Origin of the sequence: Bacillus sp. RC251, assembly GCF_044908765.1 — a bacterium.
GTDB lineage: Bacteria > Bacillota > Bacilli > Bacillales > Bacillaceae_G > Bacillus_A > Bacillus_A wiedmannii.
Genome location: NZ_JBIYDP010000018.1, coordinates 1 through 55,746, shown reverse-complemented (window position 1 = coordinate 55,746; position 55,746 = coordinate 1). Strand labels below are relative to the sequence as shown.

Here is a 55,746-nt window from a genome sequence, read left to right as displayed (position 1 = left end):
CAGTTCTTTACTTTGAAGGAGATCGTCATCATACATATCGTATCTTGCGAGCTGTGAAGAATCGTTTTGGTTCCACGAATGAAATGGGTATTTTTGAAATGAAAGAGCTTGGTCTTGCGGAAGTCTTAAACCCTTCTGAAATTTTTCTTGAGGAAAGACCCGTTGGAGTCGCAGGATCAACAGTAGTTGCCTCAATGGAAGGAACAAGACCGGTTTTAGTAGAAATACAAGCATTAATCTCCCCTACTAGTTTTGGAAACCCTCGAAGAATGGCGACGGGAATTGATCATAACCGTGTATCGCTTATTATGGCAGTGCTAGAAAAAAGAACAGGTTTATTATTGCAAAACCAAGACGCATATTTAAAAGTAGCAGGTGGTTTGAAATTAGATGAACCAGCAATTGATTTAGCTGTGGCTTTAAGTATTGCTTCAAGTTTTAGAGATAAATCTACGCCACCAACTGATGCAGTAATAGGAGAAGTAGGATTAACTGGAGAAATAAGAAGAGTATCAAGAATTGAACAACGTGTACAAGAAGCAGCTAAATTAGGATTTCAACGTGCTATTATTCCTAGAAAAAATTTGGGGGGATGGACAATTCCGGATGGGATTGAGGTAGTAGGTGTATCTAATTTAGGGGAAGCGCTTCGTTTGACATTAGGAGGCTAGGCTATGGAAGAAAACAAGCAACGTGTCAAAAGCATGATTAATATTTTACAGCTCGTGGCCCCAGGAACACCACTGCGCGAAGGGATAGATAACGTGCTTCGCGCACAAACAGGGGGACTAATTGTTCTTGGGTATAATGAACAAATTAAAAGTATTGTTGATGGGGGATTTCACATTAATTGTGCATTCTCTCCTGCTAGTTTATACGAATTAGCAAAAATGGATGGGGCACTTATTTTAAATGAAACTGGAAGTAAAATTTTAATTGCAAATGCACAGTTAGTTCCAGAGGCATCTATTGATTCTATTGAAACAGGTATGCGCCACCGGACGGCAGAGCGTGTAGCAAAGCAGACAGGTAGTCTTGTTGTGGCTATTTCACAAAGACGTAACGTAATTACACTATATCAAGGGAATTTACGTTATACACTAAAGGATATAGGTGTTATTTTAACAAAGGCAAACCAAGCTATTCAAACGTTAGAAAAATATAAGGCTGTATGGAATGATGGTATTACGAATTTGGGCATTCTAGAATTTGAAGAAGTCGTTACAATGTCCGAGGTGGTTCATGTGTTACATAGTGTTGAAATGGTACTGCGGATTAAAAATGAAATATTGAGCTATATTCATGAGCTAGGAACGGAAGGTAGGTTAATTCGTTTACAACTTACAGAACTACTAGCTGATTTAGAGGCAGAGGCAGCGTTATTAATTAAAGATTATTATCAAGAAAAAACACAAGACCATCATCAAATTTTGAAAAAGTTACAAGATCTTGCGAATACACAACTTCTAGAGGATAGCGATTTAGTTAAATTGCTTGGCTATCCAGGACAAATGAGTTTAGAAGAAAGTGTGACGCCGAGAGGATACCGAATCACGAGCAAAATTTCGCGCGTTCCGCCACTTATCATTGAAAATTTAATTAATCGATTTAAGACTTTGCAAGGTGTTTGTCGAGCAACTATTAATGAATTGGATGATGTGGAAGGAATTGGAGAAGTCAGGGCGAAGAAAATACGAGAAGGCCTAAAAAGAATCCAAGAGCATCTCTATATGAGTAGACACAATTAAGAATATTACATTGATTCCATAATATAACGACACTAGAACATTTTTGGTATATGATATGGTATATTGGTAAATAAAACTATTTATAAAAAAAAAACACGTCCGCTTTTGCATTCGGCGTTTTGATTAGCGAAACAATGGTTAATAATGAGTAGGAGGTGGTTCGATGTTAAAACGGATTGTACAGCTCTTCTTTCTAGTAATTGGCGGAGCGTTAGGGATTTACTTAATCCCAAAAGTTATTAATGTATTAGACATCGGTGCTGTTCCATTATTGGAAGGATCGTATGTTCGTGCAATTATTGGTGCAATTATTTTATTTTTAACAACATTTTGGCTTGTAGATTATATTGTTCAACTTATTAAGCATATTGAAGAGGCTCTTGTAAAGGCGCCTGTAGCGGATGTTTTATTTGGTACATTAGGATTAATCTCTGGTCTTATTGTTGCATATTTAATTTTAATACCAATTCGTGAATTTACAATTCCAGTTATTAGTACAGTGTTGCAAGTGTTCTTTACTCTTTTACTTGGATATTTAGGATTCCAAGTAGGGTTTAAAAAGAGGAATGAATTACTAGGATTATTTACATTACCACAACGTGGGAAGAAGAAAAATAATAATAGTGAGAATGAAGAAACTGAGGTAGAAGAATCTACAACTCATTGGAAAATTCTCGATACGAGTGTAATTATTGATGGGCGTATTGCTGATATTTGCCAAACAAAGTTTTTAGAAGGAACAATTGTGATCCCACAATTCGTGTTAGAAGAACTTCAGCACATTGCCGATTCTTCTGATGCTTTAAAGCGTAATCGTGGTCGCAGAGGATTAGATATTTTAAATCGTATTCAAAAAGAGATGCCAATTCCGGTAGAAATTTATGAAGGCGATTTCGATGATATTCAAGAAGTGGATAGCAAACTTGTAAAGTTGGCGAAAATCACTGGTGGAACGGTAGTAACGAATGATTTCAACTTAAACAAAGTTTCGGAATTACAAGGGGTAACGGTGTTAAATATTAACGATTTAGCTAATGCAATTAAACCTGTTGTACTCCCAGGTGAAGAACTGAGTGTTTATGTTGTCAAAGATGGAAAAGAACAAAATCAAGGTGTTGCATATTTAGATGATGGCACGATGATTGTAGTAGAAGATGGTAGAGAATATGTAGGTTCACAACTCAATGTGCTCGTTACTAGTGTGTTACAAACATCGGCTGGGCGTATGATTTTCGCCAAACGTAAATTATTAGAAAAAGCATTATAAGTAGAGGATTATTAATATGTATACATTAATTATTCCAGCAGCTGGTCAAGGTAAGCGGATGGGTGCTGGTAAAAACAAGTTGTTTTTACTTATTAATGAAGTACCAATTATTGTGCATACGTTACGTGCTTTTGAAAAAGATAAAGCATGCAAAAGTATTATTATGGCCATTAACGAAGAAGAACGTCCGTATTTTGAAGAATTAATGCAGAAGTATCCAATTGAAAAGCCAGTACAATTTATTCAGGGCGGAGCCGAAAGACAAGATAGTGTATATAACGCCATTCAGCATACTAGTGATGTTGAGTATGTTCTTGTACATGACGGCGCGCGTCCATTTGTAACGAAAAAAGTGATTCAAGATGTATTAACTGCAGCGGAAAAATATGGAGCGTCCATTTGTGCGGTACCAGTGAAAGATACAGTTAAGAAAGTAGAGCAGGGTATCGTTGTCGAAACGGTAGAAAGATCTCAGCTTAAAGCTGTACAAACACCACAAGGGTTCGCTGTTTCTCTTTTGTTAGAAGCTCATAGAAGTGCAAAACAGGGTTGTTTCCTTGGTACAGATGATGCAAGCCTCGTAGAACGTATCGGGAAGCAAGTAGGTGTAGTAGAGGGGAGTTACTATAATATTAAAGTGACGACTCCAGAGGATTTATTAATTGCTGAAAGTTTCCTTCATGTTCAAAAGAAATGACATTGATGATTATAGCGAAAAAAAGCTCGGCAACAGCCGGGCTTTTCTTTATAAGGATAGCAATATAATATAGAATCATAAAGCTCTGTAGTTTAGCTTGAGGAGGATGTAAAAAATGTTTCGAATTGGACAAGGTTTTGATGTGCATGAGTTTGCGGAAGGTAGACCGTTAATTATTGGTGGAATTACAATTCCTCATGAGAAAGGATTAATTGGTCATTCAGATGCAGACGTATTGTTACATACGATTGCGGATGCATGTTTAGGTGCAATTGCAGCTGGGGATATTGGAAAGCATTTCCCTGATACAGATCCTGCTTTTAAAGATGCTGATTCAGCTGTATTGCTGCAAAAAGTTTGGGAATTTGTACGTGAGCAAGGTTACGAGTTAGGGAATCTAGATTGTACAATTATTGCTCAAAAGCCAAAGATGGCACCACATATTGAAAGTATGCGTAAACGTATTAGTGAACTATTAGAAACGTCTATTGACAATATCAATGTAAAAGCAACAACAACAGAAAAATTAGGATTTACAGGTAGAGAAGAAGGAATTGCTTCTCAAGCAGTTGTTTTATTACAGAAAAAATAATGGTTTTTAATTCGTAAGATGGATAATCACATTTTTTTGGTGTACAATTATAGAATGTGTTGACATTAAGAATGGAAGGTGTACCAATTATGGAAAAGCAAGTGAGAGTGCGCTATGCGCCAAGTCCAACAGGACACTTACATATCGGAAATGCGCGTACGGCATTATTTAATTATTTATTTGCTCGTCATCAAGATGGTAAGTTTATTATTCGTATTGAAGATACTGATGTGAAACGTAATGTTGCTGGTGGAGAAGAAAGCCAATTAAAATACTTGAAATGGCTCGGTATGGACTGGGATGAAGGTGTTGATGTTGGTGGTGAATTTGGACCATATCGTCAAACAGAGCGTTTAGATATTTATAAAAAATTATATGAAGATTTATTAGAGCGCGGTTTAGCTTACAAATGTTATATGACAGAAGAAGAGCTAGAAGCAGAGCGTGAAGGTCAAATCTCTCGTGGTGAAACACCGCGTTATGCTGGAAACCACCGTGATTTAACTGAGGAGCAAATGAAGGGATTTGAGGCTGAAGGCCGCATTCCGAGTATTCGTTTCCGTGTACCGGTTGATCGCGACTACACGTTTAAAGATATCGTAAAAGATGAAGTTGCATTCCATTCAAATGATTTCGGTGATTTCGTTATCGTGAAAAAAGATGGAATTCCAACTTATAACTTTGCGGTAGCAGTAGATGATCACTTAATGGAGATTACACATGTACTTCGTGGTGATGATCATATTTCAAATACGCCAAAACAAATGATGATTTACGAAGCTTTCGGTTGGGATATTCCGCAATTTGGTCATATGACTTTAATTGTAAACGAAAGCCGTAAAAAGTTAAGTAAGCGTGATGAATCTATTATTCAATTTATTGAGCAATATAAAGAGCTTGGATATCTTCCAGAAGCAATCTTTAACTTTATTGCACTATTAGGTTGGTCGCCAGTAGGAGAAGAGGAAATCTTCTCTCAAGATGAGTTTATCAAAATGTTCGATGCAGCTCGTTTATCAAAATCGCCTGCATTATTTGATTCTCAAAAACTAAAATGGATGAACAACCAATATATGAAAAAGCAAGACTTAGATATGGTGGTAGAGTTAAGTTTACCGCATCTAGTGAAAGCTGGACGTATAGGTGAAACTTTAAGTGAACAAGAACAAGCTTGGATTCGTGATGTAATTGCGTTATATCATGAACAAATGAGTTTTGGAGCTGAAATTGTAGAGCTTTCTGAAATGTTCTTCAAAGATCATGTTGATTATGAAGAAGAAGGACAAGAAGTATTAAAAGGTGAACAAGTACCAGAAGTACTTCGTGCATTTGCGGGTCAAGTAGAAGCACTAGAAGCGATGGAACCAGCAGCAATTAAGGCGGCTATTAAAGCAGTGCAAAAGGAAACAGGTCATAAAGGTAAAAACTTATTTATGCCAATCCGTGTTGCAACTACTGGTCAAACACATGGCCCAGAGCTTCCTAATGCTATTGCACTTCTTGGAAAAGAAAAAGTTTTAAATCGTCTTCAAAAAGTAATTGGTTAACATTTTCTAGATTTAGAAATATAATAAGTATACTTAAAACCTAATAAGGAAAAGCGACGAGAAGGAGAAGTAGAAAATCAGGCTTTTTACAGAGAGAACCACCTTTAGGCTGGAAGTGGTTTATAAGCGGATTTTTGAAATGCCCCTTCGAGTCTTCTGCTGAACAGCGAATTGTTTTGTGAAACGTCTTAGGGCGTAAAGTAAGCAGAAGCGGTGTAAACCGTTATCATAGATGAGTTTGAGGCTTTCTTTAGCCTAAACAGAGTGGAACCGCGCTTATAAGGCGTCTCTGTCAATATGACAGAGGCGTCTTTTTTATACCGTAAAAGTGGATATGAGTATAAGTTTTATCCCCGTGTATAAAAATTTAGGGGGATAAGTAGGGAGTTAGTTCACTCGAAAAAGCAGCCCATAAAGGGGAGGGAGCGTCGATGTTTAAGAGGCTTCGGGAAGATATTGAAGTCGTTTTTGAACAGGATCCAGCGGCAAGAAGTTATTTTGAAGTCATTTTGACTTACTCTGGATTACATGCAGTTTGGGCCCATCGAATTGCACATGCTTTTTATAAAAAGAATTTCTTCTTTATTGCACGTTGGATCTCACAAGTTAGTCGTTTTTTTACTGGTATTGAGATTCATCCAGGAGCAACAATTGGTCGTCGTTTTTTCATAGACCATGGAATGGGGGTTGTAATTGGAGAAACGTGCGAGATTGGTGATAATGTAACGATCTATCAAGGTGTTACATTAGGTGGTACGGGTAAAGAAAAGGGGAAGAGGCACCCTACAATTCAGGATAATGTATTAATTGCAACAGGTGCTAAAGTACTAGGTTCTATTACAGTTGGAGAGAATTCTAAAATTGGAGCAGGGTCTGTCGTATTAAAAGAAGTGCCTGCACATTCTACAGTTGTAGGTATACCTGGCCGAGTCGTTATTCAAAATGGAGTAAAGATCGGTCAAGAATTAAATCATTCTGACCTTCCAGACCCAATTTTTGATAAGTTAAAGGTCATGGAAGTAGAACTTGATAAATTGAAAAAACAACTTGAAGTAAAGGTAGAAAGGAAGGATAAAAATGACTATTCACATTTATAATACGTTAACGCGTCAAAAGGAAGAGTTTACTCCATTAGAAGAAAATAAGGTAAAGATGTATGTGTGTGGACCTACAGTTTATAACTATATTCACATTGGGAATGCAAGACCACCTATGGTATTTGATACGGTACGCCGTTATTTAGAATATAAAGGGTATGATGTGCAGTATGTATCTAACTTTACTGACGTAGATGATAAATTAATTAAAGCAGCAAATGAATTAGGTGAAGATGTGCCGACAATTGCTGACCGTTTCGTTGAAGCGTATTTTGAAGATGTAACGGCACTAGGTTGCAAACATGCAACAGTTCATCCGCGTGTAACGGAAAATATGGATATCATTATTGAATTTATTCAAGAACTTGTGAATAAAGGATATGCATATGAATCAGAAGGTGATGTGTACTTTAGAACGAAGGAATTTGAAGGATACGGTAAATTATCGCATCAACCAATCGCCGACTTACGTCACGGTGCACGCATTGAAGTAGGAGAAAAGAAACAAGATCCTCTTGATTTTGCTTTATGGAAAGCTGCGAAAGAAGGAGAAATCTTCTGGGAAAGCCCTTGGGGGAAAGGTCGTCCAGGCTGGCATATTGAATGCTCGGCAATGGCGCGTAAATACTTAGGAGATACAATCGATATTCATGCTGGTGGTCAAGACTTGGCATTTCCTCATCATGAGAATGAAATTGCGCAGTCTGAGGCATTAACAGGAAAAACATTTGCACGTTATTGGATGCACAATGGATATATTAATATTAATAATGAGAAGATGTCTAAGTCACTGGGGAACTTCATTTTAGTTCACGATATCATTAAGCAATATGATCCACAGCTAATTAGATTCTTTATGCTATCGGTACATTACCGTCACCCAATTAATTTCAGTGAAGATTTACTACAAAGCACAAATAATGGACTGGAAAGAATTAAAACGGCTTACGGTAATTTAAAACACCGTATGGAAAGTAGTACTGATTTAACAGATCATAATGAGAAATGGTTAGCGGAACTGGAAAAATTCCAGACTGCATTTGAAGAAGCAATGAATGATGACTTCAACACTGCTAATGCAATCACTGAGTTATATAATGTAGCAAATCATGCAAATCAATATTTACTGGAAGAACATACGTCTACAGTTGTAATTGAAGCATACGTAAAACAACTTGAAACATTATTTGATATTTTAGGGTTAGAATTAGCGCAAGAAGAGTTGCTTGATGAAGAAATTGAGGTACTTATTCAAAAGCGCATTGAAGCTCGTAAAAATCGTGATTTTGCGTTATCGGATCAAATTCGCGATGATTTAAAAGACCGTAATATTATTTTAGAAGATACCGCTCAAGGTACAAGATGGAAAAGAGGATAAGAATGATTGATGCAAAGCAATTAAACAGCTTAGCGTTAGCATATATGGGTGATGCGGTATATGAACAATATATCCGCTATCACCTACTTCAAAAAGGGAAAGTTCGTCCTAATCAATTGCATCGATTAGGGACAAGCTTTGTTTCGGCAAAAGCACAGGCGAAAGTTGTTTATCATTTATTAGAGACAGCATTTTTAACAGAGGAAGAAGAGGCGGTACTAAGAAGAGGGCGTAATGCAAATTCAGGTACTGTCCCGAAAAATACTGATGTACAAACATATCGATATAGTACAGCCTTTGAAGCGTTAATTGGCTATCATCACTTATTAAATAATCGTGAAAGATTAGACGAAATTGTATATAAGGCAATTGCTGTTTTAGAAGAAAAGGAAGGGGGCACATCATCATGAGTAGTGAATATATTATCGGACGTAACCCTGTAATTGAAGCGTTACGCTCAGGAAGAGATATTAATAAAATTTGGATCGCGGAAGGTGCTGCCAAAGGACAAATACAAATTGTACTAGCACTAGCGAAAGAAAATAAGATTATTTTACAACATGCACCAAAGAAGAAGTTAGATCAATTAGTTGAGGGGAACCATCAAGGTGTAATTGCTCAAGTGGCTGCATATCAATACGCTGAGCTAGAAGATCTATTTAAAGTGGCAGAGAAGCGTAACGAAGATCCGTTCTTCTTAATTTTAGATGAAATCGAAGACCCGCATAACCTAGGTTCTATTATGCGTACGGCGGATGCAACAGGAGCTCATGGAATTATTATTCCGAAAAGAAGAGCTGTGGGACTTACTGCATCAGTTGCGAAAGCATCGACTGGAGCAATTGAATATATTCCTGTTGCACGTGTAACGAATTTATCTCGTACAATCGATGAATTAAAAGAACGTGGACTTTGGATTGCTGGTACAGATGCAAAAGGGAAAACGGATTACCGTAATTTAGATGGTAAAATGCCAATTGGATTAGTAATTGGAAGTGAAGGAAAAGGTATGAGTCGTATTATTGGTGAAAAATGTGATTTCTTAATTACTTTACCGATGGTCGGTAAAGTTACATCCTTAAATGCTTCAGTAGCCGCAAGTTTGTTAATGTATGAGGTATATCGTAAGCGTCACGAAATTGGTAAATAAAAAATGAACGATATTTTAATCGTTGACGGTTACAACATTATCGGAGCTTGGGGAGACTTGAAGAAACTACGGGATGTAGATTTGCAATCATCAAGAGATGCACTGATTGATAAGATGGCGGATTACCAAGGATACACAGGTACAAAGGTAATGATAGTCTTTGATGCTTATACAGTCCAAGGTATTGAAAAAAAGATGAAACAATCGCGTGTGGAAGTCATATTCACGAGGAAGAATCAAACTGCAGATGAAAAGATAGAGCAGCTTGCGATTGAGCTTAGAAATATAAATACGCAAATATATGTTGCGACTTCTGATTATACGGAACAATGGGTTATATTTGCGCAAGGTGCTCTTCGGAAATCTGCACGTGAATTGGAGTTGGAAGTACAAGCGATGGAGCAACAAGTAAGAAGGCGTACACAAGACACAAAAGAAAAGCAACCCGCCATGCGAAAGATATTTAGTAAAGATATTACAGAAAAATTAGAAAAATTAAGAAGAGGAGAGCGTTGAAGCATTGACGCTCTTTATCTTTTTACTGTATAATATTGCTAAATAAATAGCGGTCGGAGGGATCAAGGTGGAAGCAGGCTTCGTAAGTGTAGGCGACGTTACATTTCGTGATTTAGAGGATGAGGCAATCGTTGAGTTAGTTCGAAAAGGTAATACTGACGCTCTAGAATATTTGATTCACAAATATAAGAACTTTGTTCGCGCGAAATCAAGATCTTATTTCTTAGTGGGTGCCGATCGAGAAGATATTGTTCAAGAAGGTATGATTGGATTGTTTAAAGCGATTCGTGATTATAAAGAGGACAAGCTGTCTTCATTCAAAGCATTTGCTGAACTGTGTATCACTCGGCAAATTATTACCGCTATTAAAACAGCAACAAGGCAAAAACATATTCCGTTAAATTCATATGTGTCTTTAGATAAGCCGATTTATGATGAGGAATCTGATCGGACATTATTAGATGTTATTTCGGAAGCGAAGGTAACGGATCCTGAAGAAATGATTATAAGTCAGGAAGAATATACAGACATAGAATCTAAAATATCTGAATTATTAAGCGATTTAGAAAGAAAAGTGCTTTCTTTATATCTGGATGGTCGTTCTTATCAAGAGATTTCGGAACAGTTAAACAGACATGTGAAATCTATTGATAACGCTTTACAGAGGGTGAAGCGGAAATTGGAACGATATATGGAAATGAGAGAGAGTACCACTTTAAATTCATAACAAATGCTACAGGTGTAAAAAATCACCTGTTTTCTTTTTGGAGAGAGTGCAAAAGGCATGTCATTGACATTGTCTTTTGTTGTATGATACATTTTTAGGGACATAATGTTACAAGGTTGGTGTAACTAATGAGAAAAAAAGTTGTACTCTCATGTGAAGAGTGTAAAAATCGAAACTACTCTACGATGAAAGATACGAGCTCAGTAGAGCGACTTGAAATAAAGAAGTTTTGTAAAACATGCAATCAGCATACAGTTCACAAGGAAACAAAATAAATAATTGAAATAATACACTGGAGGTCCCGTAGATGCGTTTAACGAACTTTTTCGGCGATGTAGGTCGCGAAATGAAAAAAGTAAGTTGGCCTAAAAAAGATGAATTACTCCGTTCAACAGCGACTGTTATCGCTACAGTTGTCTTCTTTGCGATTTTCTTCGCAGTGGTTGATATGGGCATTTCTTCTTTAATTCGGTTAATTCTTGGTTAATTCTTGAATAAGAAGCACTTATCCATGATATAATGTTATTTATAAGAACTGTGTAAAAGCCCGGTGAACGGGTTTTTTCATTTGCGCAAAAAAATGTACGTCAGGGAGGGAAGGACGCTCGTCCTAAATGAATGGAAAAAAGTTGGTATGTTGTCCATACTTATTCTGGATATGAAAATAAAGTAAAAGCAAACCTAGAGAAACGTGTAGAATCAATGGGTATGCAAGATAAAATTTTCCGTGTTGTTGTCCCGGAAGAAGTAGAAGTAGAAATGAAAAACGGTAAAGAAAAATTAATGAAAAGAAAAGTGTTCCCAGGTTATGTATTAGTAGAGTTAATCATGACTGATGACTCTTGGTATGTTGTACGTAACACGCCAGGTGTAACTGGGTTCGTTGGTTCTTCTGGTTCTGGATCTAAACCATCACCTCTATTAGAAGAAGAAGTGGTTACCATTATGAAGCATATGGGAATGGACAACGAAGTGGTTGATTTCGACTTTGAACTTCATGAGACAGTGCGTGTAAATGAGGGGCCATTCGCAGATTATACAGGTGCTATTGAAGAAATTGATGTGGAGAAGAAAAAGGTTAGCGTGCTTGTGGACATGTTTGGTCGCGAGACTCCAGTTGAGCTTGACTTCCATCAAATTGAAAAATTATAAAATGAAACTTGAAATGAATTGTAAAAAGTGATAATATCTTTTAAGTCAGTACGTCTTCGTTATCGGAGACGTTTTTTGAAAGATTTTATCCTTACAGATAAAATATGACGTGGGAGGGCAAATCACTGTCCAATTGACCACATCACGGACTTAAGGAGGTGTGTCTCGTGGCTAAAAAGGTAATTAAAATGGTAAAGCTTCAAATTCCTGCAGGTAAAGCTAACCCAGCTCCACCAGTTGGTCCAGCATTAGGACAAGCAGGTGTTAACATCATGGGCTTCTGTAAAGAGTTTAACGCTCGTACAGCTGATCAAGCTGGTCTTATCATCCCTGTTGAAATTACGGTATTTGAGGACCGTTCATTCACTTTCATTACTAAAACTCCTCCTGCTGCTGTTCTTCTTAAGAAAGTAGCTGGTATTGAGTCTGGTTCTGGTGAACCAAACCGTAATAAAGTGGCAACTGTTAAGCGTGATAAAGTACGCGAAATCGCTGAAACTAAAATGCCTGACCTAAACGCTGCTAGTGTAGAAGCTGCAATGCGTATGGTTGAAGGTACTGCACGCAGTATGGGCATCGTTATCGAAGACTAATTCGATTTGTTTTTAAAAAAGGTTGCGGGTCTGGAATTCCAATTCGCAACCTTTATTATCGTAAATGATTATCGTTTTTAAATAAATGGATGGCGCGCATCCTCAGGTTATACCTGAAAATAAGCGTAAACGTGGGAGGTTATTCCGCTAAAACCACATTCGAGGAGGAAATAAAAATGGCTAAAAGAGGTAAAAAGTACGTAGAAGCTGCAAAGCTTGTTGATCGTGCAACTGCTTACTCTGCAACAGAAGCAGTAGAATTAGTAAAGAAAACAAACACAGCTAAATTTGATGCGACTGTAGAAGTTGCATTCCGTTTAGGTGTTGACCCTAAGAAAGCTGACCAACAAATCCGTGGTGCAGTTGTTCTTCCACACGGTACTGGTAAAGTACAACGTGTATTAGTATTCGCTAAAGGTGAAAAGGCTAAAGAAGCTGAAGCTGCTGGAGCTGACTTCGTAGGCGATGCTGATTACATCGGTAAAATCCAACAAGGTTGGTTCGATTTCGATGTAGTAGTAGCAACTCCTGACATGATGGGTGAAGTTGGTAAACTTGGTCGCGTATTAGGACCTAAAGGTTTAATGCCAAACCCTAAAACTGGAACAGTTACTTTCGATGTAACTAAAGCTGTTAACGAAATCAAAGCTGGTAAAGTTGAATACCGCGTTGATAAAGCTGGTAACATCCACGTTCCAATCGGTAAAGTATCTTTCGAAGATGCTAAATTAGTAGAAAACTTCGGAACAATTGCTGACACTTTACAAAAAGTTAAGCCAGCTGCTGCAAAAGGTACTTACATGAAGAACGTAACAGTTGCTTCTACAATGGGACCTGGCGTACGTGTAGACGTTTCTACATTAGCGTAAAATTTGGAAGTTGACTTCATAAAGAAGTTTTTATATAATCATTTATGTTGTGAATTTAATTAGTGTACCGTAGACAGTAGGTGTCAATAGACTTAATTTCCTACCTAGGTGTTAATATACGAAACGGAATTTTTTTTCTGTGACTATATGCCTCCATGTCTACAAGTTGGGCATGGAGGTTTTTAGTGCACTTTCGGTACATCTTCTATATAATCTACAGGAGGTGTAATAACATGAGCAAAGTAATCGAAACTAAACAACAAGTTGTAACTGAAATCGCGGACAAACTTCGCGAAAGTAAATCTACAATCGTTGTTGACTACCGTGGTTTAACAGTTTCTGAAGTAACAGAATTACGTAAGAACTTACGTGAAGCTGGCGTTGAGTTCAAAGTTTACAAAAACTCTTTAACTCGTCGTGCTGCAGAGTCTGCTGAAATGGCTGAGTTAAACGAATTCTTAACAGGACCAAACGCAATCGCGTTCAGTAACGAGGATGTAGTTGCTCCTGCGAAAGTATTAAACGACTTCGCTACAAAACATGAAGCTTTAGAAATTAAAGCTGGTGTAATCGAAGGTAAACTTGTAACACTTGATGAGGTTAAAGCTATCGCTACTCTTCCATCACGTGAAGGCTTACTTTCTATGCTTCTTAGCGTTCTTCAAGCTCCAATCCGTAACCTTGCACTTGCTACTAAAGCAGTTGCAGAACAAAAGGAAGAGCAAGGCGCTTAATTTTTTAAAAGATAATTACTTGTTATCTATAAAACAATACAAACCTATTTAAGGGAGGATATTTACAATGACTAAAGAACAAATCATTGAAGCAGTTAAATCTATGACTGTATTAGAACTTAACGACTTAGTAAAAGCTATCGAGGAAGAATTCGGCGTAACTGCTGCTGCTCCTGTAGCTGTAGCTGGTGGCGCTGGTGAAGCTGCTGCTGAGAAAACTGAATTTGACGTAGTACTTGCAAGTGCTGGCGCTCAAAAAATCAAAGTTATCAAAGCTGTACGTGAAATCACTGGTCTTGGCTTAAAAGAAGCTAAAGAATTAGTTGACAACACTCCAAAAGCAATCAAAGAAGGCGTTTCTAAAGAGGAAGCTGAAGAAATGAAAGCTAAACTTGAAGAAGTTGGCGCTGCTGTAGAAGTTAAGTAATTAACTTTTGATGCTTTAAAAAAAGCTCGCTCTCATGCGAGCTTTTTTTTTAACTGTAAAGAAAAGAGGTGGCCATATGGCAGACCATTATTTTTCTAACGACCCTTCTAGTAAAAGTGATCGTAAACGATGGGAATTTACACTTCGTGGATCTCAATTTACTTTCTTATCTGACCGTGGGGTGTTCTCGAAAAACGAAGTGGACTTTGGTTCTCGTCTTTTAATTGAAGCGTTTCAAGTGCCAGATATTAAAGGTGATATATTAGACGTAGGTTGTGGATATGGACCAATTGGTTTATCGTTGGCGAAAGAGTTTCAAGACCGTAAAGTTCACATGGTGGATGTGAATGAAAGGGCGCTTGAGCTTGCGAAAGAAAATGCCGCTAACAATAGAATTGGAAATGTACGCATTTTTCAAAGTAGCGTCTATGAAAATGTAGATGGTATGTATGCTGCTATTCTATCTAATCCTCCAATTCGTGCAGGTAAAGATATCGTGCATGAGATTTTAGAAAAGGCTGTAGAGTATTTAGTTCCAGGTGGAGAGTTGTGGATTGTTATTCAAAAGAAGCAAGGTGCACCATCTGCACTGAAGAAACTAGAGGAAGTATTTTCTGAAGTCGAAGTTGTAGAAAAGAAAAAAGGATATTATATCATAAAATCAAAAAAACGTTGACGGTTATTTTTGGCTATGTTAACATTATACAATGCCAATATATGATTTTCTGCGTTGAGAAAGATGTATATTTTTGTTTCTCTTGGAAAAGATAGTAAAATCAGCAGATTATGAAACAGAATGATGGTTTTCTTATAGAAGCCATTTTTCTTTTTTGAGCAGGTAGAAAGACTCAACGTATTTATCTTTAAGAGAAAAAAACTACGCTAATAGCAGTAGTTGTATTTATTTGTGATTTTGCACAAATTTTTTTGTGCATTTATAATACTCATGATTTGAGGGGTGAAGCAGTTGACAGGTCAACTAGTTCAATACGGACGCCACCGCCAACGAAGAAGTTATGCCCGTATTAGTGAAGTATTAGAGTTACCAAATCTTATCGAAATTCAAACCTCTTCTTATCAGTGGTTTCTTGATGAGGGTTTGCGAGAAATGTTCCAGGACATTTCTCCGATCGAAGACTTTACGGGAAATCTATCGCTTGAATTTATCGACTACAGCTTAGGTGAACCTAAATACTCTGTAGACGAATGCAAAGAGCGTGATGTGACGTATGCAGCACCACTTCGTGTAAAAGTGCGTCTAATCAACAAGGAAACTGGTGAAGTAAAAGAACAAGATGTGTTCATGGGAGATTTCCCACTCATGACAGAGACTGGAACATTCGTAATTAACGGTGCAGAACGTGTTATCGTTTCCCAGTTAGTTCGCTCTCCAAGCGTATACTATAGTGGCAAAGTGGATAAAAACGGAAAACGTGGTTTTACTGCTACTGTAATTCCAAACCGCGGAGCTTGGTTAGAGTATGAGACAGATGCTAAGGATGTTGTATATGTGCGTATTGACCGTACGCGTAAACTTCCTGTAACTGTTTTGTTACGCGCATTAGGGTTTGGCTCTGATCAAGAAATCACCGAGCTTTTAGGTGATAACGAATACTTAAGCAACACATTAGAAAAAGACAACACAGATAGCACAGAAAAAGCATTGCTTGAAATTTATGAGCGTCTACGTCCTGGTGAACCACCAACAGTAGAAAATGCTAAGAGCTTACTTGTGTCTCGTTTCTTCGATCCAAAGCGCTACGATTTAGCAAATGTAGGTCGCTATAAGATCAACAAGAAATTACACATTAAAAACAGATTGTTTAATCAACGTTTAGCTGAAACATTAGTGGATCCAGAAACTGGTGAAATTTTAGCGGCGGAAGGAACAATCTTAGATCGTCGTACACTTGATCGCATTTTACCTTACTTAGAGAAAAACATTGGATTCAAAACAGCGAAACCAATGGGTGGAGTGGTAGAAGGCGATGTTGAGCTGCAATCTATTAAGATTTATGCTCCTGAGTCAGAAGGCGAACGCGTAATTAATGTAATTGGTAATGCAAATATTACTCGTGATGTAAAACACATCACACCAGGTGATATCCTTGCTTCTATCAGTTACTTCTTCAACCTACTATACAAAGTGGGGGATACAGATGATATCGACCATTTAGGAAACCGTCGTCTGCGTTCTGTTGGAGAACTATTACAAAATCAATTCCGTATCGGGCTTTCTCGTATGGAACGTGTTGTTCGTGAGAGAATGTCGATTCAAGATACAAATGCAATTACACCGCAAGCGTTAATTAACATTCGCCCGGTTATTGCATCTATTAAAGAGTTCTTCGGAAGTTCTCAGTTATCTCAGTTCATGGATCAAACAAATCCATTAGCAGAGTTAACTCACAAACGAAGACTATCTGCATTAGGACCCGGTGGTTTAACGCGTGAGCGCGCAGGCTTTGAAGTACGTGACGTTCACTACTCTCACTATGGTCGTATGTGTCCGATTGAAACACCAGAGGGACCAAACATCGGTTTGATTAACTCATTATCATCGTTCGCGAAAGTAAATGAGTTTGGTTTCATTGAAACACCATACCGTCGTGTTGATCCAGAATCTGGTCTTGTAACAGGGCAGGTTGATTACTTAACAGCAGATGAAGAAGATAATTATGTTGTAGCCCAAGCGAATATGAAATTATCTGAAGAAGGAGAATTCCTTAGCGAAGATATCGTAGCTCGTTTCCGTGGTGAAAACATTGTCACAAATAAAGAACGCATCGACTACATGGATGTATCTCCAAAACAAGTAGTTTCGGCAGCGACAGCTTGTATTCCGTTCTTAGAAAACGATGACTCTAACCGCGCACTTATGGGAGCGAACATGCAACGTCAGGCGGTTCCGTTAATGAATCCGGAATCTCCGATTGTAGGTACAGGTATGGAGTACGTATCAGCAAAAGACTCAGGTGCTGCAGTAATCTGTAAACATCCTGGTGTTGTTGAACGCGTAGAAGCACGTGAAGTTTGGGTACGTCGCTATGTAGAAGTTGATGGTCAAACAGTAAAAGGCGACTTAGATCGCTACAAAATGCAAAAATTCATTCGTTCTAACCAAGGAACTTGCTACAACCAACGTCCAATCGTAAGTGTTGGAAATGAAGTTGTAAAAGGCGAGATTCTTGCGGATGGTCCTTCTATGGAATTAGGTGAACTAGCACTTGGACGTAACGTGCTTGTTGGCTTCATGACTTGGGACGGTTATAACTACGAGGATGCGATCATTATGAGTGAGCGCCTTGTAAAAGATGATGTGTACACTTCTATTCATATTGAAGAATATGAGTCAGAAGCTCGTGATACGAAGCTTGGACCAGAAGAAATTACACGTGACATTCCAAACGTTGGGGAAGATGCATTACGCAACCTTGACGAGCGCGGTATCATTCGCGTTGGTGCGGAAGTAAAAGATGGAGATTTACTTGTTGGTAAAGTAACACCTAAAGGTGTAACAGAATTAACAGCTGAAGAACGTCTATTACATGCTATCTTTGGAGAAAAAGCACGTGAAGTACGTGATACATCACTACGTGTACCACACGGTGGTGGCGGTATTATCTTAGACGTAAAAGTATTCAACCGTGAAGATGGCGATGAATTGCCACCAGGCGTGAATCAACTTGTACGTGCATATATCGTTCAAAAACGTAAAATCTCTGAAGGTGACAAGATGGCCGGACGTCACGGTAACAAAGGTGTTATCTCTCGTATTTTACCAGAAGAAGATATGCCTTACTTACCAGACGGTACGCCAATCGATATCATGTTAAACCCATTAGGGGTACCATCTCGTATGAATATCGGTCAGGTATTAGAGCTTCATCTTGGTATGGCAGCAAGATACCTTGGTATTCACATTGCAACACCAGTATTCGATGGTGCTCGTGAGGAAGATGTTTGGGGCACGATTGAAGAAGCTGGTATGGCAAATGACGCGAAAACAATCCTGTATGACGGACGTACTGGTGAACCATTCGATAACCGCGTATCTGTTGGTGTCATGTATATGATCAAACTTGCGCACATGGTTGACGATAAACTTCATGCTCGTTCTACTGGACCATACTCACTTGTAACGCAGCAGCCTCTTGGAGGTAAAGCTCAGTTCGGTGGACAGCGTTTCGGTGAGATGGAGGTTTGGGCACTTGAAGCTTACGGTGCTGCTTATACTCTTCAAGAAATCTTAACAGTGAAGTCTGATGATGTTGTTGGACGTGTTAAGACGTATGAAGCAATTGTTAAAGGCGAAAATGTTCCAGAACCGGGCGTTCCTGAATCATTCAAAGTATTGATTAAAGAGCTGCAAAGTTTAGGTATGGACGTTAAAATGATGTCTAGCGACGATAAAGAAATTGAAATGCGTGATACAGAAGATGACGATGATCATCAATCAGCAGATAAATTGAATGTCGAAGTTGAGACAACTAAAGAATAATTGGGATAACCTGTAGACTAAAAGGGAGGTAGGCCCCTTGATAGATGTAAATAACTTTGAATATATGAAGATTGGACTTGCTTCACCTGACAAGATTCGTTCTTGGTCATACGGTGAAGTTAAGAAACCAGAAACAATTAACTATCGTACGTTAAAGCCTGAAAAAGATGGCTTGTTCTGTGAACGTATTTTCGGACCACAAAAGGACTGGGAATGTCATTGCGGAAAATACAAACGTGTACGTTATAAAGGTGTAGTTTGTGATCGATGTGGCGTTGAAGTAACGCGTGCAAAAGTTCGTCGTGAACGTATGGGTCATATCGAATTAGCTGCTCCTGTATCTCATATTTGGTATTTCAAAGGTATCCCGAGCCGCATGGGACTTGTCTTAGACATGTCCCCTCGCGCGCTTGAAGAAGTAATTTATTTCGCTTCTTATGTTGTAACAGAAAGTGGAGATACACCACTTGATAAGAAGCAATTACTTTCTGAAAAAGAATACCGTGCATATCGTGATAGATATGGTAGCACATTCCAAGCTGCTATGGGTGCGGAAGCGATTAAAAAGCTACTACAAGACATCGATTTAGATAAAGAAGTAGACTTCTTAAAAGAAGAATTAAAAACAGCGCAAGGACAACGCCGTACTCGTGCTATTAAACGTCTAGAAGTATTAGAAGCATTCCGTAACTCTGGAAATCACCCATCTTGGATGATCCTAGATGTTCTTCCAGTTATCCCGCCAGAACTACGCCCAATGGTACAGTTGGATGGTGGACGTTTTGCTACTTCTGACTTAAACGACTTATACCGTCGTGTAATTAACCGTAATAATCGTTTAAAACGTCTATTGGACTTAGGTGCACCAAGCATCATCGTCCAAAACGAAAAACGTATGTTACAAGAAGCTGTAGACGCATTAATCGATAATGGTCGCCGTGGCCGTCCAGTTACTGGACCAGGTAACCGTCCATTAAAATCACTATCTCACATGCTTAAAGGTAAACAAGGACGTTTCCGTCAAAACTTATTAGGTAAACGTGTTGACTACTCTGGCCGTTCTGTAATCGTTGTAGGACCGAACTTAAAGATGTACCAATGTGGATTACCGAAAGAAATGGCGCTTGAATTGTTTAAGCCTTTCGTTATGAAAGAGTTAGTTGGAAAAGGTTTAGCACACAACATTAAGAGTGCTAAACGTAAAATTGAGCGTGTACAACCTGAAGTTTGGGACGTTTTAGAATCTGTGATCAAAGAGCATCCAGTACTTCTAAACCGCGCACCAACACTTCACCGTCTTGGTATCCAGGCGTTTGAACCTACATTAGTAGAAGGTCGCGCAATTCGTCTTCACCCACTTGTATGTACTGCATACAACGCGGACTTTGACGGTGACCAAATGGCAGTTCACGTACCGTTATCATCAGAGGCACAAGCAGAAGCTCGTATTCTTATGTTAGCGGCACAAAACATCTTGAATCCAAAAGACGGAAAACCAGTTGTTACTCCATCTCAGGATATGGTATTAGGTAACTACTACTTAACACTTGAGCGTGAAGGCGCAATCGGTGAAGGTATGGTCTTCAAAGATGCAAACGAAGCAATACTTGCATACCAAAATGGATATGTACATCTGCACACACGTGTTGCAGTTGCTGCAAGTTCGGTAAATAATGTAACGTTTACTGAAGAGCAAAAGAGTAAGCTTCTATTAACAACAGTTGGTAAATTAATATTTAACGAAATCTTACCAGAGTCGTTCCCTTATATTAATGAACCAACAAACTCAAACCTTGAAAAAGAAACACCAGCGGAATATTTCGTTGAAAAAGGTGCGAACATTAAAGAAATTATTGCTAGTCGCGAAGAAGTGGCGCCATTTAGCAAGAAGATCCTTGGTAACATCATTGCGGAAGTATTCAAGCGTTTCCAAATTACGGAAACATCTCGCATGCTTGACCGCATGAAAAACTTAGGATTTAAGTACTCTACAAAAGCTGGTATTACAGTTGGGGTATCTGACATTCTTGTATTAGGCGAAAAAGATGAAATTCTCCATGAAGCACAAGCAAAAGTGGATAATGTAATTAAACAATTCCGTCGCGGTTTAATCACGGAAGAAGAACGTTACGATCGCGTTATCTCTATTTGGAGTAATGCAAAAGATGTTATCCAAGGAAAACTGATGAAATCCTTGAATAAACGCAACCCAATCTTCATGATGAGTGATTCCGGTGCCCGTGGTAACGCATCGAACTTTACTCAGCTTGCTGGTATGCGTGGTCTGATGGCCAATCCATCTGGTCGTATTATCGAACTTCCAATTAAATCAAGTTTCCGTGAAGGTTTAACAGTACTTGAGTACTTCATCTCTACGCATGGTGCGCGTAAAGGTCTTGCCGATACAGCACTTAAAACTGCCGATTCTGGTTACTTAACACGTCGTCTTGTAGACGTTGCACAAGATGTAATTGTCCGTGAAGATGATTGTGGAACAGATCGTGGTCTATTAATTGGTGCGATTAAAGAGGGTAATGAAGTAATTGAGTCATTATATGATCGTCTTGTTGGACGTTTTGCAAGAAAGACTGTAAAACATCCTGAAACAGGTGAAGTATTAGTTAGTGAAAACCAACTAATTACTGAAGATATCGCGCATATCGTTGAAAACTCGGGTGTTGAAACTGTAAACATTCGTTCAGCGTTCACGTGTAACACTCGCCACGGTGTATGTAAGAAGTGTTATGGTCGAAACTTAGCAACTGGTACAGACGTAGAAGTAGGAGAAGCGGTAGGTATTATCGCAGCTCAATCTATCGGTGAGCCAGGTACACAGTTAACGATGCGTACGTTCCATACAGGTGGGGTTGCCGGAGATGATATCACTCAAGGTTTACCTCGTATCCAAGAGATCTTCGAAGCTCGTAACCCGAAAGGTCAGGCAGTTATCAGTGAAATCGATGGTGTTATCGCAGCGATTAACGATGTTAAAGATCGCCAAGAAGTAGTTGTACAGGGTGAAGTTGAAGCTCGTACGTATGCTATTCCTTACGGTGCACGTCTGAAAGTAACTCTAGGACAGCCAATTAGCCACGGTAAAGAGTTAACAGAAGGTTCTATTGATCCGAAAGAATTACTAAAAGTAACGGACATTACGGCGGTTCAAGAATACTTACTACGTGAAGTTCAAAAAGTATACCGTATGCAAGGGGTAGAAATTGGTGACAAACACGTAGAAGTAATGGTACGTCAAATGTTACGTAAAGTTCGTGTAAGTGATGCGGGTGAAACAGATGTATTACCAGGAACACTACTAGATATCCATCAGTTTACTGATGCGAATGCGAAGGTGTTACTGAAAGGTAAACAACCAGCAACGGCTAGACCTGTTCTACTTGGTATTACAAAAGCTTCACTTGAAACTGATTCATTCTTATCTGCAGCATCGTTCCAAGAAACGACACGTGTCTTAACTGATGCAGCGATTAAGGGTAAACGCGATGAGCTTCTAGGATTGAAAGAAAATGTTATTATCGGTAAACTTGTTCCTGCTGGAACAGGTATGAATCGTTATCGCAAAGTGGATCTTGTAAAAACAACACAAGGTGACATGAATGTAGAAAACGATGAAGTTTATGTGGAACAGTAAAATTTTCCGTCGTAAATTTTGTATAAAAACAGTTAATCCTAGTTGACATTGTATGAGTCAAAATGTTACTATAATCAAGGTTGCTCCTGAACGATGCTTTGGAGGATATTTATATGTCTTATCAAAAAGTGTCAAATGCTGAAAATGTAGTCGTTGGTCATAAACGCACATTGGAGGCAATCAAAAATGGTATAGTTAAAGAAGTTGTTATTGCGGAAGATGCTGATATGCGGTTAACCCATATGATCATTCGTACCGCCTTGCAACATAACATACCCATAACCAAAGTTGAATCAGTTCGTAAGCTTGGAAAAGTTTCGGGGATTCAAGTGGGAGCTTCAGCAATAGGAATAATAAGTTAAAACTGTTTTTGTGAGGAGAGAGCATTTGCTCTTCCTTGCAAAAACTTTGTTTTCAACTAATAATGAACCACCTGGATATGTGGTCATACAAACATGCGAAGGGAGGATAATCAAATGCCTACTATTAACCAATTAGTGAGAAATGGTCGTACTGATAAAGTATGGAAATCTAAATCACCTGCGTTAAACAAAGGGTTCAACTCTTTAAAGAAAAAATCAACTGATATCTCTGCACCTCAAAAACGTGGTGTATGTACTCGTGTTGGTACAATGACTCCAAAGAAACCTAACTCAGCGTTACGTAAATACGCTCGTGTACGTTTAACAAACGGTATCGAGGTTACAGCTTACATCCCAGGTATCGGTCATAACCTACAAGAGCATAGCGTAGTATTAATTCGCGGTGGTCGAGTAAAGGATTTACCAGGGGTACGTTACCACATCGTTCGTGGTGCGCTTGATACAGCTGGTGTTGACAAACGTATGCAAGGACGTTCTAAATATGGTACTAAGCGACCAAAACCTGCTAAAAAATAATAAACTTATAATGAAAGGAGGAACTCAATATGCCTCGTAAAGGACCTGTTGCGAAACGTGACGTGTTACCAGATCCAATGTACAAGTCTAAGCTAGTAACACGCCTTATCAACAAAATGATGGTTGACGGTAAAAAAGGTAAATCTCAAACAATTCTTTATAACGCTTTCGATATCGTTCGTGAACGTTCAGATAAAGACCCTATGGAAGTATTCGAGCAAGCTCTTAAGAACATCATGCCTGTTCTTGAAGTACGTGCTCGTCGTGTTGGTGGTGCTAACTACCAAGTTCCAGTTGAGGTTCGTCCAGAACGCCGTACAACTTTAGGTCTTCGCTGGTTAGTAAACTATGCTCGTCTTCGTGGTGAAAAAACTATGGAAGAGCGTCTAGCTTACGAAATCTTAGATGCAGCTAACAATGCTGGTGCATCTGTTAAGAAACGTGAAGACACTCATAAAATGGCAGAAGCTAACAAAGCATTTGCTCATTACCGTTGGTAGGATTCAACGTAAAATAAATGTAAGCATAAACCGCTTTATTTGTCGCTTATGGAAGTGTGGAGAGGGAGAATGCCTCTCCCTTTCGTTGGGCGCTCGTTTTACATAATGAGGGTACTGGACATACTGACATGTGTAACAATATAAAGTGGCTTTTTTGCTACTTAAAATAAAAAAATCCAATCCATATATGGAAGGAGCAAGACACCAAATGACAAGAGAGTTCTCTTTAGAAAACACTCGTAATATTGGTATCATGGCTCACATCGATGCTGGTAAAACAACAGCAACTGAGCGTATTCTGTATTATACAGGACGTATTCATAAAATCGGTGAAACTCATGAAGGTGCATCTCAGATGGACTGGATGGAGCAAGAGCAAGAGCGTGGTATCACAATTACTTCTGCTGCAACTACAGCTCAATGGAAAGGTCACCGTGTAAACATCATTGACACTCCAGGACACGTAGACTTCACAGTAGAAGTAGAACGTTCTTTACGCGTACTTGATGGTGCGGTAGCAGTACTTGATGCACAATCTGGTGTAGAACCACAAACAGAAACTGTTTGGCGTCAGGCTACTACTTACGGTGTACCTCGTATCGTATTCGTTAACAAAATGGATAAGATTGGTGCGGATTTCTTATACTCTGTAGGAACAATCCACGATCGTTTACAAGCAAACGCACACCCAATTCAGTTACCAATCGGTGCTGAAGATGAGTTCAATGGTATCATTGACCTTGTTGAAGAATGTGCTTACATGTACGGTAACGATTTAGGAACAGACATCGAGCGTGTTGAAATTCCTGAAGAGCATAAAGAATTAGCTGCAGAATACCGTGGAAAACTTATTGAAGCGGTAGCTGAGCTTGATGAAGAAATGATGATGAAGTACCTAGAAGGTGAAGAAATCACTGTAGAAGAGCTTAAAGCTGGTATCCGTAAGGCTACAACTTCTGTAGAATTCTTCCCAGTAATCTGTGGTTCTGCATTCAAAAATAAAGGTGTTCAAATTCTGTTAGACGCAGTTATCGACTACCTACCATCTCCATTAGACGTACCAGCTATTAAAGGTACTCTTCCGGATACAGATGAAGAAATCGAACGTAAGTCTAGCGATGAAGAACCATTCGCAGCTTTAGCATTCAAAATCATGACTGACCCTTATGTTGGTAAGTTAACGTTCTTCCGTGTGTATTCTGGTGTGTTAAACTCTGGATCATACGTGAAAAACTCAACTAAAGGTAAGCGTGAGCGTGTAGGTCGTATCCTACAAATGCACGCTAACAGCCGTGAAGAGATTTCAACAGTTTACGCTGGTGATATCGCTGCTGCTGTAGGTTTAAAAGATACTACTACAGGTGATACTCTTTGTGATGAGAAGAGTCTTGTTATCCTTGAGTCTATGGAATTCCCAGAGCCAGTTATCTCTGTAGCTATCGAACCAAAATCTAAAGCTGACCAAGATAAAATGGGTACAGCATTATCTAAGCTTTCTGAAGAAGATCCAACATTCCGTGCTCACACTGACCAAGAAACTGGCCAAACAATCATCGCTGGTATGGGTGAACTTCACCTTGATATCATCGTTGACCGTATGCGCCGTGAATTCAAAGTGGAAGCAAACGTTGGTGCTCCTCAGGTAGCATACCGTGAGACTTTCCGCGCTGCTGCGAAAGTTGAAGGTAAGTTCGCTCGTCAATCTGGTGGTCGTGGACAATTCGGTCACGTTTGGATTGAGTTTGAACCTAATGAAGAAGGTAAAGGTTTTGAATTCCAAAACAAAATCGTCGGCGGTGTAGTTCCACGTGAATACATCCCAGCTGTTGGAGCGGGTCTTGAAGACTCACTTAAAAATGGTGTACTAGCTGGTTATCCACTAGTTGACATCAAAGCTGCGTTAGTTGACGGATCTTACCATGATGTCGATTCATCTGAGATGGCGTTCAAAATCGCTGCATCTATGGCACTTAAAGCTGCGGTTTCTAAATGTAGCCCAGTAATTCTTGAGCCAATGATGAAAGTTGAAGTTGTAATTCCTGAAGAGTACATGGGTGACATTATGGGCGACGTAACATCTCGTCGTGGACGTGTAGAAGGTATGGAAGCTCGCGGTAACGCACAAGTTGTTCGCGCTATGGTTCCACTTTCTGAAATGTTCGGTTATGCAACGGCATTACGTTCTAACACTCAAGGACGCGGAACATTCTCAATGACATTTGATCATTATGAAGAAGTACCGAAGTCTGTTTCTGAAGAAATTATTAAAAAAAATAAAGGTGAATAATTGATTTTTATCGATTGTTCAAGTATAACTACTTATGTAAGCTTAGAAAGTGGGACGTAAGTTTCACTTTCTAGTCTAAATATAAAATAACCTATATAAACTAAGGAGGAATTTAGAATGGCTAAAGCTAAATTCGAACGTTCTAAACCCCATGTTAACATCGGTACAATCGGCCACGTTGACCATGGTAAAACTACATTAACTGCTGCGATCACTACAGTTCTTGCAAAAGCTGGTGGTGCTGAAGCACGCGGATACGATCAAATCGACGCTGCTCCAGAAGAAAGAGAGCGCGGAATCACAATCTCAACTGCACACGTTGAGTACGAAACTGAAACTCGTCACTATGCACACGTTGACTGCCCAGGTCACGCTGACTATGTTAAAAACATGATCACTGGTGCTGCTCAAATGGACGGCGGTATCTTAGTAGTATCTGCTGCTGATGGCCCAATGCCTCAAACACGTGAGCACATCCTTCTTTCTCGTCAAGTAGGTGTTCCTTACATCGTTGTATTCTTAAACAAATGCGACATGGTAGACGACGAAGAATTATTAGAATTAGTAGAAATGGAAGTTCGCGACCTATTATCTGAATACGGATTCCCAGGCGACGATATTCCTGTAATCAAAGGTTCTGCTCTTAAAGCTCTTCAAGGAGAAGCTGATTGGGAAGCAAAAATCATTGAATTAATGACTGAAGTTGATGCTTACATCCCAACTCCAGAACGTGAAACTGACAAACCATTCTTAATGCCTATCGAGGATGTATTCTCTATCACAGGTCGTGGTACAGTTGCAACTGGTCGTGTAGAGCGCGGAATCGTTAAAGTTGGTGACGTAGTAGAAATCATCGGTCTTGCTGAAGAAAATGCTTCTACAACTGTAACTGGTGTAGAGATGTTCCGTAAACTTCTTGACCAAGCTCAAGCTGGAGACAACATCGGTGCTTTACTTCGTGGGGTTGCTCGTGAAGACATCCAACGTGGACAAGTTCTTGCTAAAACTGGCTCTGTAAAAGCTCACGCTAAATTCAAAGCTGAAGTTTTCGTATTATCTAAAGAAGAAGGTGGACGTCACACTCCATTCTTCGCTAACTACCGTCCTCAGTTCTACTTCCGTACAACTGACGTAACTGGTATCATCCAATTACCAGAAGGTACTGAAATGGTAATGCCTGGTGACAACATCGAAATGACTATCGAACTTATCGCTCCAATCGCTATCGAAGAGGGAACTAAATTCTCTATTCGTGAAGGTGGACGTACAGTAGGTTACGGTGTAGTTGCTACTATCGTTGAGTAATCTTAACTGATATAAAAAAACCAAGGGATTTTCCCTTGGTTTTTTTGTTTGTATTTATATAATGAATGAAATGATTTTTTTATATTTTGACGAGTTTCTTCTATAGTAATACAAAATCAATAAAACCAAAATCCAGAAACTGTAAAATGGATTCTATGAGATGAAAACTTGAAATTCTTTAAAGTGCCATGTATAATAGCAAAAGTAGAGAAAAGCAGATGCAAACAAAAAGATGCTTGCATCTAGACGAATAACATTGTATAATAGACAATGTTGGTCTTTGACTGCGATGAAGTGGAAGGTTGCTGACACACCCGGCCGCTTTGCCATGGCATGGTGTGGGGAAATTTCCATGGAGAAGGTCTATTTTAGAAATAGGCGAACGAAGGAGGGAAAATAATGGCAAAAGAAAAAATTCGTATCCGTTTAAAAGCTTATGATCACCGTATTCTTGATCAATCAGCTGAGAAAATTGTAGAAACAGCTAAGCGTTCTGGGGCAACAGTTTCTGGTCCGATCCCATTACCAACTGAGAAGACTATTTACACAATTCTTCGTGCTGTTCATAAGTACAAAGATTCTCGTGAGCAATTCGAAATGCGCACACACAAACGTTTAATCGATATCGTGAGTCCTACTCCACAAACAGTAGATTCATTAATGCGTTTAGACTTACCGTCTGGTGTAGATATCGAAATCAAACTATAATTCATATAACTTAAAAATGTAGGAGGTGTAACTCATGACCAAAGGAATCTTAGGAAGAAAGATCGGTATGACTCAAGTATTTGCTGAGAACGGTGAGTTAATCCCAGTAACAGTTATCGCTGCTAATCCAAACGTTGTTCTTCAAAAGAAAACAACTGAAACTGATGGCTACAATGCAATCCAGTTAGGATTTGAAGATAAACGTGAAAAATTAACTAACAAACCTGAACAAGGCCACACTGCTAAAGCATCTACAACTCCTAAGCGCTTCATTCGCGAAATCCGCGATGCAGACGTGGACGGATTAGAGGTTGGTCAAGAGGTAAAAGTTGAAGTTTTCGCTGCAGGTGAAATCGTTGACGTAACAGGAATTTCTAAAGGTAAAGGTTTCCAAGGTGTTATCAAACGCCACGGACAATCTCGCGGACCTATGTCTCATGGTTCTCGCTATCACCGTCGTCCAGGTTCAATGGGCCCAGTTGCTCCGAACCGTGTATTCAAAGGCAAAAAACTTGCTGGACGTATGGGTGGAGACCAAGTTACTATCCAAAACTTAGAAATCGTTCAAGTTGACACTGAGCGCAACTTATTACTAGTAAAAGGTAACGTTCCAGGTGCTAAGAAATCTCTTGTAGTTGTTCAAGGCGCTGTGAAGGTTAGCAAATAATTCACAATAGGAAGGAGGAATTCCAATGCCAAAAGTTACTGTATATAACCAAACTGGTTCACAGGTTGGTGAAATCGAATTAGCTGAAGCTATTTTCGGTATCGAACCAAATGAAGCTGTACTTTTCGAAGCTGTAATGATGCAACGTGCATCTTTACGTCAAGGTACACACAAAGTAAAAACTCGTTCTGAAGTTCGTGGTGGTGGTCGTAAACCATGGCGTCAAAAAGGAACTGGACGTGCTCGTCAAGGGTCTATCCGCTCTCCTCAATGGCGTGGTGGTGGTACGGTATTCGGACCTACACCAAGAAGCTATGCGTACAAACTTCCTAAGAAGGTTCGTCGTTTAGCAATCAAATCTGCATTAGCTACTAAAGTAGTTGAGAACAACATTGTAGTTCTTGAAGACCTAGTGTTAAATGCACCAAAAACAAAAGACATGCTAGCAGTACTTAAAGGATTAACTGTTGAGAAGAAAGCTCTTATCGTAACTGCTGATGCAAACGAATCTGTAGAGTTATCTGCTCGCAATATCCCTGGAGTAACAGTAATCACTGCTGATGGCGTAAACGTTTTAGACGTGCTTCATCATGATAAGCTAATCATGACAAAAGCGGCAGTGGAAAAAGTAGAGGAGGTGCTTGCATAATGAGAGATCCTCGTGATATCATTAAGCGCCCAGTTATCACTGAACGTTCTATGGAAATGATGGCTGAAAAAAAATACACGTTCGATGTGGACGTTAAATCTAATAAAACAGAAGTTAAAGATGCTCTTGAAGCGATCTTTGGTGTTAAAGTAGAAAAAGTGAACATCATGAACTACAAGCCGAAAGCAAAACGCGTTGGTCGTCACGCTGGTTTTACTAGCCGTCGTCGTAAAGCAATCGTTAAGCTAACTGCTGACAGCAAAGAAATCGAAATCTTCCAAGGTGTTTAATTCTTACTAAAGAAGGAGGGAAATTGAGATGGGAATTAAAAAGTATAATCCAACTACTAACGGTCGTCGTAATATGACTACGAATGATTTCGCTGAAATCACGACTGACAGACCAGAAAAGTCATTACTTGCTCCTTTAAGCAAGAAGGCTGGTCGTAATAACCAAGGTAAAATTACTGTACGTCATCAAGGTGGCGGACATAAGCGTCAATACCGTATCATCGACTTTAAGCGTAACAAAGATGGAATTCCAGGACGCGTTGCTACGATCGAATACGATCCAAACCGCTCTGCGAATATCGCATTAATTAACTACGTTGACGGTGAAAAACGTTACATTCTTGCTCCTAAATCTTTAGAAGTAGGTATGGAAGTTATGTCTGGCCCAGAAGCTGACATCAAAATCGGTAACGCATTACCATTAATCAACATTCCAGTAGGTACTGTTGTTCATAATATCGAGCTTAAGCCTGGTCGTGGCGGACAATTAGTTCGTTCTGCTGGTACTTCTGCTCAAGTACTTGGTAAAGAAGGTAAATACGTACTTGTACGTTTAACTTCTGGTGAAGTACGTCTTGTATTATCTGCTTGTCGCGCTTCAATCGGTCAAGTAGGTAACGAACAGCACGAACTTATCAAAATCGGTAAAGCAGGTCGCTCTCGCTGGTTAGGTAAACGCCCAACAGTTCGTGGTTCTGTAATGAACCCGGTTGATCACCCACACGGTGGTGGTGAAGGACGTTCTCCAATCGGACGTAAGTCTCCAATGTCTCCATGGGGTAAACCAACTCTTGGATTCAAGACTCGTAAGAAAAACAAAGCGTCTGACAAATTCATCGTTCGTCGTCGTAAAAAATAATGGGATTGTAGTACGGTTCATTTCTAGAACCGTACGCCAATCACGAAGGGAGGCACCAAAATGGCTCGTAGCTTAAAAAAAGGACCATTTGTCGATGATCACTTAATGAGCAAAATGGAAAAATTAGTTGCATCTGAGCAAAAACAAGTTGTTAAAACTTGGTCTCGCCGTTCAACAATCTTCCCTCAGTTCATCGGACACACAATCGCTGTATATGATGGTCGTAAACACGTACCTGTGTACATCACTGAGGATATGGTTGGCCATAAGTTAGGTGAATTCGCACCAACTCGTACGTATAAAGGTCACCTTGCTGACGATAAGAAAACTAGAAGATAATGAGAGGAGGCACTTCAATGCAAGCTAAAGCAGTAGCGAGAACAGTTCGTATTGCTCCTCGTAAAGTTCGTTTAGTAGTAGACTTAATCCGAGGTAAGCAAGTGGGTGAAGCGATTGCTATCCTTAACCACACACCAAAAACTGCTTCTCCAGTTGTAGAGAAAGTTTTAAAATCTGCAATCGCAAATGCAGAGCACAATTATGAGATGGATATTAACAACCTAGTTGTTGAAAAAGTTTTCGTTGACGAAGGTCCAACGTTGAAACGTTTCCGTCCACGTGCAATGGGTCGTGCAAGCCAAATTAACAAACGCACAAGCCACATTACAGTTGTGGTATCAGAAAAGAAGGAGGGATAATCGATGGGTCAAAAGGTTAATCCAATTGGTCTTCGTGTCGGCGTTATCCGTGACTGGGAATCTCGTTGGTTCGCAGAGAAAGATTATGCTACATTACTACATGAAGACATCAAAATCCGTGAGTACATTACTGTACGCTTAAAAGATTCTGCTGTTGCTAAAGTAGAAATCGAACGTGCAGCAAATCGTGTAAATGTTACAATTCACACTGCAAAACCTGGTATGGTAATTGGTAAAGGTGGTACTGAAGTTGAAGCACTTCGTAAAGCTCTTAACCAATTAACAGGCAAGCGTGTACACATCAACATTTTAGAAGTTAAGAGAGCTGATCTTAACGCTAAATTAGTAGGCGAAAACATCGCTCGTCAATTAGAAAACCGTGTATCATTCCGTCGTGCACAAAAGCAAGTTATTCAACGTGCTATGCGTGCAGGTGCTAAAGGTATTAAAACACAGGTTTCTGGTCGTCTTGGCGGAGCTGATATCGCTCGTGCAGAATCTTACAGTGAAGGAACTGTTCCACTTCATACACTTCGCGCTGATATTGACTATGCAGCAGTTGAAGCTGATACAACATACGGTAAATTAGGCGTAAAAGTATGGATCTACCGTGGAGAAGTCCTTCCTACAAAAAAGAAAGCTTCTGAGGAAGGAGGAAAATAATATGTTAATGCCAAAACGCGTAAAATATCGTAGAGAGCATCGTGGTAAAATGCGTGGTCGTGCAAAAGGTGGAACTGAAATTGCTTTCGGTGAATTCGGTTTACAAGCACAAGCTGCTTCATGGATTACAAACCGTCAAATCGAAGCTGCTCGTCGTGCAATGACTCGTTACATGAAACGTGGCGGTAAAGTATGGATTAAAATTTTCCCTTCTAAACCTTACACTGCAAAACCTCTAGAAGTACGTATGGGTTCCGGTAAAGGGGCACCAGAAGGCTGGGTAGCAGTAGTAAAACCTGGGAAAATTATGTTCGAAATCGCGGGTGTATCTGAAGAGGTAGCACGCGAAGCATTACGTCTTGCAGCTCACAAGTTACCTGTGAAATGTAAATTCGTAAAACGTGAAGAAAATGGTGGTGAATCTAATGAAAACTAATGATATTCGTGAATTAACCACTGCCGAAATCGAAACAAAAGTTAAAGCTTTAAAGGAAGAATTGTTCAATCTTCGCTTCCAACTTGCTACAGGACAATTAGAGAATCCAACTCGCATTCGTGAAGTGCGTAAAGCAATTGCTCGTATGAAAACTGTAGTTCGTGAAAGAGAGATCGGAATTAATCGATAAATTGAGGGGAGGTTTGCATAGTGAGCGAACGTAACCAACGCAAAGTTTATACTGGTCGTGTTGTGTCTGACAAAATGGACAAAACGATTACAGTTTTAGTTGAAACTTACAAAACTCATTCCTTGTACGGAAAACGTGTTAAGTATTCTAAGAAGTACAAAGCCCATGATGAGCAAAACCAAGCGAAACTTGGCGATATCGTTAAAATCATGGAAACTCGCCCGCTTTCTGCTACTAAGCGTTTCCGTTTAGTTGAAATCGTTGAAGAAGCGGTTATTATCTAAATAGACGAATCGGAATTTTTAGTCCGAAGGGAGGTTTCATAACATGATCCAACAAGAATCTCGTTTGAAAGTTGCTGACAACTCTGGTGCACGTGAACTTTTAACAATTAAAGTATTAGGCGGCTCTGGTCGTAAATATGCTAACATTGGTGACATTATCGTTGCTACGGTAAAACAAGCAACACCAGGTGGCGTTGTTAAAAAAGGTGACGTTGTTAAAGCAGTAGTGGTACGTACGAAGAGCGGAGCTCGTCGTCCGGACGGTTCTTATATCAAATTTGATGAAAACGCAGCGGTTATCATCAAAGACGATAAGAGCCCACGTGGTACTCGTATCTTCGGACCAGTAGCTCGTGAATTACGTGATAGCAACTTCATGAAGATCGTTTCTTTAGCTCCAGAAGTTCTATAATTTAAGGTATTGCCTTGCTAAGGAGGTGCAGAATTAAGATGCATGTAAAAAAAGGTGATAAAGTACAGGTAATCACTGGAAAAGACAAAGGAAAACAAGGCGTTATCCTTGTGGCTTTCCCAAAGCAAAACCGTGTTATCGTTGAGGGTGTTAACATCGTTAAAAAACACTCTAAGCCATCTCAATTAAATCCACAAGGTGGAATTATTACTAAAGAAGCACCTATTCACGTTTCTAACGTTATGGTTTTAGATCCGAAAACAGGTGAACCTACTCGCGTAGGCTTCAAAGTAGAAGATGGTAAAAAAGTTCGTATTGCAAAAAAATCTGGTGAATTATTAGATAAATAATTTTCTTAAGAAAGGAGGTCACTTCATTGAATCGCCTTAAAGAGAAGTTCCAAAAGGAAATTACTCCTGCTCTAGTGAGCAAGTTTAACTATAAATCTGTGATGGAAGTACCGAAAATCGAAAAGATCGTAATCAACACTGGTGTTGGTGACGCGGTATCTAACTCAAAAGCTTTAGACAATGCAGTAGAAGAATTAACACAAATCGCAGGTCAAAAACCTGTTGTAACTCGTGCTAAAAAATCAATCGCTGGTTTCCGTCTTCGTGAAGGTATGCCAATCGGTGCGAAAGTAACTTTACGCGGCGAGCAAATGTATGAGTTCTTCGACAAATTAGTATCAGTTTCTTTACCACGTGTACGTGATTTCCGTGGTGTTTCTAAGAAATCATTCGATGGTCGTGGGAACTACACATTAGGTGTTAAAGAGCAACTTATCTTCCCTGAGATTGATTATGATAAAGTAAGCAAAGTCCGCGGTATGGACATCGTAATCGTTACTACAGCGAAAACTGATGAAGAAGCTCGTGAACTTTTAACACAATTCGGTATGCCATTCCAAAAATAATGGAAACCAACGCTAAGTAGAGGAGGCGAAAACGTGGCTAAAAAATCTATGATAGCGAAACAAAAGCGTACTCCTAAGTTTAAAGTACAAGAGTATACACGTTGCGAACGCTGCGGTCGTCCGCATTCTGTATACCGCAAATTTAAGCTTTGCCGTATTTGTTTCCGTGAACTTGCATATAAAGGTCAAATTCCTGGTGTTAAAAAAGCTAGTTGGTAAAACCCACAAATGGGAAGGAGGTAAAACACATGGTGATGACAGATCCAATTGCAGACATGCTTACTCGCATCCGTAATGCGAACATGGTACGTCATGAGAAATTAGAGGTTCCTGCTTCTAAAATCAAAAAAGAGATCGCTGAACTTTTAAAACGTGAAGGTTTCATTCGTGATGTAGAATACATCGAGGATAACAAACAAGGTATCCTTCGTATTTTCCTGAAATATGGTGCAAACAATGAACGTGTAATCACTGGATTAAAACGTATCAGTAAACCTGGCTTACGCGTTTACGCTAAAGCTGATGAAGTACCACGTGTACTTAACGGATTAGGTATCGCTCTTGTTTCTACATCTAAGGGAGTAATGACAGACAAAGACGCTCGTCAATTACAAACTGGTGGAGAAGTAGTAGCATACGTTTGGTAATATATATTTAAAACGAACGGAGGTGTGACCACATGTCTCGTATTGGTAAAAAGATTCTTGAAATCCCTGCAGGTGTTACTATTACAATTGCAGAAGACAATACTGTAGCAGTAAAAGGCCCTAAAGGTGAATTAACTCGTAAATTCAATGCTGATATGTCTATCAAAATTGAAGAAAATACACTAACAGTTGAGCGTCCATCTGAACAGAAGGAACACCGTGCATTACACGGTACAACTCGTGCTTTAATCGGAAACATGGTTGAAGGTGTAACTACAGGTTTCGCACGCGGACTTGAATTAGTCGGTGTTGGTTACCGTGCTCAAAAACAAGGAGATAAACTTGTATTAAGCGTAGGTTATTCTCATCCAGTAGAAATGACTCCGGAAGCAGGTCTTGAAGTTGAAGTACCTGTACCAACTAAAATCGTAATCAAAGGTATCGACAAGCAACGTGTTGGCGAATTTGCTGCTAACATCCGTGCTGTACGTGCTCCTGAGCCTTATAAAGGTAAAGGTATTCGTTACGAAGGCGAAGTTGTTCGTCGTAAAGAAGGTAAAACTGCTAAGTAAACCCGTTAGGTGAGAGAAAGGAGTGACAAGAATGATCACTAAAGCTGATAAAAATGCGACTCGTAAGAAAAGACATGCACGTGTACGTGCTAAACTTACTGGTACTGCAGAACGTCCACGTTTAAACGTGTTCCGTTCTAACCAACATATTTACGCTCAAGTTATTGATGATGTAAATGGTGTAACGTTAGTAAGTGCATCTACTCTTGATAAAGACCTTGCTCTTAACGGTACTAGCAATACTGAAGCTGCTACGAAAGTAGGAGAATCAGTTGCTAAGCGTGCTGTAGAGAAAGGCGTTAAAGAAGTAGTATTCGATCGCGGTGGTTACTTATACCATGGCCGTGTTAAAGCTCTAGCTGAGGCTGCTCGTGAGGCTGGATTACAATTTTAATGGTCAAAGGAGGGAAAATTGATGCATCGCATTGACCCAAGTAAATTAGAACTTGAAGAACGTGTAGTTACGATAAATCGTGTCGCGAAAGTTGTTAAGGGTGGTCGTCGTTTCCGCTTTGCTGCACTAGTTGTAGTTGGCGATAAAAACGGTCATGTTGGATTCGGTACTGGTAAAGCACAAGAGGTACCAGACGCAATCCGCAAAGCTATCGAAGACGCTAAGAAAAACTTAATCGCTGTACCATTAGTTGGTACAACAATTCCACACACAATCAACGGTCATTTTGGAGCTGGTGAAGTATTCTTAAAACCTGCTGCTGAAGGTACTGGTGTTATTGCTGGTGGACCTGTTCGTGCGGTACTTGAATTAGCTGGTGTACAAGATATTCTTTCGAAATCTCTTGGTTCTAACACACCAATCAACATGATTCGCGCTACTGTGAACGGATTAAGCGAACTTAAGCGTGCTGAAGATGTTGCAAAATTACGCGGTAAATCTGTAGAAGAGCTACTAGGTTAAGGAGGGAAAACAAATGGCGAAAAAGTTAGAAATTACCCTCACTCGTAGTGTAATTGGTCGTCCACAAGATCAACGTGCGACGGTAGAAGCTTTAGGTCTTAAAAAGTTGAATTCAACTGTAGTTAAGGAAGAAACTCCTGCTATTCTTGGTATGATCAACAAAGTTTCTCACCTTATAACTGTAACAGAAGCTTAAGGATAACTCATTAATATAAGGAGGTGCCTGGGAATGAAACTTCATGAATTAAAACCTGCAGAAGGTTCTCGTAAAGTACGTAACCGTGTCGGTCGTGGTATCGGTTCTGGTAACGGTAAAACTGCTGGTAAAGGTCATAAAGGACAAAACGCACGTTCTGGTGGCGGTGTTCGTCTTGGCTTCGAAGGTGGTCAAACTCCATTATTCCGTCGTTTACCAAAACGCGGCTTCACAAACATTAACCGTAAAGAGTTTACTATTGTAAACTTATCAACGTTAAATCGTTTTGAAGATGGTACAGAAGTAACACCTGAATTATTGCTGGAAACTGGCGTTATCAGCAAGTTAAACGACGGTGTTAAAATTCTTGCAAGCGGCGCAGTAGAGAAAAAATTAACTGTTAAAGCGCACAAGTTCTCTTCAAGTGCTAAAGAAGCAATTGAAGCAGCTGGCGGATCAGTTGAGGTGATCTAATGTTTCGTACAATCTCCAACTTTATGCGCGTTGCTGAGATAAGACGTAAAATATTATTCACTTTAGCGATGTTAATCGTATTCAGGATTGGCACGTTTATCCCAGTGCCATTTACAAATGGAGACGTACTGAAAGCACAAGATCAATTAAATGCCTTAGGTATCCTAAATACATTTGGCGGTGGCGCCTTGAAAAACTTCTCCATCTTCGCGATGGGAATCATGCCGTATATTACAGCATCCATCATCGTGCAATTATTGCAGATGGATGTTGTTCCTAAATTTTCGGAATGGTCGAAGCAAGGTGAAATGGGCCGTCGTAAACTAACGCAATTCACGCGTTACTTTACAATTGTTCTTGCGTTTATTCAGGGGTTTGGTATGTCAATCGGTTTTAACGGTATGGTAGGTGGGCAATTAATTTTGAATCCTGGTTGGAGCACTTATTTATACATTGCTACGGTACTGACTGCTGGTACTGCATTTTTAATGTGGTTAGGTGAACAGATTACAGCTAAAGGTGTAGGTAATGGTATTTCCATCCTTATCTTTGGCGGTATTGCCGCAGCGATCCCAAGTGTTATATCTCAAGTGTATCAACAACAGTTTCAAAATATCGGAGATCAATTGTTCATGAGTATCGTTAAAGTTGCATTGATCTTACTAGCTGTGCTAGCGGTTATTGTTGGTGTTATTTTCATTCAACAGGCTGTTAGAAAGATCCCAATTCAATATGCGAAGCGTGTAACAGGAGGGAATGGGAATCATGCTGGAGCACAAAACACACATTTACCGCTTAAGGTAAATAGTGCGGGTGTTATTCCAGTCATTTTTGCTGTTTCATTCTTAATTACGCCTCCAACTATTGCACAGTTCTTCCCGAATCATGATGTATCGCAGTGGATCATTGCAAACTTTAACTATTCTCACCCAGTGGGAATGATCATATATGTTGCGCTCATTGTAGCCTTCACATATTTCTATGCGTTTGTTCAGGTTAATCCAGAGCAAATGTCAGAGAATCTAAACAAACAAGGTGGATATGTTCCAGGTATTCGTCCGGGTAAGAATACGGAACAATATCTAACAAAAATCTTGTATCGTTTGACCTTTGTAGGATCAATTTTCCTAGCAGCGATTGCAATCTTACCAGTTATCTTTACGAAATTGGGAAATCTTCCTCCATCTGCACAGATTGGTGGAACGAGTATGTTAATCGTTGTCGGCGTTGCTTTAGAAACAATGAAGCAGCTAGAAAGTCAACTGGTAAAACGCCATTACAAAGGGTTTATCAAGCAATGAGTAAGTGGGAAGAATTGTCTTCCCTACATGCTCATGTACTCTGAGGGGGAACAAGGATGAACTTAATTTTAATGGGGCTTCCTGGTGCTGGTAAAGGTACACAAGCCGAACAGATTGTTGCCAAGTATAACATCCCTCACATTTCAACAGGAGATATGTTCCGTGCAGCTATGAAGGCTGAAACTGAAATGGGTCTACAAGCAAAATCTTTTATTGATAAAGGTGCACTTGTTCCAGATGAAGTTACAATCGGAATCGTTCGTGAACGTTTAAGTCAAGAAGACTGCGTAAGAGGTTTCTTACTAGACGGTTTCCCACGAACTGTTGCACAAGCATCAGCTCTTGAAGAGATTATGAAAGATCTTGGTAAAAAAATCGACTATGTTTTAAACATTAATGTGGATTCAGGGTTGTTATTAACACGCCTTACAGGCCGTCGCATTTGTAAAGAGTGCGGTGCGACTTACCACTTAGAATTCAATCCACCAGCAAAAGCTGATGTGTGCGATAAATGTGGTGGCGAATTATATCAACGCTCTGATGACAATGAAGAAACTGTGGCAAATCGTTTAGATGTAAATATTAAGCAAACAAAACCTTTGCTTGATTTCTACGAGGAGCTTGGTTACTTACAAAGCATTAATGGTGAGCAAGATATCAATAAAGTATTTGCTGATATCGATGTTCTCATCGGAGGCTTAGCGTAATGATCATCTGCAAAACTCCTCGCGAGATAGAAATCATGCGAGAAGCTGGCAGGATCGTTGCTTTAACTCATCAAGAGTTGAAACAGCATATTACTCCAGGAATTACAACGAAAGAGCTCGATCAAATAGCGGAAAAGACGATTCAAAAATATGGTGCTACGCCATCTTTTAAAGGATACAACGGATTTCCGGGGAGCATATGTGCTTCTGTAAATGAAGAGCTTGTACACGGAATTCCAGGGAAGCGCAAGCTCGAAGAGGGCGATATCATCAGTATCGATATTGGTGCGAAATACAATGGGTACCATGGAGATTCTGCATGGACGTATCCAGTTGGAAACATTTCTGAATCTGTTCAAAAGCTACTTGATGTCACAGAAAAATCGTTGTATCTTGGTCTAGAACAAGTAAAACCAGGCGAAAGATTATCAAATATCTCACATGCGGTTCAAACCCATGCTGAAGAGAATGGGTTCTCGATCGTTAGGGAGTATGTTGGTCACGGAATCGGGCAAGACTTACATGAGGACCCTCAAATCCCGCACTATGGTCCACCAAATAGAGGCCCTAGATTAAAGCCGGGAATGGTCATCTGTGTTGAGCCGATGGTGAATCAAGGAAGACGATATGTAAAAACACTATCTGATGACTGGACAGTGGTAACGGTAGATGGTAAATGGTGTGCACACTTTGAGCACACGATTGCTCTTACAGAAGCAGGATACGAAATCCTTACCACTTTATAAGTAGCTGGCTCTCCGGGATTTCAGAGCAGTGTAAAATGTTACTGATTTGAAGAAGGGAGAACTATTGAATGGCTAAAGATGATGTAATTGAAGTCGAAGGTACCGTTCTTGAAACGTTGCCAAATGCTATGTTCAAAGTAGAATTAGAGAATGGGCATGTCGTATTGGCTCACGTTTCTGGTAAAATCCGTATGAACTTCATTCGTATTTTACCAGGAGACAAAGTTACGGTAGAATTATCTCCGTACGATTTAAATCGTGGTCGTATTACGTACCGTTTTAAATAATATAGCACTCCGTAATCTTTAAGGAGGTTCGAGACATGAAAGTAAGACCGTCAGTTAAACCAATCTGCGAAAAATGTAAAGTTATTCGTAGACGTGGAAAAGTAATGGTTATTTGTGAAAACCCTAAACATAAACAAAAACAAGGTTAATCAGAAGGAGGTGCATTCAGAATGGCACGTATCGCAGGTGTAGATATTCCTCGAGACAAACGCGTTGTTATTTCTTTAACTTACGTATTCGGCATTGGTCGCACAACTGCTGAAAAAATTCTAACTGAAGCTGGTATTTCTTCAGAAACACGAGTTCGTGATTTAACGGAAGACGAACTAGGACGTATCCGTGATATCATCGATCGTATTAAAGTTGAGGGAGACCTTCGTCGTGAAGTATCTCTTAACATTAAACGTCTAATGGAGATCGGTTCTTACCGTGGTCTTCGTCACCGTCGTGGTTTACCAGTTCGTGGTCAAAACTCTAAAAACAATGCTCGTACACGTAAAGGTCCACGTCGTACAGTAGCAAATAAAAAGAAATAATAAGTAAAGGAGGTTGAACTAACAATGGCACGTAAAACAAACACTCGTAAAAAACGTGTGAAAAAGAATATTGAAGCTGGTATAGCTCATATTCGTTCTACTTTCAACAACACAATCGTAACACTTACAGATACTCATGGTAACGCACTTTCTTGGTCTAGTGCTGGTGCACTTGGTTTCCGTGGATCTCGTAAGTCTACTCCATTCGCTGCGCAAATGGCTGCTGAAGCTGCTGCTAAAGTTGCAATGGAGCACGGTTTAAAAACTTTAGAGGTTACTGTTAAAGGTCCTGGTGCTGGCCGTGAAGCTGCAATTCGTGCTCTTCAAGCTGCAGGTCTAGAAGTAACAGCAATTAGAGATGTTACTCCAGTTCCTCATAATGGATGTCGTCCACCAAAACGTCGTCGTGTGTAATTTTTCTGTATAGAATTTTCCCTTTTGTCTATAATGGATATGATGCATTATCGAGAAATTTCGTACAGAAACATCGCTTGTTGTGCACAATCGGGAACTGCCTAAGGGGGACTTTCGGTTAGACAGGGGGTATCCCTTTGTTTAACCGGGGTTTCGACGTTTTGAAGGAGGGTTTAGTTAATGATTGAAATCGAAAAGCCGAAAATCGAAACGGTTGAACTTAACGAAGATGCTAAATATGGTAAATTCGTAATTGAACCGCTTGAGCGTGGATATGGTACTACTTTGGGTAACTCCTTACGTCGTATTCTTTTATCCTCACTCCCTGGTGCCGCTGTTACTGCTATCCAAATCGATGGCGTATTACATGAATTTTCAACAGTTGAGGGCGTAGTAGAAGACGTTACGACGATCATCTTAAACTTGAAAAAGTTAGCTCTTAAAATCTACTCTGAAGAAGAGAAGACGTTGGAAATTGATGTGCAGGGCGAAGGTATTGTCACAGCTGCTGATATTACTCACGATAGTGATGTAGAAATCTTAAATCCAGATTTACACATTGCAACGTTAGCAAAAAATGCGCATTTCCGCATGCGTTTAACTGCAAAGCGTGGTCGTGGGTATACGCCAGCTGATGCAAATAAAAGCGAAGATCAACCAATAGGAGTAATTCCTATTGATTCTATTTATACTCCAGTATCACGTGTGACTTACCAAGTGGAAAAGACACGTGTCGGACAAGTGGCTAATTATGATAAGCTTACGCTTGATGTATGGACGGATGGAAGCATCGGGCCAAAAGAAGCTATCTCTTTAGGTGCCAAAATCTTAACTGAGCATTTAAATATCTTTGTTGGTTTAACTGATGAAGCACAAAATGCTGAGATTATGGTCGAGAAGGAAGAAGATCAAAAAGAGAAAGTTCTTGAGATGACTATCGAAGAACTAGATCTTTCTGTTCGTTCTTATAATTGCCTAAAACGTGCAGGAATTAATACTGTACAAGAGCTTGCGAACAAAACAGAAGAAGATATGATGAAAGTTCGTAACTTAGGACGTAAATCCTTAGAAGAAGTTAAACATAAACTTGAGGAATTAGGTTTAGGTTTACGTAAAGACGACTGAGGATTTAAACCCATCAACAAAGGAGGGAACTACGAATGGCATACAGAAAATTAGGCCGTACAAGTGCGCAACGTAAAGCTATGTTACGTGATTTAGCTACTGATTTAATTATCAACGAGCGCATCCAAACGACAGAAACTCGTGCAAAAGAACTTCGTTCTGTAGTGGAAAAAATGATCACTTTAGGTAAACGCGGAGATCTTCACGCTCGTCGTCAAGCAGCAGCTTTCATTCGCAATGAAGTAGCTAACGCTGAGACTGGTCAAGATGCACTTCAAAAATTATTCGCTGATGTAGCTCCACGCTATGCTGAGCGCCAAGGCGGATACACTCGTATTGCAAAAATTGGTCCACGTCGCGGAGACGCAGCACCAATGGTAATTATCGAGTTAGTATAATGATAATTAAAAGGGCAGGACAGTTCTTTTCAAGAAACTGGTCATGGCCCTTTTTTTTAAATATAAAAATAGGCTAACTTGGCGAAGGAAAGGGTGCCTTGTATTGAAAAAAGAGAAACTTCGGACAGAGAATATATCATTTCAATATCCTGGGGCAGCCACTTATGCATTAAAAGATGTTTCATTTTCCTTGTATGAGGGAGAATGGGTATCTGTTATTGGACAAAACGGTTCAGGGAAGTCTACACTTGCAAAATTATTGAATGGTTTGTTTTTGCCGGAAGCAGGGACTATTACAGTAAATGATACAATGGTTTTATCAGAGGAAACGGTATGGGATGTTCGAAAACAAATTGGGATGGTATTTCAAAATCCAGATAATCAATTTGTTGGAACGACAGTGCAAGACGACGTTGTTTTTGGCTTAGAGAATATCGGAATGCCAAGAGAGAAAATGGTAGAAAGATTAGATCAGGCTCTCAAACTTGTCCGTATGGAAGATTTTCTTAATGATGAACCTCATTCGTTATCTGGTGGGCAAAAGCAGCGAGTGGCAATAGCAGGCGTTTTAGCACTTCAGCCATCTATTTTGATATTAGATGAAGCAACGTCAATGCTAGATCCTCAAGGGAGACGTGAAGTAGTAGAAACGGTTAGACAACTTGTTAATCAAAAAGGTATTACCGTGTTATCAATTACGCACGATTTAGAAGAAGCGGCGCAATCAGACCGTGTCATTATTTTAAATAAGGGAGAAATATTAGAGGAAGGGACTCCAAAGCAAATATTCAAGTCCTCTCATATGCTCCAAGAAATTGGATTAGATGTACCATTTTCAGTGAAAATAGCAGAATTATTAAAAAGAAATGAAATTCTCTTGCAAAATACGCATCTTACAATGGAAAGCTTGGTGAACGAACTTTGGAGATTACATTCCAAAAAGTAGAACATCGTTATCAATATAAAACTCCATTTGAAAGACGCGCGCTTTATGATGTAGACGTGTCGTTTCCAAGTGGGGGCTATTATGCCATTATCGGTCATACTGGTTCAGGTAAGTCGACGATGATTCAACATTTAAATGGTTTATTGCAGCCGACGAATGGCACAGTTCAAATTGGTGAACATTTCATTTCGGCAGGAAAGAAAGAAAAAAAGCTAAAGCCACTACGTAAAAAGGTAGGGGTTGTCTTTCAATTCCCAGAACATCAGTTGTTTGAAGAGACTGTGGAGAAGGATATTTGTTTCGGCCCTACTAATTTTGGGGTATCTGTAGAAGAAGCGAAGCAAAAGGCAAGAGAGGCAATTGAACTTGTAGGGTTAGAGCCAGAACTGTTAACACGTTCACCGTTTGAGTTAAGTGGTGGGCAAATGAGGCGTGTTGCGATAGCGGGTGTATTGGCGATGGAACCCGAAGTGCTTGTATTAGATGAACCTACAGCAGGACTAGATCCAAAAGGGCAGAATGAACTTATGGAGATGTTTTATAAGCTGCATAAGGAAAAAGGTCTTACAGTTATCCTAGTAACACATAATATGGAGGATGCTGCTAAGTATGCGGAGCAGATTGTAGTCATGCATAAAGGAACGGTCTTTTTGCAAGGAAGTGCAGAGGAAGTATTTTCACATGCTGATGAACTAGAGAAAATTGGCGTGGATCTTCCTATGTCTTTAAAGTATAAACGTGCAATTGAAGAGAAGTTTGGCATTTCAATCCCAAAGGCTACCTTATCTTTAGAGGATCTTACTCATGAAGTTGTGCAGGTGTTACGAAAAGGTGGTCATGAATCATGCAGCAGTTGATTATTGGAAGATATATTCCAGGGAAGTCTCTTATTCATCAACTTGATCCACGTACGAAGCTGCTGATTGTCTTTTTATATGTATTTGTTGTTTTCTTAGCAAATAATGCGATTTCATATGGATTTTTATTTTTATATGCACTCATTGCTTTATTTTTTGCAAAAGTGCCGATTCGTTATGTACTTTCGGGCTTAAAACCAATTCTATGGATTTTTCTTTTTACATTTTTCCTGCATATTTTTACAAATAAAGAAGGGGAAGTACTATTCCAGCTTGGTTGGTTTTCGATACATGAAAAAGGATTAGAGCAAGGGATATACATTTCTATACGATTCTTCGTTATTATTTTAATGACGACATTATTAACGTTAACGACAACACCTATTGAGATTACAGATGGTTTGGAGACGTTATTAAAGCCGTTGAAACGTATAAAAGTTCCTGTTCATGAAATCGCATTAATGATGTCAATTTCTCTTCGTTTTATTCCGACATTAATGGATGAAACAAGTAAAATAATGAAGGCACAAGCTTCACGTGGTATTGATTTCGCAGGAGGACCGATAAAAGATAGGATAAAAGCTATTATCTCACTACTCGTTCCTCTATTTATCAGTGCTTTTAAGCGTGCTGAGGACTTAGCAATTGCTATGGAAGCACGTGGGTATCAAAATGGCGAAGGACGTACTAAATTTAGGCAACTACGCTGGAAAACAAGCGATACAGTAACGATTATAAGCTTACTTTGTTTAGCTTGTATTTTGGCATGGGTGCGATCGTAATGGAGAATAGAGAAATGGATAGAATAAAATGTACGGTTGCATATGATGGCATGCATTTTTGTGGTTATCAAATTCAGCCGCAGCATCGTACTGTTCAACAAGAGATTGAGAAAGCTTTGCAGAAATTGCATAAAGGAGAACTTGTTCGTGTTCAGGCATCGGGCAGAACGGATTCTACTGTTCACGCTAAAGGACAAGTCATACACTTTGATACACCGTTGTCTCTTGAAGAGTGGCAATGGAGTAATGCATTAAACACAATGTTGCCAGATGATATTGTTATCAGACAGGTAGAGAAAAAAACAGAAGAATTTCATGCGCGTTACGGTGTCGAGAGAAAAGAATATCGTTATCGTGTATTATTATCAAAGACTGCGGATGTATTCCGTAGAAATTACGTATATCAATATCCATATCCGCTCGAAATAAGCTCTATAAGAAAAGCGATTCCTTATTTTATTGGAACGCATGATTTCACTTCTTTTTGTTCGGCAAAAACTGACAAAAAAGATAAAGTGCGAACGATTTATGAAATTGAGTTAATTGAGCAAGGCGATGAATTAATTTTTCGTTTTGTAGGTAATGGATTTTTATATAATATGGTCAGAATTATTGTTGGTACGTTACTTAGCGTAGGGCAAGGAAAGCTTGATCCTGATAGTATTCCAGAGATTTTAGCGAAACAAAATCGTCAGTTTGCTGGAAAGATGGCTCCAGGTCATGGACTTTACTTATGGCAGGTAAACTATAACAACTAATCCTGGTGTAACATTTGCTTGACATTAGAAACTCAAAAGTATATCATAACATATGGTATTGTTTCTAAAACCACGATTAGCCCCGGAAGGAAATCGTGTTTAAGATAAACAATAGATTTTTTCTATGGAAAAGATAACGAGGAGGGAAACACATGCGTACGACTTTTATGGCAAAAGCTAACGAAGTTGAGCGTAAATGGTATGTGGTTGATGCTGAAGGTCAAACTTTAGGTCGCCTATCTACTGAAGTAGCATCTATTTTACGCGGTAAAAACAAACCTACATTTACACCACACGTTGACACGGGTGATCATGTAATTATTATTAACGCTGAAAAAATTCATTTAACAGGTAATAAATTAAACGATAAAATTTACTACCGTCACACTAACCACCCAGGTGGACTTAAACAAAGAACAGCTCTAGAAATGCGTACAAACTACCCTGTACAAATGTTAGAGCTTGCAATTAAAGGGATGCTTCCAAAAGGACGTTTAGGACGTCAAGTATCTAAGAAATTAAACGTGTATGCTGGAGCAGAGCATCCACACCAAGCACAAAAACCAGAAGTTTACGAACTTCGCGGATAATCAATTAAAGGAGGGCTTACTTTGGCACAGGTTCAATACTATGGCACTGGACGTCGTAAGAGTTCAGTAGCGCGCGTACGCCTAGTTCCAGGCGAAGGACGCGTTATCATTAACGGTCGTGATTTTGAAAACTATATCCCATTTGCTGCATTACGTGAAGTAGTGAAACAACCTCTAGTTGCAACAGAAACTTTAGGTAACTACGATGTACTTGTAAACGTAAATGGTGGTGGATACACTGGTCAAGCTGGTGCTATTCGTCACGGTATTTCTCGCGCTTTATTAAAAGCTGATCCAGAATACCGTCTAACACTAAAACGTGCAGGTCTATTAACTCGTGACGCACGTATGAAAGAGCGTAAAAAATACGGTCTTAAAGGCGCACGTCGTGCACCTCAGTTCTCAAAACGTTAATATTTCTTTATATAAACGTTTCAACCCTCTCTCGATGTATTCGAGAGAGGGTTTTTTGATGCAGAAAATGATGCTTTTAGGAAATGAAAGAGTAATTTTTATAAGGAAGCTTGATAAGGCTGTTTCGTGGATTTTGCGAATTTAGTATAATCAAATAGGAGTATGAAAAATGGAAAATATTCATGTTATACTAAAAAATATATGGAATTAAAATAGATAAGTATGGGGATATGGAACATGAAATATAGTGTGAAACAGCAAATAAAGTATTTAAAAAATGGTAAAGGGATCAAATTTGATTTGACCGATGAAGCTGAAGCGCGAGAAATATTATCAAGTGTAACCTATTATTATAAAATTACTTGTTATAGAAAAAATTTTGTTAAAAACTCTTCGGGGAAGTATGAGGATTTAGATTTTGCGGTATTGAATGATTTAGCTGTCATTGATATGAGGCTTAGGTATGTTTTAATTCAAATCGGTTTAGATTTAGAACATGCTTTAAAGGCAGCTTTAGTAAAAAGTATTACTAATAGCTCAGAAGATGGATATACTATAGTGAACGAGTTTGATGCTTATCAAAGAGGTATTTTTATCAGTAATGGCGGTCATGCAAAAAATTATAGAGGTGTATTGAAGATGATAATCGGTAAGGTACGTGACCCGCAAGATTATGACTATCCTTTAACGAATGTCTATAGCCCTAGCTTAGCTACCCCTAGACCTACACCGATATGGGTTTTATTAGAAAAAATGAGCTATGGTGATGTGAAAAAATTTATTGATTTTTATGTTTCCTCTAGTAAACCTAATTATAAGCAGTTTAAATCGGCATATGAACTGTTAATTATGACTAAACGAATTAGAGATGCTGCGGCGCATAGCAGACCTGTTTTGATGAATATAGGGAACGATAATCATGCAGGTGTTATTTCAGGACGTATTTCAAATTTGGTTGAAAAGGAATTTCAGGATTTGAATATAGCGAAAAAAAACACGAAAGAATATAGAGAATATATTGGTTTGCTGAAAAACATAAAAATTCATGATCTATTTTGTTTGTTAATATTACATCAAAAATATGTGGTAAGTCCTGTAGTAAGACAAATCAGGAAAAATGAATTAGAAAAGGTTATGTATCGTGCAATGTTAAAATCTGATATTTATACGCAACATTTACAACTTCGAAAAATCCATGATTTCTTTAAAAAGGTTTTGCAAAAAATTTAAGCGTATATATTTACAAATGTATTTGATATTGGTATTATATAAGCAAGAGGAAAGACCGCTGAATAGTCCATTGTGGTCGCTCACTTTTGATATTATAGTTATTTTAAATTGTAATATTGAATAGGGGTTACATGGCTAAAAAAATTCTGGAACAAGCATTTGTCTGTATGTTTGTTTCAGGATTTTTTTTTATTTCTGGCTAAAATGAATTTTTTAAAGGGTTTTTAAAACGGTTCTATGATATATATACTTAGCGATTGAAGTATATATCAAATGTATTCAGATCATTATTTATTAAATCAAATTAATTTTTGTTTACTTAACGATTGTCTCTTACGGTATAAATATAGTAAAGCCACTCTCGAAAAACAGAGAAAAGTACGATTGTGAAGATTTATGTTATATACTTCAATTTTTTAATATTGATTTTGAATATTTAAAATCCCTTAGTCACTATCGGCTAGGGATCTTTGTATTATGTTCGATCAGTAAAAGGTAGATATTTTACTTGATATGTCAGTATTGTTGAGAACGTTGTTAAAAAAAGAAAAAATTCGATATTTATGATTTGAAAAAACAGGAGAAAAGGTTTATTATGGTAACACCGTGGATGCGGTGATAAATAAATGATGATAACTGGATGGTTATATATCAAAAGGAGAAGATGTTTTATGAAAAAAGTTAAAGAAGCTATTGTGGTACGCGCAAAATTTATGCGTCGACTACCAGACCCTATCGACTCTGGAAAACAACATTATTTGTTTTGGTTAAGTTCAAATGACTTACCAGATGCATTTCCTACAAATCCCAATCCGAGACCTGCCAATATCGAGTTGCTTACGTATCGTGAAGTTGCCGATTCTTTTTTGAATCAAAATGGTGCAACGCCATATACTTTTCATCTTAAAAATAAAGGTTTAGATATCGTTGCTCAGTATGTTAAACAACTTGAAAAAGCGGATCACTATGAGATTGGTTTTAATGATAACGAAGGGTTAGCTAATGGGCATCATACATTTAAAATTATGAAGAAACATGCCAAAAAAAATAATGAGCAGTTTGTATTTGTGAAAGTAACAACAAATGTACCGGCTGATTTTATTCCTGAAATGGCAAATGGTTTAAATACTTCTGTGCAGGTACATTTAGAAAGTATTTTAAACAAAAAGGGTGCTTTTGATTGGATTAAAGAAGTAGTTGCAGATGAGACCTATGCAAATGAAATTTCTTATGTTGAAAATGAACGTAAAGCTGTTAATGTTCTCGAGTTAATTAGCATTTTAACAATATTTAATATTGATTTGCATGAAGGTATTGAAAAACACCCTAAATATACTTATTCGGCACGCGCCAAGTGTTTGAAATTATATGAAGACTATACGGATTCTTATAAACAATTGACCCCGATTTTGAAGGATATATTGATATTGCATGATACGATTAAGGAGCAAGGGCCGGTTGTGCATCGGGAACAAGGTGGAAAAAATACTATCGGATATATTGAGACCCGGGAACGTACACCGGTTCAACTTATCTTTATTAATAAAAAATCGAGTGAATTTCTATCTAAGGGTGCGTTGTTTCCAATTCTAGCTGCCTTTCGATGGTTTATAACAAAAGATGAAAAAACTGGTTTATATAAGTGGAAAAACAAAGGTGGTTTTATGGATATCTTAGCAATTTGGGATGAACATGGAAAACATCTTATGAATGCTATTAAAGATTCCTATAATGCAGTGGGTAAAGACCCTAATGCTTTAGGGAAAAATAATGTTACCTGGTCTTCGGCCTATAGTGAATTACTATCAGCATTTTTATCAAAACAACAATTTTAATAAATTTATATCTAGTGTTCCGGAAGATTATTAAAATAATTTTCCGGAACGCTTTTTATTTTGGGGAAATTGTATGTTTGAACAGGATATGAGGAGTAATTATTCCATTATGGTAAAATTTTTTTTTGGTTATGTTGATACATTTTATAATTTATGGAATATTTTAGTGCTATTCTCTCGCGTATGCTTCTTCTTTAGAAGTTTAGACTAATACGTATTAGGGAGGTTTATAAGTACTATGAATGTCATTGTCAGCTTACAAGAAAAACAAAAAGAAAAGCAGTTGAAATATGAACGGAAGATGCTGCGAGAATTATCATTAAAAACATTACGTTCAAATATTAGGGATGCCTTTCAGATGCAGGAACTTCATCGTCAGTATGAAGATTACTGTATTGAATTAGGGATAGAATCGTATTTATTAGGAGCGAGATACAGTAAGTTTGGTTATTATGGTGAATCATTCTTTGATGTGAAATATAGAGCCTTAGAAGAAGAGCAACAATTAACGGAAACACTATTTCAATTTTTAACGAGCATGACTATGCGGGAAATTAAGTTACAAGATGAGGAATTACTTTTTGAATCTTGCCAGCAGTTTATAGGCTTATGGTGGCAGGAAGGATATGAAAAAGGTGAAAGAAGATATCGATTAAAGCTTCATTAAGACAAGCATAAACTTTCCTCTTCTCCCATATAAGTAATTAGAGGGACTAGCTGGAGGAGGAAAGGTATGAAGAGAATTCGAATTATCTCTTTTGCACTCGCTGCGGTTGTTTTGTTTTTTTTAGTTAAACAAGAATTTCAAATTACAAAATCGTGGCGAGCTTGGAATTTACCCTTATCGGGGAAAGTGATTGTATTGGATGCTGGGCATGGTGGGCCAGACGGAGGGGCTGTTGGTGGAAAAGATATTATAGAAAAAGATATTACGCTTGAGATTACAAAGAAGGTACAAGATTATTTACAAGAACAAGGTGCACTAGTTATTTTAACACGTGAGGGAGATTATGATTTAGCTCAGAAAGATACAAAATCATATAGTAGACGTAAAGCAGAGGATTTAAAAAAGCGTGTAGAGATTATTAATAAGCCTGATGTAGACTTTTTTGCGAGTATTCATTTAAATGCTTTAACTAGCAGTGGATCGAAAGGCGCACAAACGTTCTACTATCGTTCTTCGGTTGAAAATGAACGTGCTGCGAAATTTATACAAGCTGAATTGAGAACGAGTTTAGAGAATACGAATCGTTCTGCTAAAACAATTTCTCATGTGTATTTATTAAAGTATGCGAAAACACCAGGTGCTTTAATTGAAGCTGGCTTTTTATCGAATGTAAACGAAAGGTATATGTTAAATTCGGAGAAATATCAGCAAAAGGTAGCGGCTGCAGTATATCGTGGTATATTACGTTATTTCACGGAAAAAGGGAATCCTCCAGAATAAGGAGGATTTTTTGAGTTTCTCTCGTTAACGAAGTTTTCCGAAAATATGTTATACTGGAAATGTAAACGCATTTATTTCAAAAATAAAGAGAGATAAATTTAATTAACATTACGTTATTTTTCATACAGGGGGCTGGGCTAACAATGGTAACGAAAGAGCAAGTAGTGGAAGCGTTAGAAGGGATTGTAGATCCGTTTTTACATAAAACGTTAAAAGAAACAGGTGCAATTAAAGAGGTAACAGTTAAGCCTGAGAAGGAACATGTAAGTGTTAAAATTGCAATTGTAAAAACCGGAACAGCGGAACAAATGCAATTGCAATCTGGAATTGTAAAGTTAGTAAAAGAACTAGGGGCAGCAACGGTAGGGCTTCGCTTTGCAGAATTTACAGAAGAGGAATTAGCTCAGTTTGCACCGGAACAGGAAGAAGAGCAAACTGAATCTTTATTGTCACCAAATTCAAAAACAACATTTTTAGCAGTGGCGAGTGGAAAAGGTGGAGTCGGAAAATCAACAGTTTCTGTTAACCTTGCTATTGCTTTAGCTCGTCTAGGTAAAAAGGTTGGTATCATTGATGCTGATATTTATGGTTTTAGCGTACCGGATATGATGGGGATAGAAAAACGTCCTGTTGTAAGAGGAGATAGAATCATTCCAGTGGAGCGTCTAGGTGTAAAGGTAATTTCAATGGGATTCTTTGTAGAAGATAATGCACCGGTTATTTGGAGAGGCCCTATGCTTGGGAAAATGTTAAATCACTTCTTTACAGAAGTAGAGTGGGGCGATTTAGACTATTTAGTTTTAGATTTACCACCGGGTACAGGTGATGTTGCGCTAGACTTACACTCAATGTTGCCAGCTTGTAAAGAGATTATTGTAACAACGCCACATCCAACAGCGGCATTTGTGGCAGCGCGTGCTGGAGCTATGGCTTTACGTACAGAACATAGTATTCTTGGTGTTGTTGAAAATATGGCGTATTTTGAAAGTAAAACAACTGGTGAAAAAGAATATGTGTTTGGAAGAGGTGGAGGAGATAAATTAGCTACAGAACTTCAAACAGAAGTACTTGGCCGAATCCCGCTTCAACAACCTGATTGGAATAAAGATGACTTTGCGCCTTCAGTATATGAAGATACACATACGACGGGTCTTATTTATCGTACGATAGCTGAGACAGTAATTGATAAAATAGCTGTCGCGCAAAAATAAAATAATAATGAGTGGACGATACATATATTGTCCACTCATTATTATAATTATTATTTTTACTGTTGCTCCTTTTTACCGTCTTGGGAACCACCTGCACCGCCTGCTTCTTTTTTATCAGATCCACTTTTTTCGGCCTTTTGTACACCTTTACTAATAATATCAATCATCTTAGCTTGGAAGAGTGGGCTTTCAGCAGTTTCTGTTAGTACTTGTTGTAAATATTGGCGGTATTCTTTACTCTTCATTGTTTGTAACATTATTTTTTCTACTTCAGGGTTTTTCATAATTTCTATAACGCCTGCTTGGTATTCAGGGTCTTTTAGTAATGTTTTCATTAAGGTTGTTTGTTCTTTCCCCATACTTTTAGCGAATTTCGATGAGAACTCAGGGTCTTTAAAGAGCTTTTCCCAGAATTGTTGCCCTTTGTCGGATACCATTGCATCTTCAATCGTTTTCTTTACTACTGTTTCATCTAGTATGAGTGCTTGTTTCATTTTTTCATCAGTTAACACATCTTGAATGGCTTTCTTACCTTGGTCGGTTTTTAAAATATCAACAATCATTTTCTTCGTTTGATCATAATCAAGTTCGGACTTTGCTTCTTTTCCTTGTGCACATGCTACAAGTACAAGAAATAGAAAAGAAGAAGTCAAAACGAGCAGCATCCGTTTCATAAGTTGGAACTCCTTTCAACACAGTTCTCTCTTTTTAATATAAATATCTTTAAGGAATTTATACATGAACATGGCTAGCTTTTTGAAATTGTCATTGATACAATTTAATTAGAAATATAAGGATAATGGGGGATGTGTTGTGAATAGCCGCAAGTGGGTACGCCTGTTTTTTACGACGTTGTTTCTAGGTGGGATTAGCACGGTCATTATTGGATTTGTTTTGGAGTGGGATAAGTACGCTAAATTTTTTCAAAATTTAGACGGAAAGGAGATTTTAGCAGTTTCCTTCTGGTTGATGGGTGTAGGATTTATTTTTAGTGTTATAAGTCAAATGGGGTTCTTTGCCTATTTAACAATCCATCGTTTTGGACTGGGGATGTTCAGGTCACCTTCTTTATGGAATGCAGTCCAGCTCTTCTTTATTGCATTCGTTTTATTTGATTTCGTGTATTTAAGATCCGTATTGATTGCAAATGGGGAAGTTTCGTTAGGGAATAACATACTTGTTGCAGGTGTATTATTTGTGTTTGGGGCGATTGTTGCTTACATAAAAAGTAAAGAAACGAATAGAAAGGCGTTTGTGCCCGCTTTGTTCTTTATGGTTGTTGTAACAATTCTTGAGTGGGTACCAGCGCTTCGTATTAATGACACAGATTGGTTGTATTTAATGGTGATACCACTTTTATTATGTAATGCATATCAGTTACTTATATTACATCGTTTAATTGGAAAGGCGAGTAAGTCGGCTTAAGTAAGAGAGATTTTTGAGTTTTTATGCAGGGTGGTTGTACGAATATAAATATCGGGATGAAAAAAGCTCTACTACCTTAATGATAGGTAGTAGAGCTTTTTATGTGTGAAGACACGAGGGAAAAGAATTACCTTACATCTTTACTTTTTGTACTTGTGTTAGAAATAAGTTGTGATACCGATATTTGCTCATATCCGTCGCTCTTTAATTTTTGCAGAAGCAGTGGTAAAGCTTTATTTGTTTGAAGGGCAGAATCGGATGCATGTAATAAGACGATATCTCCACCTTTTAAATTAGTAGAGACATTGGAAACGATATTGTTTACACCTGGGTTTTTCCAGTCGTTTGAGTTATTACTCCAATGGACGATGGTGTATCCGAGTGATTCTGCTATTTTAAGTGTTGCTTTGTTAAAGTCTCCACTAGGTGGACGTAATAGTTTGACTTGTTTCACACCAAGTTTTGTAAAAACATCTTGTGCTCGTAAAAGATCTCTTCGTATTTCATTTGTCTCTAGAGAAGTGTAAGACGTGTAATTATAGCCCATACTACCGATTTCATGTCCATCTTTTATGATGCGTTCAACAACATCAGGGTGTCTTTCTGCCCATGCAGCAGAAACGAAGAAGGTTGCATTCTTAATGTCTCTTTCTTTAAGTGTATCAAGGATTGGAATTGCTTTTTTGTCTCCCCAACTAATATCAAACGTGAATGCAACTTGTTTTTTAGAGGTGTCTCCTTTGTAAATAACTTTAGGTCCTGTCGCAGTTGAAAAAGCAGATTCATGTGAATATGTTTTCAAAAAGAGAAGCCATGCTGTAAATAAGGAAAGTATCACTATTAAGCTAATGTGTTTAAAAGCTCGTTTACTCGTAATAAAAAAGAAAAACATAATATTACGCCCCTTTGTCCAATCCTTTTCAGTTACATATATGCTTTAAATATTAAAAAGAGAACAAAGGATTAATATCGTAAGCGGTGGATATAATGAATGATAGGATTTTGATAAGTGAAAATGAGCGTAACGTTTATTGCTTTGTAAGAAATGATTGAGGTGATGATTTGCTTGGGTTTATGTTAACGAAAGAAGAGAAAAAAGAAATGGAATACATATTGAAGAGAGAGTTAGAAGAACTGCTATTTGATTTTGAAGATGAACGTATTCATGACGTTGTAAAAAAGGCGATGGAAGAAAGATATAAAATCATTTTTTGTTTGTTTCGAAGAGTCGCTAATGCAGAAGAGTGTATGCGTTATGTAAGGAAAAGAATTTTTTATTAAAAAGTGTTGACGTTAATAGTTATTATATGATAAATTAATAACCGTCGCTGATGCGGAAACGCAGAAGACGATAAAAAAGAAATTTAAAAAACTTAGTTGACATTGAAAAATGAAGATGTTAACATAAGGAAGTCGCAAATGAGCGACCAAGTAGTTCTTTGAAAACTGAACGAAACAAACAACGTGAAACGTCAATTTTTATTTTTAGATGCTAGACAAACTAACTTTATTGGAGAGTTTGATC

At 38.6% G+C, this 55,746-nt stretch carries 72 protein-coding genes and 2 other annotated features (1 of these 74 only partly in view); of the genes, 70 read left to right on the top strand and 2 right to left on the bottom strand.

Features of this window, described 5'->3' with window-relative positions:
- The 68 genes from radA to ABH961_RS27880 form a co-directional block, all read left to right on the top strand.
- Positions 1 to 671, top strand: partial view of a DNA repair protein RadA gene (gene radA / locus ABH961_RS28215; RefSeq protein ID WP_048543024.1) — the 3' portion only. 706 nt of this gene lie to the left of the window's left edge; only the last 671 of its 1,377 coding nucleotides appear in the window; its start codon lies beyond the left edge, outside the window; it ends in the stop codon at positions 669 to 671.
- 3 nt (positions 672 to 674) lie between these two features.
- Positions 675 to 1,748, top strand: a complete 1,074-nt coding sequence (gene disA / locus ABH961_RS28210) for a DNA integrity scanning diadenylate cyclase DisA (protein ID WP_000392165.1) — start codon at positions 675 to 677, stop codon at positions 1,746 to 1,748.
- Positions 1,749 to 1,911: 163 nt separating this feature from the next.
- A complete protein-coding gene (locus ABH961_RS28205; protein WP_000919686.1) occupies positions 1,912 to 3,015 on the top strand; it encodes a PIN/TRAM domain-containing protein in 1,104 nt (367 codons plus the stop codon).
- Positions 3,016 to 3,031: 16 nt separating this feature from the next.
- The gene (ispD, locus tag ABH961_RS28200) at positions 3,032 to 3,712 is read left to right on the top strand and encodes a 2-C-methyl-D-erythritol 4-phosphate cytidylyltransferase (protein ID WP_048543026.1); all 681 of its coding nucleotides are present in this window, start codon (positions 3,032 to 3,034) and stop codon (positions 3,710 to 3,712) included.
- Between the two features lie 115 nt (positions 3,713 to 3,827).
- Positions 3,828 to 4,304, top strand: a complete 477-nt coding sequence (gene ispF / locus ABH961_RS28195; protein WP_000488386.1) for a 2-C-methyl-D-erythritol 2,4-cyclodiphosphate synthase — start codon at positions 3,828 to 3,830, stop codon at positions 4,302 to 4,304.
- A gap of 89 nt (positions 4,305 to 4,393) precedes the next feature.
- The gene (gltX, locus tag ABH961_RS28190; RefSeq protein ID WP_000415158.1) at positions 4,394 to 5,851 is read left to right on the top strand and encodes a glutamate--tRNA ligase; all 1,458 of its coding nucleotides are present in this window, start codon (positions 4,394 to 4,396) and stop codon (positions 5,849 to 5,851) included.
- Positions 5,852 to 5,898: 47 nt separating this feature from the next.
- Positions 5,899 to 6,145: a binding site (T-box leader), on the top strand.
- A 137-nt stretch (positions 6,146 to 6,282) separates the two neighbouring features.
- Entirely contained in the window at positions 6,283 to 6,948 is a 666-nt protein-coding gene (gene cysE / locus ABH961_RS28185; RefSeq protein ID WP_000476500.1) for a serine O-acetyltransferase, read from the top strand.
- Positions 6,929 to 8,326 carry a cysteine--tRNA ligase gene (gene cysS / locus ABH961_RS28180; RefSeq protein WP_000152265.1) on the top strand — a complete coding sequence of 466 codons (1,398 nt, stop codon included), beginning with the start codon at positions 6,929 to 6,931 and terminating at the stop codon, positions 8,324 to 8,326. The genes cysE and cysS overlap by 20 nt, the downstream gene beginning before the upstream one ends.
- A gap of 2 nt (positions 8,327 to 8,328) precedes the next feature.
- Complete coding sequence (locus ABH961_RS28175) at positions 8,329 to 8,736, top strand: Mini-ribonuclease 3 (protein WP_000564263.1); 408 nt, start codon at positions 8,329 to 8,331, stop codon at positions 8,734 to 8,736.
- The gene (rlmB, locus tag ABH961_RS28170; RefSeq protein ID WP_000093757.1) at positions 8,733 to 9,476 is read left to right on the top strand and encodes a 23S rRNA (guanosine(2251)-2'-O)-methyltransferase RlmB; all 744 of its coding nucleotides are present in this window, start codon (positions 8,733 to 8,735) and stop codon (positions 9,474 to 9,476) included. Before ABH961_RS28175 ends, rlmB begins: the two co-directional genes overlap by 4 nt.
- A 3-nt stretch (positions 9,477 to 9,479) precedes the next feature.
- Positions 9,480 to 9,992 (top strand): NYN domain-containing protein, encoded by a 513-nt coding sequence (locus ABH961_RS28165; protein ID WP_000997888.1) that lies wholly within the window; start codon positions 9,480 to 9,482, stop codon positions 9,990 to 9,992.
- 67 nt (positions 9,993 to 10,059) lie between these two features.
- Positions 10,060 to 10,719: an RNA polymerase factor sigma-70 gene (locus ABH961_RS28160; RefSeq protein WP_000387198.1), complete on the top strand. Its 660-nt coding sequence runs from the start codon at positions 10,060 to 10,062 to the stop codon at positions 10,717 to 10,719.
- Between the two features lie 128 nt (positions 10,720 to 10,847).
- Positions 10,848 to 10,994 carry a 50S ribosomal protein L33 gene (gene rpmG / locus ABH961_RS28155; RefSeq protein ID WP_002070160.1) on the top strand — a complete coding sequence of 49 codons (147 nt, stop codon included), beginning with the start codon at positions 10,848 to 10,850 and terminating at the stop codon, positions 10,992 to 10,994.
- Between the two features lie 32 nt (positions 10,995 to 11,026).
- Positions 11,027 to 11,206 carry a preprotein translocase subunit SecE gene (gene secE, locus ABH961_RS28150; RefSeq protein ID WP_001241321.1) on the top strand — a complete coding sequence of 60 codons (180 nt, stop codon included), beginning with the start codon at positions 11,027 to 11,029 and terminating at the stop codon, positions 11,204 to 11,206.
- A gap of 131 nt (positions 11,207 to 11,337) precedes the next feature.
- Positions 11,338 to 11,871, top strand: a complete 534-nt coding sequence (nusG, locus tag ABH961_RS28145; RefSeq protein WP_000415794.1) for a transcription termination/antitermination protein NusG — start codon at positions 11,338 to 11,340, stop codon at positions 11,869 to 11,871.
- A gap of 167 nt (positions 11,872 to 12,038) precedes the next feature.
- Positions 12,039 to 12,464 carry a 50S ribosomal protein L11 gene (rplK, locus tag ABH961_RS28140; RefSeq protein ID WP_001085872.1) on the top strand — a complete coding sequence of 142 codons (426 nt, stop codon included), beginning with the start codon at positions 12,039 to 12,041 and terminating at the stop codon, positions 12,462 to 12,464.
- A gap of 176 nt (positions 12,465 to 12,640) precedes the next feature.
- A complete protein-coding gene (gene rplA, locus ABH961_RS28135) occupies positions 12,641 to 13,333 on the top strand; it encodes a 50S ribosomal protein L1 (protein ID WP_002096939.1) in 693 nt (230 codons plus the stop codon).
- Positions 13,334 to 13,382: 49 nt separating this feature from the next.
- Positions 13,383 to 13,527 (top strand) — a sequence feature (ribosomal protein L10 leader region).
- A 39-nt stretch (positions 13,528 to 13,566) separates the two neighbouring features.
- Complete coding sequence (rplJ, locus tag ABH961_RS28130) at positions 13,567 to 14,067, top strand: 50S ribosomal protein L10 (protein WP_000048721.1); 501 nt, start codon at positions 13,567 to 13,569, stop codon at positions 14,065 to 14,067.
- 67 nt (positions 14,068 to 14,134) lie between these two features.
- The gene (gene rplL, locus ABH961_RS28125; RefSeq protein WP_000159737.1) at positions 14,135 to 14,494 is read left to right on the top strand and encodes a 50S ribosomal protein L7/L12; all 360 of its coding nucleotides are present in this window, start codon (positions 14,135 to 14,137) and stop codon (positions 14,492 to 14,494) included.
- 76 nt (positions 14,495 to 14,570) lie between these two features.
- A complete protein-coding gene (locus ABH961_RS28120; RefSeq protein ID WP_048543031.1) occupies positions 14,571 to 15,170 on the top strand; it encodes a class I SAM-dependent methyltransferase in 600 nt (199 codons plus the stop codon).
- A gap of 291 nt (positions 15,171 to 15,461) precedes the next feature.
- On the top strand, positions 15,462 to 18,995 hold the full coding sequence (rpoB, locus tag ABH961_RS28115; RefSeq protein WP_000147550.1) for a DNA-directed RNA polymerase subunit beta: 3,534 nt from the start codon (positions 15,462 to 15,464) through the stop codon (positions 18,993 to 18,995).
- 37 nt (positions 18,996 to 19,032) lie between these two features.
- Positions 19,033 to 22,644: a DNA-directed RNA polymerase subunit beta' gene (gene rpoC / locus ABH961_RS28110; RefSeq protein WP_000567950.1), complete on the top strand. Its 3,612-nt coding sequence runs from the start codon at positions 19,033 to 19,035 to the stop codon at positions 22,642 to 22,644.
- 113 nt (positions 22,645 to 22,757) lie between these two features.
- Complete coding sequence (locus ABH961_RS28105) at positions 22,758 to 23,006, top strand: 50S ribosomal protein L7ae-like protein (protein WP_000121828.1); 249 nt, start codon at positions 22,758 to 22,760, stop codon at positions 23,004 to 23,006.
- A 114-nt stretch (positions 23,007 to 23,120) separates the two neighbouring features.
- Positions 23,121 to 23,543 carry a 30S ribosomal protein S12 gene (gene rpsL / locus ABH961_RS28100; protein ID WP_001142341.1) on the top strand — a complete coding sequence of 141 codons (423 nt, stop codon included), beginning with the start codon at positions 23,121 to 23,123 and terminating at the stop codon, positions 23,541 to 23,543.
- Between the two features lie 29 nt (positions 23,544 to 23,572).
- Positions 23,573 to 24,043 carry a 30S ribosomal protein S7 gene (rpsG, locus tag ABH961_RS28095; protein WP_001137489.1) on the top strand — a complete coding sequence of 157 codons (471 nt, stop codon included), beginning with the start codon at positions 23,573 to 23,575 and terminating at the stop codon, positions 24,041 to 24,043.
- Between the two features lie 208 nt (positions 24,044 to 24,251).
- A complete protein-coding gene (fusA, locus tag ABH961_RS28090) occupies positions 24,252 to 26,330 on the top strand; it encodes an elongation factor G (protein ID WP_000196381.1) in 2,079 nt (692 codons plus the stop codon).
- A 117-nt stretch (positions 26,331 to 26,447) separates the two neighbouring features.
- Complete coding sequence (gene tuf / locus ABH961_RS28085; RefSeq protein WP_001029617.1) at positions 26,448 to 27,635, top strand: elongation factor Tu; 1,188 nt, start codon at positions 26,448 to 26,450, stop codon at positions 27,633 to 27,635.
- A 399-nt stretch (positions 27,636 to 28,034) separates the two neighbouring features.
- Positions 28,035 to 28,343, top strand: a complete 309-nt coding sequence (gene rpsJ / locus ABH961_RS28080; protein WP_001040595.1) for a 30S ribosomal protein S10 — start codon at positions 28,035 to 28,037, stop codon at positions 28,341 to 28,343.
- A gap of 34 nt (positions 28,344 to 28,377) precedes the next feature.
- Positions 28,378 to 29,010, top strand: a complete 633-nt coding sequence (gene rplC, locus ABH961_RS28075; protein ID WP_000160209.1) for a 50S ribosomal protein L3 — start codon at positions 28,378 to 28,380, stop codon at positions 29,008 to 29,010.
- Between the two features lie 25 nt (positions 29,011 to 29,035).
- Positions 29,036 to 29,659 (top strand): 50S ribosomal protein L4, encoded by a 624-nt coding sequence (gene rplD, locus ABH961_RS28070; RefSeq protein WP_001127258.1) that lies wholly within the window; start codon positions 29,036 to 29,038, stop codon positions 29,657 to 29,659.
- Positions 29,659 to 29,949, top strand: a complete 291-nt coding sequence (rplW, locus tag ABH961_RS28065; RefSeq protein WP_001205558.1) for a 50S ribosomal protein L23 — start codon at positions 29,659 to 29,661, stop codon at positions 29,947 to 29,949. The genes rplD and rplW overlap by 1 nt, the downstream gene beginning before the upstream one ends.
- A gap of 28 nt (positions 29,950 to 29,977) precedes the next feature.
- Entirely contained in the window at positions 29,978 to 30,808 is an 831-nt protein-coding gene (rplB, locus tag ABH961_RS28060) for a 50S ribosomal protein L2 (protein ID WP_000511583.1), read from the top strand.
- 60 nt (positions 30,809 to 30,868) lie between these two features.
- Positions 30,869 to 31,147, top strand: a complete 279-nt coding sequence (gene rpsS, locus ABH961_RS28055; protein ID WP_000124454.1) for a 30S ribosomal protein S19 — start codon at positions 30,869 to 30,871, stop codon at positions 31,145 to 31,147.
- Positions 31,148 to 31,164: 17 nt separating this feature from the next.
- On the top strand, positions 31,165 to 31,506 hold the full coding sequence (gene rplV / locus ABH961_RS28050; protein ID WP_001148024.1) for a 50S ribosomal protein L22: 342 nt from the start codon (positions 31,165 to 31,167) through the stop codon (positions 31,504 to 31,506).
- A 3-nt stretch (positions 31,507 to 31,509) separates the two neighbouring features.
- Positions 31,510 to 32,169: a 30S ribosomal protein S3 gene (gene rpsC, locus ABH961_RS28045; protein ID WP_000529958.1), complete on the top strand. Its 660-nt coding sequence runs from the start codon at positions 31,510 to 31,512 to the stop codon at positions 32,167 to 32,169.
- Between the two features lies 1 nt (position 32,170).
- Positions 32,171 to 32,605, top strand: a complete 435-nt coding sequence (gene rplP, locus ABH961_RS28040; protein WP_000928969.1) for a 50S ribosomal protein L16 — start codon at positions 32,171 to 32,173, stop codon at positions 32,603 to 32,605.
- Positions 32,595 to 32,795, top strand: a complete 201-nt coding sequence (gene rpmC, locus ABH961_RS28035) for a 50S ribosomal protein L29 (RefSeq protein ID WP_000855718.1) — start codon at positions 32,595 to 32,597, stop codon at positions 32,793 to 32,795. Before rplP ends, rpmC begins: the two co-directional genes overlap by 11 nt.
- Positions 32,796 to 32,815: 20 nt before the next feature.
- Positions 32,816 to 33,079 (top strand): 30S ribosomal protein S17, encoded by a 264-nt coding sequence (gene rpsQ, locus ABH961_RS28030; protein WP_000004106.1) that lies wholly within the window; start codon positions 32,816 to 32,818, stop codon positions 33,077 to 33,079.
- Between the two features lie 43 nt (positions 33,080 to 33,122).
- A complete protein-coding gene (gene rplN, locus ABH961_RS28025; RefSeq protein WP_000615912.1) occupies positions 33,123 to 33,491 on the top strand; it encodes a 50S ribosomal protein L14 in 369 nt (122 codons plus the stop codon).
- Positions 33,492 to 33,529: 38 nt separating this feature from the next.
- The gene (rplX, locus tag ABH961_RS28020; RefSeq protein WP_000558201.1) at positions 33,530 to 33,841 is read left to right on the top strand and encodes a 50S ribosomal protein L24; all 312 of its coding nucleotides are present in this window, start codon (positions 33,530 to 33,532) and stop codon (positions 33,839 to 33,841) included.
- A 26-nt stretch (positions 33,842 to 33,867) separates the two neighbouring features.
- A complete protein-coding gene (gene rplE / locus ABH961_RS28015; RefSeq protein WP_001080829.1) occupies positions 33,868 to 34,407 on the top strand; it encodes a 50S ribosomal protein L5 in 540 nt (179 codons plus the stop codon).
- Positions 34,408 to 34,440: 33 nt separating this feature from the next.
- Positions 34,441 to 34,626: a 30S ribosomal protein S14 gene (gene rpsN / locus ABH961_RS28010; protein WP_001085700.1), complete on the top strand. Its 186-nt coding sequence runs from the start codon at positions 34,441 to 34,443 to the stop codon at positions 34,624 to 34,626.
- Between the two features lie 29 nt (positions 34,627 to 34,655).
- A complete protein-coding gene (gene rpsH, locus ABH961_RS28005) occupies positions 34,656 to 35,054 on the top strand; it encodes a 30S ribosomal protein S8 (protein ID WP_000245511.1) in 399 nt (132 codons plus the stop codon).
- Positions 35,055 to 35,086: 32 nt separating this feature from the next.
- A complete protein-coding gene (rplF, locus tag ABH961_RS28000; protein ID WP_000086550.1) occupies positions 35,087 to 35,626 on the top strand; it encodes a 50S ribosomal protein L6 in 540 nt (179 codons plus the stop codon).
- 31 nt (positions 35,627 to 35,657) lie between these two features.
- Positions 35,658 to 36,020 carry a 50S ribosomal protein L18 gene (gene rplR, locus ABH961_RS27995; protein ID WP_000628818.1) on the top strand — a complete coding sequence of 121 codons (363 nt, stop codon included), beginning with the start codon at positions 35,658 to 35,660 and terminating at the stop codon, positions 36,018 to 36,020.
- A gap of 21 nt (positions 36,021 to 36,041) precedes the next feature.
- Positions 36,042 to 36,542, top strand: coding sequence for a 30S ribosomal protein S5 (gene rpsE, locus ABH961_RS27990; RefSeq protein WP_000554646.1), 501 nt, complete (start codon positions 36,042 to 36,044; stop codon positions 36,540 to 36,542).
- 13 nt (positions 36,543 to 36,555) lie between these two features.
- Positions 36,556 to 36,738, top strand: coding sequence for a 50S ribosomal protein L30 (gene rpmD / locus ABH961_RS27985; protein ID WP_001085232.1), 183 nt, complete (start codon positions 36,556 to 36,558; stop codon positions 36,736 to 36,738).
- A 33-nt stretch (positions 36,739 to 36,771) separates the two neighbouring features.
- Positions 36,772 to 37,212 (top strand): 50S ribosomal protein L15, encoded by a 441-nt coding sequence (rplO, locus tag ABH961_RS27980; RefSeq protein ID WP_000766083.1) that lies wholly within the window; start codon positions 36,772 to 36,774, stop codon positions 37,210 to 37,212.
- On the top strand, positions 37,212 to 38,513 hold the full coding sequence (gene secY / locus ABH961_RS27975) for a preprotein translocase subunit SecY (protein WP_000490119.1): 1,302 nt from the start codon (positions 37,212 to 37,214) through the stop codon (positions 38,511 to 38,513). Before rplO ends, secY begins: the two co-directional genes overlap by 1 nt.
- A 56-nt stretch (positions 38,514 to 38,569) precedes the next feature.
- Positions 38,570 to 39,220: an adenylate kinase gene (locus ABH961_RS27970; protein ID WP_001048998.1), complete on the top strand. Its 651-nt coding sequence runs from the start codon at positions 38,570 to 38,572 to the stop codon at positions 39,218 to 39,220.
- Positions 39,220 to 39,966, top strand: coding sequence for a type I methionyl aminopeptidase (gene map / locus ABH961_RS27965; RefSeq protein ID WP_000582534.1), 747 nt, complete (start codon positions 39,220 to 39,222; stop codon positions 39,964 to 39,966). Before ABH961_RS27970 ends, map begins: the two co-directional genes overlap by 1 nt.
- Positions 39,967 to 40,034: 68 nt before the next feature.
- A complete protein-coding gene (infA, locus tag ABH961_RS27960; RefSeq protein WP_001029884.1) occupies positions 40,035 to 40,253 on the top strand; it encodes a translation initiation factor IF-1 in 219 nt (72 codons plus the stop codon).
- A gap of 35 nt (positions 40,254 to 40,288) precedes the next feature.
- Positions 40,289 to 40,402, top strand: coding sequence for a 50S ribosomal protein L36 (rpmJ, locus tag ABH961_RS27955; protein WP_000868344.1), 114 nt, complete (start codon positions 40,289 to 40,291; stop codon positions 40,400 to 40,402).
- Between the two features lie 21 nt (positions 40,403 to 40,423).
- Complete coding sequence (gene rpsM / locus ABH961_RS27950) at positions 40,424 to 40,789, top strand: 30S ribosomal protein S13 (RefSeq protein WP_000090790.1); 366 nt, start codon at positions 40,424 to 40,426, stop codon at positions 40,787 to 40,789.
- 24 nt (positions 40,790 to 40,813) lie between these two features.
- A complete protein-coding gene (gene rpsK / locus ABH961_RS27945) occupies positions 40,814 to 41,203 on the top strand; it encodes a 30S ribosomal protein S11 (RefSeq protein WP_000101797.1) in 390 nt (129 codons plus the stop codon).
- Positions 41,204 to 41,383: 180 nt separating this feature from the next.
- Entirely contained in the window at positions 41,384 to 42,328 is a 945-nt protein-coding gene (locus ABH961_RS27940; RefSeq protein ID WP_000569644.1) for a DNA-directed RNA polymerase subunit alpha, read from the top strand.
- A gap of 35 nt (positions 42,329 to 42,363) precedes the next feature.
- Positions 42,364 to 42,726, top strand: a complete 363-nt coding sequence (rplQ, locus tag ABH961_RS27935) for a 50S ribosomal protein L17 (RefSeq protein ID WP_000331490.1) — start codon at positions 42,364 to 42,366, stop codon at positions 42,724 to 42,726.
- 103 nt (positions 42,727 to 42,829) lie between these two features.
- The gene (locus ABH961_RS27930; protein WP_000711780.1) at positions 42,830 to 43,672 is read left to right on the top strand and encodes an energy-coupling factor ABC transporter ATP-binding protein; all 843 of its coding nucleotides are present in this window, start codon (positions 42,830 to 42,832) and stop codon (positions 43,670 to 43,672) included.
- Positions 43,648 to 44,529: an energy-coupling factor ABC transporter ATP-binding protein gene (locus tag ABH961_RS27925; RefSeq protein WP_000406519.1), complete on the top strand. Its 882-nt coding sequence runs from the start codon at positions 43,648 to 43,650 to the stop codon at positions 44,527 to 44,529. The genes ABH961_RS27930 and ABH961_RS27925 overlap by 25 nt, the downstream gene beginning before the upstream one ends.
- The gene (locus ABH961_RS27920; protein WP_001186519.1) at positions 44,517 to 45,311 is read left to right on the top strand and encodes an energy-coupling factor transporter transmembrane component T family protein; all 795 of its coding nucleotides are present in this window, start codon (positions 44,517 to 44,519) and stop codon (positions 45,309 to 45,311) included. The genes ABH961_RS27925 and ABH961_RS27920 overlap by 13 nt, the downstream gene beginning before the upstream one ends.
- A 14-nt stretch (positions 45,312 to 45,325) precedes the next feature.
- Positions 45,326 to 46,069, top strand: coding sequence for a tRNA pseudouridine(38-40) synthase TruA (gene truA / locus ABH961_RS27915; protein WP_002096935.1), 744 nt, complete (start codon positions 45,326 to 45,328; stop codon positions 46,067 to 46,069).
- Positions 46,070 to 46,221: 152 nt separating this feature from the next.
- Entirely contained in the window at positions 46,222 to 46,659 is a 438-nt protein-coding gene (gene rplM / locus ABH961_RS27910) for a 50S ribosomal protein L13 (protein WP_001260795.1), read from the top strand.
- Positions 46,660 to 46,680: 21 nt separating this feature from the next.
- Positions 46,681 to 47,073, top strand: coding sequence for a 30S ribosomal protein S9 (rpsI, locus tag ABH961_RS27905; protein ID WP_000079986.1), 393 nt, complete (start codon positions 46,681 to 46,683; stop codon positions 47,071 to 47,073).
- 237 nt (positions 47,074 to 47,310) lie between these two features.
- Positions 47,311 to 48,303, top strand: coding sequence for an Abi family protein (locus ABH961_RS27900; RefSeq protein ID WP_170957655.1), 993 nt, complete (start codon positions 47,311 to 47,313; stop codon positions 48,301 to 48,303).
- 671 nt (positions 48,304 to 48,974) lie between these two features.
- Complete coding sequence (locus ABH961_RS27895; RefSeq protein WP_098080057.1) at positions 48,975 to 50,138, top strand: AIPR family protein; 1,164 nt, start codon at positions 48,975 to 48,977, stop codon at positions 50,136 to 50,138.
- Between the two features lie 238 nt (positions 50,139 to 50,376).
- On the top strand, positions 50,377 to 50,805 hold the full coding sequence (locus ABH961_RS27890; RefSeq protein WP_001101006.1) for a YbaK family protein: 429 nt from the start codon (positions 50,377 to 50,379) through the stop codon (positions 50,803 to 50,805).
- 66 nt (positions 50,806 to 50,871) lie between these two features.
- On the top strand, positions 50,872 to 51,585 hold the full coding sequence (gene cwlD, locus ABH961_RS27885) for an N-acetylmuramoyl-L-alanine amidase CwlD (protein ID WP_000822446.1): 714 nt from the start codon (positions 50,872 to 50,874) through the stop codon (positions 51,583 to 51,585).
- 143 nt (positions 51,586 to 51,728) lie between these two features.
- The gene (locus tag ABH961_RS27880; RefSeq protein WP_000256609.1) at positions 51,729 to 52,796 is read left to right on the top strand and encodes an Mrp/NBP35 family ATP-binding protein; all 1,068 of its coding nucleotides are present in this window, start codon (positions 51,729 to 51,731) and stop codon (positions 52,794 to 52,796) included.
- A 56-nt stretch (positions 52,797 to 52,852) separates the two neighbouring features.
- Here the strand turns inward: ABH961_RS27880 and gerD are convergent, their stop codons facing one another.
- A complete protein-coding gene (gerD, locus tag ABH961_RS27875) occupies positions 52,853 to 53,470 on the bottom strand; it encodes a spore germination protein GerD (protein WP_048543034.1) in 618 nt (205 codons plus the stop codon).
- Positions 53,471 to 53,609: 139 nt separating this feature from the next.
- Here gerD and kbaA point away from each other — a divergent pair, with 139 nt between their 5' ends.
- The gene (gene kbaA / locus ABH961_RS27870) at positions 53,610 to 54,221 is read left to right on the top strand and encodes a KinB signaling pathway activation protein KbaA (protein ID WP_097906618.1); all 612 of its coding nucleotides are present in this window, start codon (positions 53,610 to 53,612) and stop codon (positions 54,219 to 54,221) included.
- Between the two features lie 127 nt (positions 54,222 to 54,348).
- Here kbaA and pdaB read toward each other — a convergent pair whose 3' ends face one another.
- On the bottom strand, positions 54,349 to 55,113 hold the full coding sequence (gene pdaB, locus ABH961_RS27865; protein WP_000464700.1) for a polysaccharide deacetylase family sporulation protein PdaB: 765 nt from the start codon (positions 55,111 to 55,113) through the stop codon (positions 54,349 to 54,351).
- A gap of 170 nt (positions 55,114 to 55,283) precedes the next feature.
- On the opposite strand from pdaB, the gene ABH961_RS27860 reads away from it, so the two are divergent.
- The gene (locus ABH961_RS27860; RefSeq protein ID WP_000900297.1) at positions 55,284 to 55,502 is read left to right on the top strand and encodes a hypothetical protein; all 219 of its coding nucleotides are present in this window, start codon (positions 55,284 to 55,286) and stop codon (positions 55,500 to 55,502) included.
- Positions 55,503 to 55,746: the final 244 nt, after the last annotated feature.

Excerpts from the sequence above, each read along its gene's own strand:
- rplX (WP_000558201.1), top strand. The coding sequence starts at position 33,530 with ATGCATGTAAAAAAAGGTGATAAAGTACAGGTAATCACTGGAAAAGAC.
- ABH961_RS27900 (WP_170957655.1), top strand. The coding sequence starts at position 47,311 with ATGAAATATAGTGTGAAACAGCAAATAAAGTATTTAAAAAATGGTAAA.
- cwlD (WP_000822446.1), top strand. The coding sequence starts at position 50,872 with ATGAAGAGAATTCGAATTATCTCTTTTGCACTCGCTGCGGTTGTTTTG.
- rplW (WP_001205558.1), top strand. The coding sequence starts at position 29,659 with ATGAGAGATCCTCGTGATATCATTAAGCGCCCAGTTATCACTGAACGT.
- ABH961_RS28205 (WP_000919686.1), top strand. The coding sequence starts at position 1,912 with ATGTTAAAACGGATTGTACAGCTCTTCTTTCTAGTAATTGGCGGAGCG.
- ABH961_RS27970 (WP_001048998.1), top strand. The coding sequence starts at position 38,570 with ATGAACTTAATTTTAATGGGGCTTCCTGGTGCTGGTAAAGGTACACAA.
- rplB (WP_000511583.1), top strand. The coding sequence starts at position 29,978 with ATGGGAATTAAAAAGTATAATCCAACTACTAACGGTCGTCGTAATATG.
- rpmJ (WP_000868344.1), top strand. The coding sequence starts at position 40,289 with ATGAAAGTAAGACCGTCAGTTAAACCAATCTGCGAAAAATGTAAAGTT.
- gerD (WP_048543034.1), bottom strand. The coding sequence starts at position 53,470 with ATGAAACGGATGCTGCTCGTTTTGACTTCTTCTTTTCTATTTCTTGTA.
- truA (WP_002096935.1), top strand. The coding sequence starts at position 45,326 with ATGGATAGAATAAAATGTACGGTTGCATATGATGGCATGCATTTTTGT.
- rplL (WP_000159737.1), top strand. The coding sequence starts at position 14,135 with ATGACTAAAGAACAAATCATTGAAGCAGTTAAATCTATGACTGTATTA.
- rpmC (WP_000855718.1), top strand. The coding sequence starts at position 32,595 with ATGAAAACTAATGATATTCGTGAATTAACCACTGCCGAAATCGAAACA.
- rpsK (WP_000101797.1), top strand. The coding sequence starts at position 40,814 with ATGGCACGTAAAACAAACACTCGTAAAAAACGTGTGAAAAAGAATATT.
- secE (WP_001241321.1), top strand. The coding sequence starts at position 11,027 with ATGCGTTTAACGAACTTTTTCGGCGATGTAGGTCGCGAAATGAAAAAA.
- nusG (WP_000415794.1), top strand. The coding sequence starts at position 11,338 with ATGGAAAAAAGTTGGTATGTTGTCCATACTTATTCTGGATATGAAAAT.
- ABH961_RS28105 (WP_000121828.1), top strand. The coding sequence starts at position 22,758 with ATGTCTTATCAAAAAGTGTCAAATGCTGAAAATGTAGTCGTTGGTCAT.
- pdaB (WP_000464700.1), bottom strand. The coding sequence starts at position 55,113 with ATGTTTTTCTTTTTTATTACGAGTAAACGAGCTTTTAAACACATTAGC.
- ABH961_RS27895 (WP_098080057.1), top strand. The coding sequence starts at position 48,975 with ATGAAAAAAGTTAAAGAAGCTATTGTGGTACGCGCAAAATTTATGCGT.
- rplQ (WP_000331490.1), top strand. The coding sequence starts at position 42,364 with ATGGCATACAGAAAATTAGGCCGTACAAGTGCGCAACGTAAAGCTATG.
- rpmD (WP_001085232.1), top strand. The coding sequence starts at position 36,556 with ATGGCGAAAAAGTTAGAAATTACCCTCACTCGTAGTGTAATTGGTCGT.
- rplF (WP_000086550.1), top strand. The coding sequence starts at position 35,087 with ATGTCTCGTATTGGTAAAAAGATTCTTGAAATCCCTGCAGGTGTTACT.
- ABH961_RS28165 (WP_000997888.1), top strand. The coding sequence starts at position 9,480 with ATGAACGATATTTTAATCGTTGACGGTTACAACATTATCGGAGCTTGG.
- map (WP_000582534.1), top strand. The coding sequence starts at position 39,220 with ATGATCATCTGCAAAACTCCTCGCGAGATAGAAATCATGCGAGAAGCT.
- rplN (WP_000615912.1), top strand. The coding sequence starts at position 33,123 with ATGATCCAACAAGAATCTCGTTTGAAAGTTGCTGACAACTCTGGTGCA.
- disA (WP_000392165.1), top strand. The coding sequence starts at position 675 with ATGGAAGAAAACAAGCAACGTGTCAAAAGCATGATTAATATTTTACAG.
- rplV (WP_001148024.1), top strand. The coding sequence starts at position 31,165 with ATGCAAGCTAAAGCAGTAGCGAGAACAGTTCGTATTGCTCCTCGTAAA.
- ABH961_RS28120 (WP_048543031.1), top strand. The coding sequence starts at position 14,571 with ATGGCAGACCATTATTTTTCTAACGACCCTTCTAGTAAAAGTGATCGT.
- rpsM (WP_000090790.1), top strand. The coding sequence starts at position 40,424 with ATGGCACGTATCGCAGGTGTAGATATTCCTCGAGACAAACGCGTTGTT.
- ABH961_RS27940 (WP_000569644.1), top strand. The coding sequence starts at position 41,384 with ATGATTGAAATCGAAAAGCCGAAAATCGAAACGGTTGAACTTAACGAA.
- rplD (WP_001127258.1), top strand. The coding sequence starts at position 29,036 with ATGCCAAAAGTTACTGTATATAACCAAACTGGTTCACAGGTTGGTGAA.
- tuf (WP_001029617.1), top strand. The coding sequence starts at position 26,448 with ATGGCTAAAGCTAAATTCGAACGTTCTAAACCCCATGTTAACATCGGT.
- rpsE (WP_000554646.1), top strand. The coding sequence starts at position 36,042 with ATGCATCGCATTGACCCAAGTAAATTAGAACTTGAAGAACGTGTAGTT.
- rpsJ (WP_001040595.1), top strand. The coding sequence starts at position 28,035 with ATGGCAAAAGAAAAAATTCGTATCCGTTTAAAAGCTTATGATCACCGT.
- ABH961_RS27880 (WP_000256609.1), top strand. The coding sequence starts at position 51,729 with ATGGTAACGAAAGAGCAAGTAGTGGAAGCGTTAGAAGGGATTGTAGAT.
- ABH961_RS28175 (WP_000564263.1), top strand. The coding sequence starts at position 8,329 with ATGATTGATGCAAAGCAATTAAACAGCTTAGCGTTAGCATATATGGGT.
- rpsS (WP_000124454.1), top strand. The coding sequence starts at position 30,869 with ATGGCTCGTAGCTTAAAAAAAGGACCATTTGTCGATGATCACTTAATG.
- ispD (WP_048543026.1), top strand. The coding sequence starts at position 3,032 with ATGTATACATTAATTATTCCAGCAGCTGGTCAAGGTAAGCGGATGGGT.
- rpmG (WP_002070160.1), top strand. The coding sequence starts at position 10,848 with ATGAGAAAAAAAGTTGTACTCTCATGTGAAGAGTGTAAAAATCGAAAC.
- ispF (WP_000488386.1), top strand. The coding sequence starts at position 3,828 with ATGTTTCGAATTGGACAAGGTTTTGATGTGCATGAGTTTGCGGAAGGT.
- rplR (WP_000628818.1), top strand. The coding sequence starts at position 35,658 with ATGATCACTAAAGCTGATAAAAATGCGACTCGTAAGAAAAGACATGCA.
- gltX (WP_000415158.1), top strand. The coding sequence starts at position 4,394 with ATGGAAAAGCAAGTGAGAGTGCGCTATGCGCCAAGTCCAACAGGACAC.
- rpsG (WP_001137489.1), top strand. The coding sequence starts at position 23,573 with ATGCCTCGTAAAGGACCTGTTGCGAAACGTGACGTGTTACCAGATCCA.
- rplJ (WP_000048721.1), top strand. The coding sequence starts at position 13,567 with ATGAGCAAAGTAATCGAAACTAAACAACAAGTTGTAACTGAAATCGCG.
- cysS (WP_000152265.1), top strand. The coding sequence starts at position 6,929 with ATGACTATTCACATTTATAATACGTTAACGCGTCAAAAGGAAGAGTTT.
- rplC (WP_000160209.1), top strand. The coding sequence starts at position 28,378 with ATGACCAAAGGAATCTTAGGAAGAAAGATCGGTATGACTCAAGTATTT.
- rplP (WP_000928969.1), top strand. The coding sequence starts at position 32,171 with ATGTTAATGCCAAAACGCGTAAAATATCGTAGAGAGCATCGTGGTAAA.
- rpsL (WP_001142341.1), top strand. The coding sequence starts at position 23,121 with ATGCCTACTATTAACCAATTAGTGAGAAATGGTCGTACTGATAAAGTA.
- rpsH (WP_000245511.1), top strand. The coding sequence starts at position 34,656 with ATGGTGATGACAGATCCAATTGCAGACATGCTTACTCGCATCCGTAAT.
- rplM (WP_001260795.1), top strand. The coding sequence starts at position 46,222 with ATGCGTACGACTTTTATGGCAAAAGCTAACGAAGTTGAGCGTAAATGG.
- ABH961_RS27920 (WP_001186519.1), top strand. The coding sequence starts at position 44,517 with ATGCAGCAGTTGATTATTGGAAGATATATTCCAGGGAAGTCTCTTATT.
- cysE (WP_000476500.1), top strand. The coding sequence starts at position 6,283 with ATGTTTAAGAGGCTTCGGGAAGATATTGAAGTCGTTTTTGAACAGGAT.
- rplO (WP_000766083.1), top strand. The coding sequence starts at position 36,772 with ATGAAACTTCATGAATTAAAACCTGCAGAAGGTTCTCGTAAAGTACGT.
- fusA (WP_000196381.1), top strand. The coding sequence starts at position 24,252 with ATGACAAGAGAGTTCTCTTTAGAAAACACTCGTAATATTGGTATCATG.
- infA (WP_001029884.1), top strand. The coding sequence starts at position 40,035 with ATGGCTAAAGATGATGTAATTGAAGTCGAAGGTACCGTTCTTGAAACG.
- rplA (WP_002096939.1), top strand. The coding sequence starts at position 12,641 with ATGGCTAAAAGAGGTAAAAAGTACGTAGAAGCTGCAAAGCTTGTTGAT.
- rpsC (WP_000529958.1), top strand. The coding sequence starts at position 31,510 with ATGGGTCAAAAGGTTAATCCAATTGGTCTTCGTGTCGGCGTTATCCGT.
- rlmB (WP_000093757.1), top strand. The coding sequence starts at position 8,733 with ATGAGTAGTGAATATATTATCGGACGTAACCCTGTAATTGAAGCGTTA.
- ABH961_RS27890 (WP_001101006.1), top strand. The coding sequence starts at position 50,377 with ATGAATGTCATTGTCAGCTTACAAGAAAAACAAAAAGAAAAGCAGTTG.
- secY (WP_000490119.1), top strand. The coding sequence starts at position 37,212 with ATGTTTCGTACAATCTCCAACTTTATGCGCGTTGCTGAGATAAGACGT.